The organism is Roseivirga seohaensis subsp. aquiponti (assembly GCF_001267955.1).
Taxonomy (GTDB): domain Bacteria; phylum Bacteroidota; class Bacteroidia; order Cytophagales; family Cyclobacteriaceae; genus Roseivirga; species Roseivirga seohaensis.
The window spans coordinates 288,357-346,027 of sequence record NZ_JSVA01000004.1 but is presented as its reverse complement, the minus strand read 5'-3'; the positions used below and the strand labels follow the sequence as shown (position 1 = coordinate 346,027).

The following is a 57,671-nucleotide window of genomic DNA, read 5'->3' as shown; positions in this document are numbered from 1 at the left end:
TAGATGCTCAGGCCTTCAATGCAAAAATTAAGGATTTTGTAAAAACAAAGAATGAAGGTTCTGTAGTGGAACTTTTTATTCAAAATATAGGAGATCAGTATTTGCACGGAAGATATAAAGATGGTGTTCAGGCTGGAGGAAGAATTACCTATGTGAGACTTTTTGGCTACGTGGCCATTTTTATTTTGGTGATTGCCTGTATCAATTTTATGAATTTGGCTACGGCTCGTTCTTCAAAAAGAGCCAAAGAAGTTGGCGTAAAGAAAGCGGTAGGCTCTACCCGAGGTCAGCTCATTGCCCAGTTTATGGGAGAATCGGTAATTATGGCTTTGGCGTCTACACTATTGGCGGGTTTGGCCATTATGCTCTTGCTTCCATCTTTAAATAATTTTACGGGTAAGGCCATGGCATTCTCTCTATTAGACATCAATAATCTTTTTCTTCTTGTGGGAATTGCCTTAGTGGTGGGTGTCTTGGCAGGTAGTTATCCTTCCTTATTTCTTTCCTCTTTTTCGTCCATAAAAGTATTGAGAGGCAGTTTTCGTTCTTCAGGTTGGAGCAATGGAATTCGAAAAGGTTTGGTGGTTTTTCAATTTCTGATTTCCATTTTTTTGATCATCAGTACTTTGGCCGTTCATAAGCAGATTTCTTATGTAAAAAACATCAACTTAGGCTATATCAAAGAGAACATCATTTACCTTCCTTTGGAAGGAGAGCTTCAGAACGAAAGTAAGATTGAGCTATTTAAGGCTAAAATGCTCGAAAACCCTAATATTCTGAATGTATCTACGGCTAGTAATTCCCCGATTAATATTGGAACTTCTACTTCAGGAGGTTTTTCGTGGGAAGGAAAAGACCCCGAAAGTGAAGTGCTATTTACGGTACTTGAAGTAAGCAATGACTTTATTGAAACCTTAGGAATGGAAATGAAGGAGGGTCGTTCTTTTGATTCAAACTTGGTGAGCGACACGCTCAATGTGATTATAAATGAGCAAACGGCCAAGAATATGAATGTAGAAAACCCATTGAATCAGCCCATTACTTTTTGGGATAGACAAGGTCGGGTAGTTGGAATAGTAAAGGATTTCCATTTTGCATCGCTGCATAATAAAATTGATCCTTTGGTGATCAGTTTAAGGCCAGAGTCATCGAACGTAATGTTTCTGAAAACCACTACTGCTAACACCAAAGCTACGCTGGACTATGTAGAAAAGGTGTTTAAAGAAGTGAATGGACAATATCCGTTTGAGTACCAGTTTTTAGATGAGCAATATGAAAATCTCTACCGTAGAGAAACCGACATTGGTACTTTGGCCAATATTTTCACCCTAATTGCCGTGTTTATTTCACTTTTAGGGCTTTTCGGCTTGGCTTCTTTTGCGGCAGAGCAGCGCATCAAGGAAATTGGTATCCGTAAAGTGTTGGGGGCTGGAATTGGCAATTTGATTATACTTTTAGCCAAAAATTTTCTGTTGCTGGTGCTTTTGGGTTTTGGAATTGCTGTGCCTTTGTCTTACTTCTTCTTGTCCGATTTCTTGTCGGCTTTCGAATATCAGGCAACCATTGGCGTAGGAGTATATATTATGGCAGGTTTTGCGTCCGTAATTATTGCTTTGCTTACAGTAAGCTACCATTCGTTCCGTGCCGCAGCGGCAAATCCTGTAAAGAGCTTGAAGTATGAGTAATATATAAGAATAGTAATTTATGGTTGGTGGAATTCGCAAATTATGGGTACATGGTCACTAAGTTCAATCCATGTGTGAATTTTTCCAACCTCTAATTTTTTTAGCCTAGATAAAAACTCACTTCCTGCAAAGAAATAATCAATGTGATAAGGCCTATCATGTTTTCTTCTAAAAAAGAAAGTTGGCCTTGTTTCCATACCTTGATCCTCTCTGTATTGTTCGTGATAAAGGCTTACTATCCCGGTTTGATTTAACTGCTGTACAACATCGGAATGATTCCACCATCTATCCCACTTATCCCAAATGGAATTGCTGTTGAAGTCTCCTGCAATAATTGTATTGTTTAGTTTTTCTTGATTGACTTGAAGGTATTTCCAAAACTGGCCGATGTATCCAAAGGTAGGCGAGTTATTTCGGTGAGTCCAAACGCCCAAAATATTGAATTCATTATTTACTCGACATGGGAGAAAGTGCTTGACACTGTGATCTTCAAAAGAGTTAGACCAATCTAGGCGAGTAAGATTCATATTTTCTCTGCTTGAGAAAATACCTATGCCCTTATTTTTATTATCTCCAATCCAAAGATAGTTTTTGGCCCATGAAGAATACTTTTGATCCGTACATTCTTTGGGGTTTTCACACTCTTGAATGACGTAAATATCTGCCTTGATTACAGAAATAGCCTCGAACTTTTTCCGAAAGGCTCCACTACAGTTCCATGTTACAATTTTCAATTTAAATGAAAAATAGAAGTTTACTTCACAGGGGCATAAGGATTAATTTCTCTTAGCTTTTCTTCTAAAGCGCGAAGGTCTTTAATACGCAGCCAGCTAATGCGCAGTTTGTGTTTTTGAAGTTTGTCGTCTTTGTCTAAAAGGTTTAGTCCTATGTGGAGGTGATCGGTTTCGTAGTAACTATCAAAGTTATATTTGGTCACCAAAATAGATTTCTCCTTTTTAGAGAATAGTTTTTTAGTACTGATGGCCACTCCATTTTCAGTTTCAATAGCGGTAACATATAGCGGCCAATTGACCAAACTAGACAAAAATCCAAAAACAGGGGCAAAGCCAACCAATAAGATCAGGCTTGGTAAATCGGGCCTGATTATATATTTGTACACAAAAATAAACACCACAAAAAGCAGGTAGAAGTACAGCAAGTACTTAAAACGGTTTACTTTTCCTTTGTTGCTAATTTGCTTCATATGATCAGGCTTTTCGAAAGGTGAATTTAAGCAAAAATGAGTTACCCAAACTTTATTTTACGGGTCAAATCCCATAACACCACACCAATGCTAACCGAAATGTTTAGCGAATGTTTGGTGCCAAATTGAGGGATTTCCAGACAGCCATCAGCAACTTCGATTACATCATCTTCTACCCCAAAAACTTCGTTTCCAAAAACAAGTGCATATTTCTGGCCTTCTTCAATTTTAAAGTTCTCTAATGAAGTACTGTTATCGGCTTGTTCTACAGCCAATACTTTGTAGCCCTGTTGCTGTAGGTTTTTGCAAAGTGTTGCCGTGTTTTCTGCATGTTCCCAATCTACGGATTCGGTAGCACCCAAGGCGGTTTTGTTGATTTCTCTATGGGGAGGTTGGGCAGTAATGCCGCAGAGGTAAATCTTTTCTACTGCGAAAGCATCGGAAGTACGAAAGGCCGAACCGACATTGTTCATGCTGCGGACATTATCCAGAATAAGCACAAGCGGAAGTTTTTCGGTGGTTTTGAATTCTTCGAGCGTCAGCCTGTCGAGTTCGTCATTTTTTAATTTTCGCATGGTCAAAATTAAAAAACTATAACTGATAAGAACGATAGTTTTTGGGCATAAAAAAAGAGTAGAGCCCTAAGACCCTACCCTACACATATGGCTTTCAAAAGAACCATCAAAAATGAAAGCCGATATAGACTGTTAATGCCGAGTTTTTTGCTTCGCTTGTGGCTTCTCCAGCGAAGGATCCTGATTTACCGATTTCTCGGAAACCGTAGTTATATCTTACTCCTAAAATACCTCCGTCAAAATCGTAGCCTAAACCTGCTACTCCACCATAATCTAAAGTGTTGAAGTCGTCTCGGTCTAGTTCCTGGATGCTGTTTATAGAACCATCTCCGTCTACATCTTTGATTTTAACACCAGCCAAAAAGCCTACATAAGGGCCCGCGTGTAAGTTAAGCTTGCCCAAATTGGCGCTAAGCATAACCGGCATTTTGATATAATTAAGATTGTATTTGTATGTACCGCTGCCCGAAAGAAAATTATCGTATTGCAGTGCTGCTCCTTTTTGAGCGTATAGGAATTCATGCTGAATGCCTAAGAAGTTTGTGATTTTGATTCGATTATAAATACCAATGTTTAAACCGACTTTTGCATTTTCGTCATCTACATCATCTACATATAGATTTGAAATGTTTGCGCCTACAGTAAAACCTGTTTGAGCCTTTGCCGCTGATGCCATAAGTAACATCAATAGGGCAATTATGTATAGTTTATTTGTCTTTTTCATGGTTCTCAATTTTTAGTATGGTTGTATTTTTTAGCTTTTAAAGTAAGCTCCGGTTAAGGAGCCTACTTTTCTTGCTGGCTATTGCTCAGTTGAGGAGGGGCACTAGCTTTTTGTTGAAATCACTAAGTATTTAGATACTTGCCAGAATTTCTTAGGGTCAGTAATTTCTAAGTACTTAATATTTGATTCGTTTTCGTCTTGAACGATTACATATGAATCGGCAGGGTGTTCGGTAACCAATTCAATTTTATCTGCTTCTATCGGAAGTTTAAAAAACTCGCGAATATCAGTTTCGATATACTCATCGCCTAAGGCAGATTCGTTTAAATCAATTGTTCTTCCAAACCATAAAAAACCACCTTCTTTAGAAACCAAACCTCTTTCTTTAAGGTCTTTGAAGCTACCCACAGCATAGTGAACAGTATTCAAATCGTCATTTACAGAAGTTAGTAATTCGATTTCTTGATCTTTGGTATTGATTTCTCTTACCTGACTTGTTGATATCACTTGAATGGAGTCATATCTGCTTGCGATCATATTGATTTGCTCATCTTTTCTAAGCACTTCGCTTCGTAAGTCGGCAATCATAACGCTTCGTTGTTCCAAATCCTCAGTCAACTGATTGATTCGTTTTTGAAACCCAGACAACTTCAAATCGGTGTTTCTCAACTTTCCTTTTAGGTTTTCTATGGTTTCGTTCGACTGCGCTACCAAATTATCGATCAAAGTAAGTTCTTTTAGAAGCTTGTCTTTGTTATCGGCATTGTCTCCTGTTTGGGCGTTAGCAATTAGGTTTTCCTTTTCAACAATCGTTGCTACCTGATCTTCTACCTGACTAAGCATATTTAATACTTCGTTAAAGGCGGAATCCCTAGAAGCAATCTCGCTTTTCATTTCTTGAATAGAAACGGTTTGTTCTTCGATTACTTTTTGTTTTTCACCATTACTGCAAGACGCCAGACCTACAGTGGCGAACGCTGCTAGCGCTAAAAGCGCTTTGCTTGTTTTTGAATTTTGAATTTTCATGGCTACTGATTTATATGTGTTAATACTAATTTTTCTCTTGTGCTTGGTATTATGCCAAAACAAAGCCACGATGAGAATTAGTTATAAGTAATTGTAAATCAGTATGATGAGGTGGATTAAAATAAAAAACGCTCTACTTTTGAGAGCGTTTTTGTCAAAATGAATAAAGTTTGAAGCGTTTGTGGCTAATTCTTTTCTTCGATTTCTTTGAGCATTCGGTAAATGGTGGACTGACCGATATCTAATTTTTGAGCCACTAGTTTAATGTCGTTATCGTAATTCTTTAAATACAACTGAATGATGCGCTGGTTGTATTCTTTTAAACTCATTTCTTCACCCGACATTTCAGCAATTACATCTTTAGTGCCAAAGGTGATGTCATCAGGTTGGATGGTTTCGCCTTCAGACATTACCACTGCAAGCTCCACCACAGATTTTAATTCTCTGATATTTCCTGGGTAGCCATAACCCAACAGTTTTTTAGAAGCGTCTGACGATAAGATTTTCTTACCCAAACCATTCTCTTTACAAAATTCATCAATAAAGTATTTGGCCAGAACAATGATGTCTTTTCCGCGTTCGCGCAAAGGAGGAAGGTGAATAGTGAGTCCGAAAAGGCGATAATATAAATCTTCTCTAAAATTGCCAGCCTTAACTTCTTCCAGTAAATCGCGGTGGGTAGCGGCTACAATCCTACAATTGATTTTAACCACCTCTTTTCCTCCCACTCGGGTAATTTCTTTTTCTTGAAGTGCCCTTAGTATTTTGGCCTGAAGGGTTTTGTCCATTTCACCCATTTCATCCAAAAAGAGCGTTCCGCCATTGGCCTGCTCAAACTTTCCAATGTGTCGATTGGCTGCCCCAGTGAATGCTCCTTTTTCATGACCAAAGAGTTCGCTTTCTGCTAGTTCTTTCGGAATAGCACTCATGTTTACGGCTACAAATGGGCTTTCTTTCTTTTCAGAATTATAATGAACGGCCTTGGCTACAAGTTCTTTACCAGTACCAGTTTCGCCATTAATGATTACAGAGATATTGGTAATGGTGGCTTTCTTAATGAGTCCAAACACCTTTTTCAGAGGTTCACTTTGCCCAATAATTGAGTTCTGGAAATCGTATTTCTTCTCAACTTCTGATTGAAGGGTCTCTATTCTTTCTTGTAAGGAAGAATGCTCACGAATGTGTTTAATTACATTGTGTAGCCTATCCTTTATGTCTTTGGTTTTGGTAATGTAATCGTAAGCGCCATTTTTAAGCAACTCTACGGCAGTATCTATTTCGCTTTGTTCTGAAATGATGATTACCTTGATTTCAGGAGCGATCTCCTTGATTTTTTTCAAAAGATCTTCTCCATTGGTATCTGGCAGGCGATAATCAAGAGTTATTACCTGTGGCTTTTCTTTAAGAGCGTCCAATAAAGATTTTCCATCTTCAAAAGCTACTACGCGGTAGTCTGGATTTAACTCAAGGGTATACACCAGAAGTTTTCGGTACCATTCATCATCTTCAACTACAAAAATGGTAAAAGAGGCTTTATTCATGCGACCAATTTACAAAATGAAATTAAGCTTGTGTGTGCAATTTGACTTTTCACAAATAACATGTTTTTAAAACAGATGATTGTCACCAGATGTTTACATATGATTTTTAACTATTCGAATTTAGCATGTTATGTGGTTATTGAATAATGGAGGAGGGCATGTACCAAAAAGAGCCTTCCGAATAGAGCATAAAAAAACCCGAGGTTAACTACTCCTCGGGTTTTAAACAAATAAACTACTAACTTAATGAAGATGATCACACGTTTGTGATCGAATTCTTTGAAACCTGAGGGTTACTACTTCTCATTGATTTCTAATACAAAGATCGTTTTTTTAAGAGAAAGGTTGTGTTTCTTAAATTAATTTAACGTTAATTAACTGGTTGGTTCGTATCCTATTTGAGAGGTAACCTGCTTCTTTGAACTGATTCACTCCTTCATTTGTGCGTTCACGGGCTCTAATCAATGTTTTCCTTCTTTAACACAGATTTAATTCCCTTGTTTATTACCTGAAAACGAAAGTTTAGATTTCTAAAACTTTGTTAATTTTTGGTTTACCTTAATTACAATTGTTTTTCGAGATGGTTTTGTGGTGAACCAATTCCTGAAACTAATCGCAGCATCTTCCAGAGGTTCTTAAAAGTAAAGTCAAAATAATGCGGATGATTGTTTAAGACTTCAAACCTTAAGACATTTTGGTCTAAATGTATGTTTTCAAGTCATTTAATGCGAAGGCCGTACCTGTTGTAAACTCTTTGATTTGCTGCTTTGTGGATTCGTTTACTTTCCCTGTTTCTACCTGATGATGTATAGACTTACGGGTTTCGCTTAGAAAAGGAATTCCTAAATAGTCTATACTAGGGCGTATTTTATGTAATACTTTTCTTACCTCGGTCCAGTCTTCTTTGGCTGTTTTTTCTTTCAGTATATTCAGTTCCATTGGGAGGTTTAAGATAACCACCTCAATCATCTCTTTCAAAAAGCTTTCGTCTTCTTGAACCGTGCGTTTAAGTATACTCAAGTCGACTTTGAACTCGTTTTTCAAGGATAGAACTTGAAGAATGCTCTCTTCTAGAAAAGGCAGATCCACGGGTTTTTGCAATAACTGCCAATTGCTGAAAAGTGCTAAGGAACTGAATTCTTCAACTTCGCTTCCGCTTACAAAAATAAAGGGCACAAAGTCGTTTACGCTTCTTCTCTGCTCTATTACTTTAATCCCGCTCAAGCCCTTGAGTTGGATATCGGAGATAACAATATCGAAGGAACTCTTAGTTAAATGTAAAATCAACTCTTCACCAGAAGCTACTACCGTGAGTTGCGCTTTTCGCGACTCTAAAAATGCAGCAATTACCGCACGACTTACGGGGTCGTCTTCCCCCAAAAGAATTTTAAATTCGCCAAGAGTGGGTGTTGGTTTCGAATCTGTTTGCTTCTTTTTTTGTTTGGCTTGTCCTTTATCAAAAGCAAGGTCGAAGCTCATGGTGGTGCCTTTTTCCGGCTTACTGGTAATATTGAGGTTTCCGCCAAAAGCTTCAATAAGCTTTAAAGCAATGTTTAGGCCCAGGCCGGTTCCTCCAAAAATTCTGGAGGTGCTTTGGTCGGCTTGAGCATAAGGTTCCAAAACACTTTTAACTTGTTCAGGAGTCATTCCAATTCCCGTGTCGGTCAATTCAAAATGAATATTCACTTGATTGTTTTTCAGTGTAGTTGGCTTTACGGCAAGTGTTACTGTACCTTCTGAAGTAAATTTTAGAGCATTCCCTACCAGGTTATATAATACTTGACTTAAACGGGTAGGGTCACTTTTGAGAACAATAGGCTCATTAGGAATGTTGAGCTTTACTTGGGTGTTTTTTCTTTCTGCTTGAAATTCAAAACCAGCAATAATGTTGGTAATGCATTCTGTTAGGTTGAAATCTATTTGCTCAAACTGAAGCTTTCGGGCTTCAATTTTAGAAATGTCTAAAATATCGTTGATGATGGAATTAAGGTGGTCAGAAGTAGCCTTTAGCGATGGCAAATAATCGTTGAGTTTTGAGTTATCTTCTTGAATAAGGCTTACTAAACCTGCAATGCTATTCAATGGTGTTCTTACCTCGTGGCTTACATTGGCAAAAAATTGATTTTTGAAAGCTTGAATTCTCTTTAACTCCTCGTTTTGATACCCAAGAAGCTGGTTTTCCATTTCAGCCACTTTATTCTGAAGTAGTGCTACTTCTTCATTAATAACGCTATTGTTTCTGCTTTGCTGATTTAAAAGAATTCGCGGATAATCACTTGTTTTGTCAAGTATAACTAACTGAATTTGCCCATTTTTCAGCTTCTCAAAAGTTAGGCTCAATAAACTTTGTCGTTGTTCTTGCCATTCTACTTCAGGAAACTCATGGCTTTCGCCTAGGGCCATGCTTACAAAGACTTCTTGTAAGCTTTGTAAAAACATGAATTGATCGAAAATTGGCTGACTTTTATCTGTTTTTAGTAATGTGTCACAGCTCTCGAGTATTTTTCCAGCCTCATCAAAAATAGTTACTTGAATTTTTGAAGCTACTTGCTGAAGTTTGACTTTATCGAGCTTATCCATTTACAGCATTGCTTTAGCGAGGTCGATAAATGCTTCTTCAACATGTTCCCCTGTTTTGGCACTTGTGGCTTTAAAGGAAAGCGCAATGCTTTCTTTAACACTTTTAAACTCTTCTTCAGAAATCAAGTCTTTTTTGTTTCCTAAAATTTGAATAGGAGCACTGGGTAATAGCGTTTTTAAATATTCTATCTGCCCTTCGAGGTTTTCGTAGGTAGAAGGGCGTGTGAGGTCAAAAACATAGATAATACCGTGTGAGCCCAATTTATAGCTTTTTGATACGCTGTTCTGCTCGGTTTCGCCAGCGATGTCCCAAATGAGTAGCGTCATTTGATATCCATCGAATTCAACTACTTTTTTGTCGATTTTTACTCCGATAGTAGTGAGGTATTTTTCGGAAAATTTACTGTAAACAAATTGCTGTACTAAGGAAGTTTTTCCTACCCCGAAGTGACCAACAAGAATTACCTTTTTATTCATTCTTGTCAAAGTTATCAAAGTATTGCTCAAGACCAGAGGTTATTCTTTCTTGCTTTACTTCTTCATCGGCATCTTTGGCCTTTCTAAGTACTTTTTCGGCAAAATCTAGTAAGGTGTCGTCCAGCTTGTCGCGAAAAGCCATGCTCATTCCGCCCGAAGTAACCACAGCAATAAAGAATGATTTGAAGTTCTTTATTACGATTTTATAGTTGTCGTAATCAATGCTGTCCAGCTCTTGAGTTTCGCCTTTGAAAGCGTCTTCTACAAAGGTTTTAATGGCAGTAAGCATTGCGGCAATCATGTCTTGATCTACCGAATGGTTTTTAGAGAAGCTCCCCATTAGCATGCCCGATTGCTTTTCAACAATAAATATTTCTTCAATTTTAGGCTCAATGAGCTTAGAAATAATCATGTTTTTTTGAGGCGTGCCGGTAAACCAAGCTTTGATTCGAATCTTCCAAGCCTCCCAAGAAAAAGCAAGCTTCATTTGCTCATCTACTTTTTCAGAAAGCTTTTCTATTTCGCTGGTAATGTATTTTTTGATCATTCTACCCAAAATAGGATAGAGGGCTTCTACCACTTCATCTTGCGATTCGCGAATTTGTTTGCTAATCGTTTCGGTAATTTGAGGGCCGAAAAGATCAGGAAAGCGATGCCTTAGGCTTTCACGTTCATCGTCCAAAATAGGCTGAATTTTTTCTTCCAGCCTGTTTCTTGAGTTTAACTGATCATCGAGGTCGCTTAGCTTTTGGGCAAACTCTTCCCTTTCCTCCCAGTCTTTCTCTAGGAGTATTTCTCTAAGTTTATCAAAAGCCAAGCCTTTGCTCATGAATGGTTACTTATTCAGCGATTTGTTTGCCCATTTCTTGCAATAGGGCACCGAGTAACTTTCTGTTTACTTTTCTGTTATCAAGGTCGGTAACGGCTTCATCCATATCAGACCTAAGCTGAGTCACCTTCTTGTTCATGTCGGTTCTTAAGTCGTTGATGATGTTGTTGAGCTGATCGCGGGTGTCGTTTAATTCGCTTTCAATTTCGTTGCGCGTACGCTTGATTAACGCTTTGATTTCGTTGAACTCAGCATCGTACTGCTGCATGCTTTCGCCAAAAATCAATTGTTTAACTGCGTCAATTTTTGGGTCGCCTGAAGAAACAGGTTGTTTCTTTTCTTCTTCTTTTTCCTTAGCCATGATTTATTTAATTAAAGCTTTAAGTGTTTTTTCGTCTACTTCGCCCGAAGGGAAAAGACCATTGTTTTGTTGAAAAGTCTTAAGCCTATTGGCAGTAATTAGGTTAAATATTCCGTCTTGAGGAATGCTGTCTGAATCGGTGTTTAATAACTTTTGAAGTTCCCAAACGGCCGCACCTTTTGCTCCTATTTTTAGATCGAGCAAATGGTAATTTCTTTCGAAGTTAATGTCTTCTCTAGTCAAGCCTTGTTCAAAGTACATTCGCACTTCATAGTCATTATAACCTTTAGATTTTAGTTCGGCAGACATTTCAAGCTTAGTTTCGAGCATTTTGGCTGTGGCAATCATTTCATTATACACTTCTGTTGCTCTGGTAGATTCAAAATCTTCGTTGTTGATAAATCGAACATCTATTTGATCGTTTCTCCACAATGAACGTGCATAAGAACCCACCTCTAAAGCAGTTTTATAGTATTCTTTAAGCACAGCGCGATCGTAAAAATCGGTATCGATATTTTGGCTTAGTTCATAATCGTAAGCCGATGGCGGATTGAATCTACGATCTTTTAGATACTGAACTGCGACATAGGCAACTACACCTATGAGTATTACAATAACAAGAAGACGCTTCATGACTGTATGGATTAAAAAATCTCAGCCATAAAAATAGCAGAAATTATTGATCGGATAACATTGTGACGGGGGATAAAACTGCAAGAGTGTTAAACACGATAAGATTTTGATAATAATGCTGTTATGAGAAAGGCATAAAAAATGCCGCTCTAAACGGAGCGGCATTGAATAGAATTTTATATAATGTATTTTATTATAAGTCGTAATTCACTGAAAATAAGAAATATCGCTTTTGAATAAAGTACTCGTAAGTGCTGATTAAGCTTTCCGAAAATGAATCTCTTCTAATTCCTGTGGTGTTCAGCAGGTTCATGGCGGTGGTTTTAAACTCCCATTTGCTGCCTTCTTTTCTGTAACTCAACTTAGCATTCAGTAGGTCGTAAGTGCTTTTTGTTCCGTTTGAAGTGTTTTTATAAGTGTTATACTCATAGTCGGTATCGAAACGGAAATCTTTTAAGAAATTGATGTACAAACGAGCCGTAGGTTTGTGATTTTCGAACTTACTGCTAGTGCTGCTGGCGGTGTAATTATTGAATGAAACTTCATAACCAAAATTGAATTCTAAAGCTTTTAAAACCGTGGTAGAAAGTCCCGCTTTATATCCTTGTTGAAAGCTTACATTTTCATTGGCCAGATCGCTAATGCGGTTATTCGTTACAGACCGCGACCAGTTTCCGGAAAGACTGACTCTGTAATGGTCAAACCTTTTGTCGATACTGGCATTCCCCGACATGCTTTCATTGGCAAAATCAATGTTAGTGGGTGTATTTACCCTTTCCAATCCGCTGAAATCTATAATGTTGGTGATGTCGTCATAGCGTTTTTGGTAGTTTACTCCGCCCGAAACGTTAAGGAAATTATACATGTTGAAATTGAAATAGTTGAGGTTTATATTATGATACCAACTATTGTCTAACACTGGGTTTCCAGCAAATAACGAGTTATAACCCCTTACAATTATGCCTTTCGCAGCGTTTTGAATATCGGTAAAACTGGCTGACATACCATAATTCAAATTCAATGAATGTGAATTTCTGAAATTGTATTTGGCGTTTAATGAAGGAAGTAAAAGCGTTTTGTCAAAACCTTCGGTGATGCCGTTTTGCTGATTTTCGATGGAATACTGATGCAGGTTAAGCCCTGGGTTTAATACCAACTTTCCAAACTTCACTTTGTAGTAAAGCCCGAAATAGTAATCGCTGAAACTATAATCAACTAAGTTATTTAAGTCGGGATCGTTGAACTCATTTGTACTTCCGTTGTCCAATTTTTGCAAAATACTAGAACTCAAGTCTTGACTGGTTTGGTTTACCCCAAGTTTGAAATTGATGTGATTGGTGTTGTTCAGAATTCTATAATAGTTAATGGCGGCTTCGGCTTGCTCGGTACCTATATTTTTAAATTGAAGCAGGTTGTAAGGGCTGTTGCCCGTCATAGGAATGATTGCCGCAAAAGGCCTTTGCGTTGTCGACAAGTCATATGTTGGGTCTTGCTCTTGGTTTTTGTAAGCTACTTCAGCCGAAAAAACGTTCTTTTCATCTGGCGCATAAAACGCCCTTAATTGCTGTTCAATAGAAAAAGGCTGTTGAGTGCTTAAGCTATTGATATCATTCGAAGTATTATTGAAAAGCGAATTTTGAAGGTCTGAATTTTCAATATTAGAAAGTCGAGAGAACACATTGTAATCCAATTGCAAACTTGCGTTTGGCGAATAGGTAATGCCCAATTTGAACAAACCCGAAGTGCTCTGAACATTCGATTCAGTAGTGAGGGTTTCTGTTTCTCCTGATTGCAAAACATATTGGCGCTCCGATATTGAACCCAAAGTGTTATCTACTTTAGAACCAATGGCAAAACCTGAAAATCTGATTTTGCTGCTAGGCGTGTAATTGAAGTTGAGGGCTCCCAATTGGTTATTTAATTCTTTTGCGCTGTTTCTTTCTGCCATTGGAATACCCAATTGGTTGGAGCTTACGCGGAAGTTTGAACCTGATCGGCTTGCTAAACTCGCTAAGCCACCGCTAAACCTAAAGTAGTCGCTCATGCTAAAGGCCAAATCGCCTACGTTATTGGCATCACCAATAAAGTTAATGTTCGTTTTCTTATCATAATAGAAAACATTGGCGTGAGCTTTATATCGTTCTTCTGGGCCCCCGGCAAGTTCCAAATCGCCAAAAACCATGTTTTTCATGTCTTCCTTGAGTTGAATGTTCAATGCCAGTTGCTCACTGTTATTCACCCCGCTTAAAGGGCCAACATCGTTGAAATTCTGCAATACCTGAACTTTGTCTACCGCTTTGGCAGGCAGGTTTTTGGTAGCCAGTTTGGTGTCGCCTTCAAAAAACTCTTTCCCATCAACCAATAGCTTGTCTACTTTTTTACCCTGTACTTTTACTTGGCCGTCTTCGTCTACTTCAAAACCAGGTAAATCTTTGAGCACATCTTCTAGTTTGCGCTCGTTGCCTTGGGTAAATACATCGGTTTTATAAGTAATGGTGTCACCTTGAATGAGAATGGGCATTTCAGAAACCACTTCTACAGCACCCAAATTTCTTTCGTCATTATTCAACTGAATTGAAACTGGTAAATCTTGGGTGTCTTTGGCGGTGAAATACCTCTCGAAAGGAACAAAGCCAATAAAACTGACCTTAAGCTGATAGACTTTTTGGTCTTCTAACAGTAATCTAAACTGACCTTGCTTATTGGTGACTCCAAACGAAGCAATCGTTTTTTTGGTGGTGTCCATGGCCATTACGTTGGCAAATTCAAGGGGCAAACCCAATGAATCTCTTACCTCGCCAAGGTAAACCACTTTCTGTTGGGCATTTGCGTTTTGCATTGCTACACATAAGAATGTGAGCAAAAAAATTAAACCTATTCTTTTCATGTTGTGAGTTTTTGACCTTTGGGTTCGAAAAAATTAGTTGCCGCCTATTTTTATAGTAAAGCTTTTGCCATCTCCGTTGGTACCCTGGCTATACTTTTCCATCATCTCTTTGGTTTTTTCGTCTCGAATAACCTTTAATTCTTCTGGTGTCACTTTTTTACCTTTCGATGGCTTCTTGATTTTCACCCCTTCTTCAGGATTCAGAATTACTTTGGTGCAGAGGTAAGTGATTTTGCCGTCAGTAATTTCCATGATTAAACCCGGCAAACCCCAAAAATCATCGGGTCCTTGCGATACTGGAATTTCAGGCGTGAACCAGGCCTCGATATTGATGGTGTCGGAGGTTACCGTTGATTCCTTGTCGTCATTGTCGAATGAAATAACGGTGCGCTCTACTATTTCCGAAAAAATGGCTTTTTGGGCAGTGTAATTACCAATTTTCTTGGTTTCGTTGGTCAGCTGCCATTCTCTGTTTTTTAGTTCACTCTCAACTAAAAAAGGTTTACTAAACACTTCGGTTTCATTTAAAAATAGATTGTCGGCGGTGTTTTTATATTTAGTGCCCGAATTGGAAGATATTCTCATTACCACACCCCCAGCTGCCGTTGCAGGCGCTCCTTCAAGACTTTCCACTTCGGCCCAAGTAGATTCAGTTAAGTTGAATTTCAATTCATATTCTTTTTGCATTTGTTTTTTAAGGCTTTCCTGAATTTGCTTTTCCATTTCTGGCGACATCCCATCTCCTTTAATACTTAACCCGCCCATTTTGCGAGCAGATTGGTAGGTGGCGATGCCTTGAAAATTCTGGGCATTTAGGGTGAGCGTTCCTGCTGTTATAATGCCCAACAAGAGCATAATTGTTTTTTTGAGCTTTTTCATTTTTGATCTGTTTTATGGAATACAAAAAAGCTTGAATTCAATTAAACCGATAGTTAACCAGTGTTAACGAGTGTTAACCTTTGATGCTCAGGTATTACGAATGCGTATATTTGAACTGTGAAAAAACGCAAGTTCAAGGCTATTATCTATCTGATTTCCTTTACGGTACTTATTACTGTGGGCATTCAAGTGTATAGAAATGTTCAGAATTATAATCTGAACAAGCAGCGTTTTATCAACGATGTGCAAGTAGCTTTAGACAACGGAGTAGAAGGCTATTTTTCCTCTTTGGCCAAGAATTTTGTTTTTCTAGACAGAAACGATAGTGGCGCTTTTGATGCCAGCGAAATCAAGGCGTTTTTTCAGAATAGTATTAAAGGAAAGGCAAGCGATTCTTTAAAAAAGTTTCAGTTCTCTACCAATACGGCAGTTCTCTCAGACACTTCTATTGGTGGAGTAACGATTCGAAGCACGGGCAAAGGAGATTCAAAGGTTCAACTAAGAGGTGTGGCTAAGCTGAATAATGGTGTATCCATTAGAAATATTACGGTTTCAAAAGACACGATTTCTTCTACTAGACTGAATGAACTAGAAGCTTTTACTACCAAAGTTATGATTTCGATGGTGCAAGATACCATTGACTTTAAAAACTTAACCCAGTATGTAAAGAAGGAATTGGGCCGAAAGAAAATAGACATTGATTTCGCTTTTGCCTCTTTACAAAACAATGAGGTGGTTGAACGGTCTAGAGAATTTAGAGATGATGAGTTTTCGCTTTCCACGCTTTCAAAAGCCAGTTATTTACCCAAAAAGGAGCTGAAGATGTATTTCGATAATGCCTCTTTAATTATTCTGAAAAGAGGAATGGTTGATTTGCTTATTTCATTGCTCATTTCCGTTTCTGTGATTGGTTCGCTGTTATATCTCTATAGAATCATCAATCAGCAAAAGCAGTTGGCCGAAATTAAAAATGACTTGATTAGTAACATCACCCACGAATTTAAAACCCCAATTGCCACGGTAACATCGGCTCTTGAAGGTATTGCGAATTTCAATAAACAAAACGACCCTGAAAAAACGGCCAAGTATTTAGATATGTCGAACGACCAGTTGAAAAAACTCAACCTGATGGTGGAGAAACTACTGGAAACCGCCACGCTCGACAGTGATGAATTGAGTTTAAGGAAAGAACCCGTGAATCTTACCCTGTTGCTTTCCAGTATGATTGAGAAGTACAAAATGTTGGCTGGAAATAAACGCCTTGCATTTGTGGCACCTACTGCGGATGTAATTATTGAAGCAGATCCTTTCCACCTTGAAAACGCCCTCTCCAATTTGGTAGACAATGCCATAAAGTATGGAGGAAACGAAATTCAGGTAATTTTGACGAAGTTAGGTAACCGTGCGCAGGTAGTAGTACAGGACAATGGCGGTTATATAGAGAAAACCCAAAAGGAAAGGGTGTTTGACAAATTTTACCGAATTCCTACAGGTAATCAACATGATGTGAAGGGTTTTGGTATTGGCCTTTATTATACCCGAAAGATTATTGAGAAACATGGAGGCTCGATAGACTTAGTTTTGAAACCTCAACTGACCAGTTTTGAAGTGGCTTTTTCATGACGGATAAAATCAAAATATTATTGGCCGAAGATGAAATGGCTTTGGGCACTATCATTAAGGAAAGTCTAGAAACCCGTGGTTTCGATGTGCTTTTCTGTACCAACGGAGAGCAAGCCTTAAATACTTATCGTACAGAGAAGCCAGAATTATTAGTGCTGGATGTAATGATGCCCAAGAAGGACGGTTTTACGCTCGTCAAAGAAATTCGGGCTGAAAACGATAAAATCCCTGTCATTTTCCTGACCTCTAAATCTAGAACCGAAGATGTAGTGGAGGGTTTTGGTTTGGGCGGAAACGATTATTTGAAAAAGCCTTTTAGTATGGAAGAGCTTATCGTTAGGATTCATGCGCTTTTAGACCGAAAGAGAAAGCGTGAATCTTCAGAAGAAATCAATATAGGTAAATACCGCTTCAACCTTTCAAAACAAAAATTAGGGTTGGGCGAGAAGGAACAAACCTTAACCCACCGTGAAGCGCAACTGCTTTTTTACTTGAGCGAAAATCGAAATGCAGTTACCGACCGAAGCTTAATTCTTACTCAACTTTGGGGCAATGATGATTTTTTTAATGCCCGAAGTATGGACGTTTTCATTACTAAACTCCGCAAAAAACTAAGCGAAGATGAAACCGTAGAAATTCTGAATATTCGTGGTTACGGTTATAAGCTGGTGTGTTGAAGTATTAATGTGTTTGAGTACTGATGTATTGAAGTGTCGAAGTATTGGTTTAAGCCATCAACCTATTTCAAGAGGAGACATGTCGGCCTATGTCGAGAAAAGGCAGAAAACCTACTTCGTCACTATTCTAATCAGCGCATCGTAGCCTTTCAGCTTACGTTTTTTGTGGTACTCATACATCTTATCGTTTTTGATGATTTCCACAGTCTGTACTTTTTTATCTCCTAAGTTGTTTAGGTCATCAAAGGTCATTTCTGGTTTCAGTTCACCATCTAGATCAATAATGATGTTACGCTCGGCCAGTCTATCGCTGACGAATTTTAATTGTAAATCATAACTCAAAGCATCCCCAAACTCGATTCTTGTAAAATCATGAGTTATGGCTGATGCGGTAAACGGATCTTTTACAAGTAATGAATTGGACTCCAAGTCGTTATTATTTTTTGTAGATGCGCGGATTAACGCTAAGTTTTCACCTTTTAGTTGAGGGTATATTTTAAGGATTTTTGCCTGGTCTCTAATTACCTGTACAGATACAATTGCTTTTGGATCGATTGCCATTAAATCTTTCTCATCAACGATTTTATTGTCGACTTCATAAATCAGGCTGTCATTTGTTGCTTTCGCTCTAGTAAATTTCAATTCAACTGGTTCGTTTGTATCATCGGTTATTTTTTTGGAAACATTTTTAAGGGTTAGTCTGATGGTGTCCTTCTCCTGTAAGCTTTCCTCCAGTTTCTTTACTTCTTCGGAAACGGCAGTCTGGTTATCAACAATTTCTGTAGTTGCCGTTCCTTTAAAAAGAGTAGATACATTGCCCGTAAAATCATTTTGTCCAGTGGTAACTCTGTTTCTTTGCGTTACTAGAATATTTCCAGTTCTCCCTTGAATTTTACGAACCTCTTCTTGAGCCTCTACGAGCTTTGCTTCTTCCTCCTTCACCCTCTCTACCCACTCAATAATTTCCTCCTGAGTTACCTCAGCCTTTTCAACCACCGAAGCTTTAGATTGTGCTGAAGCCTTAATTAATTCTTCCACTTCTCTAAGGACTTCTTGGGTCCGAATAATCTGCTGATCGGTCTGAGTTTTTGCAGAGCGTTTGGCTTCCGTTTCAAGTTTTTCTTTGGCGCTTTGGTGTTCTTCAGAAAACATATGGATTTGGTTGAATGCGGTTTTATAGGCTTCAAACTCTTCGCCTGTGATTTCCGCTTTGTCATTCAAAATCATCGTTACAGTGCCAGAAGCATCGGTTTTCACCGTCACTTTAGAGTTTGGATTGAGTAGCTCTAGAATGGCTTTGTTCACCTTGGTGGTATCTTGAAGTACCGGGTTTTGCATCAAGCTTTCAATGTTGTCTTCTTCCAGATCAGCCATAATGGGTTTGTCTTCTTGGGTCGCATTCTGACTCATAAGAGCAAAGCTCAATACCAGAATTCCCAACGACATAAAACCACTGAACCAGTTCATTTGGGGCTTATGATCTACAATGCGTTTTACCCTGCTCAGCAATTGATTCTTTTTTCCGGCAAAGGCCAAAGCAGGTTGAAATTTATGACCTTGATATTCAGAGGCATTGGTGAGCGCTTTGATCAGTGTGAGCTTTTTACCCAGCTGATTTAGGGCAATATCATCACAGTGAAACTCCCTTTCAGCATCTAGCTGTATTTTGAGCCACCAAAAAGCAGGGTGGAAAAAGTAAATCACTTGCAACAGGTTGATAACTATGTTGATAAGAAAATCTTTTCGTTTGATGTGGGCCAGTTCGTGCACTAAAATGGCCTCAATTTCATCAGTAGGAAGGGCTTGGATGAGACCCATTGGAAAAATGATAACAGGCTTAATCACCCCCATGACTAATGGAGAAGAAACTCTTTCAGACTGCTTTAAAAGCACTTTTCCCTTTATCTTCAAAGAGTTGCAGAGTTCGTTCATTTTCTCTAACCAGACGGAATCTGTAATCAGGTTGGCTCCGGATTTTAGGCGATTTAGAAAGTAGAAACCTCCTAACATTCTGACTGTGAATAAGAAGGCACCCATGAGCCAAACCACTAAGGCCAAATTGGCGTTCTGTGACGTCCAAGCTTTCCATTTTTCCATAATGGTGAGTGAGGTAGCCACCTGCTCAATTGGTGTTGAAGCTTCATTGAATTCTAAGGAAAACACGGAGGTATTTTCGAAATCAAGCGGGCTATTAAAGGTTGAAGTTATTGCACCATTATCTAAATGCCCCAGAAAAGTAGTGATGGAAAGTAGAGGTAAGATAAGAGTAGCAACAAGCACTACGGCATATCGTTTTGCAGGCGAAGCTTTCTTCATAAAAAGCAAAACAACAAAACTGACGATCAGCACTAAGGCACCTTGCCAAAGCGAATCGAATAGGGTTAAGCCTAAGGCTTCGGCCCATTGAGGGTTGATGAATGCTTTCATTTTTGTTCTCCTTCAAGTTGTTCAATGAGTTTTTTGATTTCTTCGAGCTCGGCTTTTGAGGCTTTTCCTTGCCCTAATGCCTGCATGACCAATTGCGAGGCTGAACCGCTAAAAGCGGCATCTACTAATTTGTTAAGTAAATTGTGCTGTACATTTATTTGTTCAATTGCTGGTTTGTACACATGGGTGCGAGAAGACTCATCTCTAGTAACAATGCCTTTTTGCGCCATAATCTGCATTAGTTTCAAAGTAGTGGTATAACCTGTTTCCTTTTCCTGACTGAGTATTTCATTGACTTCCCTCACCGTACTTGGGCCTTTTTCCCAAAGCACTTTGAGTATGTCTAGTTCCGATTCCGTGGGCTTGTGTGTCATGTTGTTTTTTTTAATACTGACCTCTTCTGAAGTAGATAATTTCAGTCTACGACAAATTTCGTATCAAACATATACGAACGAATTCGTAATAGCAAATTTTGTTACGAATATTTTCGTAGACATGTACGGTAATTTGAATAGGTTCATATGATTTCTACCATAAATGTGAAACCCTTTTCCTCTCATCACCTTTTTGGAACAATTATACTATGTGTCTGTATTTAGCACGAAAGGAATGCTTAATTTCATTAACCACTAAACTTACCAACGAGATGAAACTATCGAATAATTTAAAACGACTTCCCCAGCTTCTGGTCGTGGCGGTGCTATTGAATTTCGGTTCAGTACAGGCACAAGACACCAATATGGGCTACCAAAGGCCTCCAGAAGAAATTGCTAAACTGATTGATGCGCCTTCTACGCCATCGGTGAGTATTGACTCTAAAGCAGAATGGATGCTGCTGATGGAAAGACCAGGCTACCCTTCGATTGAAGAAGTAGCTGCGCCAGAGCTTAGAATTGGCGGAACCAGAATTAACCCTGCCACCAACGGACCAAGCAGAGAAAGCTTTATGACAGGCCTGAGTTTAAAGAACATTGCTTCGGGGCAAGAATTTCAGTTTTCAGGAATGCCAAGCAAACCTCAAATTGGTAATGTAAGCTGGTCGATGGACGAAAGTAAAATTGGTTTTACCAATACCACCGAAAACGGAATTGAGCTTTGGGTGGCAGATGTCAACAGTAAGTCAGCCAAAAAATTAACAGGTGAAATCATCAATAATGCCTATGTAGGTGCATATGAATGGATGCCAGACAATAATTCATTATTGGCAAGTACTGTTGTCGACAACCGTGGTCCTCAGCCCAAAAAGCCTTTAGCACCAACTGGGCCAGTACTTCAAGAAACTTCTGGCGCACTTGCTGCTTCAAGAACCTATCAGGATTTACTGGAAAACCCGTATGACGAAATGCTTTTCGAATACTATACCATGGTTCAGTTGAGAAAAATCGACATGAATGGGAATAGCCAAAAAGTAGGGCAGCCAGATATTATAAAGTCTGTAAATATTTCGCCTGACGGCAACTATATTTTAGTTCAAACCATTCAGAAACCGTTTTCTTATTTAGTGCCTGCTTCACGTTTTCCTTTTCAATACGAAGTATGGAGCAGTACAGGAAGCTTGGTAAAAGTAATGGCCAAAATTGATTTGGATGAAGTTCGTCCCAATGGATTTGACGCCACAAGGTTAGGTGCTAGAAGCATGACTTGGAGAGCTGACAAACCGAATACGCTTTACTGGGCAGAAGCAAATGATGGTGGAGACCCGAACAAAGAAGTAAAAGAGCGCGACATTGTATACATGCAAAGCGCTCCGTTTAACGGAAAACCAACCAAGCTTTTTGGAACAAGCCTGCGCTATTCTGGCATTCAGTGGGGCGATGAAAACAGGGCTTTATTAAATGAAGGCTGGTGGGCACAGCGTTTGGAAAAAACCACCTTGATTGATCCTTCTAAGCCTAATACTCCTGGTCAGGTGTTAATCGACCGCGCTACTACCGACCGTTATAATGATCCTGGAAACCCAGTAATGATTAAAAATCAATATGGCTGGAATGTGCTTTTGTTTGACAAAGACGATCTGTTTATGCGTAGTACGGGTGGTTCGCCAGAAGGTGATAGACCGTTTTTGAGCAGGTTTAATACGAAAACCAAAAAGGCAGAAATACTTTTTAGGTCTGAAGCCCCTTATTACGAAAGAGTAACTGATCTGCTTTCTAAAAAAGGAGATATGATAATTACCATTCGTGAGTCGGAAAAAGAGCCACCAAACTATTATATCCGTGATTTGAAGAAAGGCACAATGAAGGCGATTACTGATTTCCCTCATCCGCAACCTTCATTAATGGCCATTAACAAGGAAATAGTAAAATACAAAAGGAAAGATGGCGTAAACTTAAGTGCTACGCTTTACACCCCGGCTGGCTACGACAAAGATCGAGATGGCCGTTTGCCAGTGATTATGTGGGCTTACCCAATTGAGTACAAGTCGGTAGAAACTGCTTCTCAGATTAGAGGCACACCTTATTCGTTTACCAGAGTAAGTTCAGGTTCACCATTGTTTTGGGTGCTACGAGGTTATGCCGTAATGGATGGTACGGAGTTTCCAATTATTGGTGAAGGTGATAAAGAGCCGAACGACACTTTTGTAGAGCAATTGGTAATGAATGCCGAAGCGGCCATCGACAAAGCCGTTGAAATGGGCATTGGCGATCGTAATAAATTTGCAGTAGGAGGCCATTCTTATGGAGCCTTTATGACGGCCAACCTTTTGGCGCATTCCGATTTATTTGCAGCTGGAATTGCCCGAAGTGGTGCTTATAATAGAACATTGACACCATTCGGTTTTCAACGTGAAGAGCGTACTTATTGGGAAGCCCCAGAATTATACAACACCATGTCGCCATTTATGAATGCCGATAAAGTGAATGAGCCATTGCTTTTGATTCACGGTGAGGCCGATAATAATTCAGGTACTTTCCCAATCCAGAGTATTCGTTTTTACAATGCCATTAAAGGGCATGGCGGTACTTCGCGTTTGGTAATGTTACCTCACGAAAGCCACGGCTACCGCGCAAAAGAATCGATTATGCATATGCTTTGGGAAATGGATTCTTGGTTAGAAACCCACGTAAAAAATGGAAAAACTAGCCCAGAAAGCGCAGCCATCAACAGTAAGAAGTAATTGATATACAAATACTGAAACAACTAACCGCACTCGAAAGGGTGCGGTTTTTTTGTTTGGGGTTTACGGTGGTAAAATTCAATATATTTTAGGTTAGCAATCACATTCAAGCCTGACTGTTATTATTTTCAATCAAGAATTCCAATTTAAAGGAAATGTAAGCGCACTTAAGAATCATCGAAAGGTCTGCCACTCTCACCAGTTACCGTTAAGGCAATTGTTCTTAATACTTAAATCAAGTAACCCTATTTCATAATTTAAACTGTCATTACACATCTGAAAGGGTCATGGGAGCATGCCCTTTTTCTGTTTACGCCAACACTTTTATCAGGTAAATCGTCTCCTGATTTCCTGAATCAGGAGTTAAGGCATCCATTTGAGTACTAGAATTGCATGAACTCAAATAAATAACATTATGAAAAAATTATTAGCGGTGCTGCTACTATCGATTGCAGCAGTAGAAGCGAGCGCTCAATTTCACACTTTAAAAATTCCTCAGCCGAGCAATCGTGTTACCGAAACACAGCGACTTGCTGTCACAGATATCACCATCGATTACTCCAGTCCTTCTGCGAATGGAAGGGATGTATGGAATGACACCAATGTAATTCCTAAAAATGGTGACCCGATACCGTGGCGAGCTGGTGCTAATATGAATACTACCATCGAATTCAGTACCGATGTAACCATTGAGGGTAAGGCATTGAAAGCAGGGAAGTATGGATTTCATATCATACCTAAAGATGATGGCTACCAGCTCCTTTTTGCTCATAATAATGATCAATGGGGAAGCTATTACCTTGATGTGGACAAGGATGTTACCTTAAAGGTTGATGTAAAAAGTGAAGAATGCGCTCCTTCAGAAAAGCTGGACTATGAATTCATCAATTGGACTGAATCAACAGTGCAAGTCGCTTTGGAGTGGCGTAATCAAAGGATTCCTTTTACAGTAGGTGTTGATATTAATAATACTGTAGTTGAAAGTTTTAGAAGTGAGCTGCGTGGTATCAACACTTACCACTGGCAAGCGTGGAATGATGCCGCTGCGTGGTGCCTAATACATAACACTAACTTAGAAGAAGCACTTACCTGGGCAGATAGGTCTATCAATGGTGGTTATGGTGGTTTTGCTGCCAATAAAAATGTGACTAACCTCACGACTAAAGTTAGACTTTTAAAGGCTCTTAATAAGAGTGAAGAGCTCACGGCTACAATTACTGAATTGAAAGCTATGGATATGAGCCCGAATGAGGCCTATGAATTGGGGATATTTTTATTGCAAAACAATAAGGCATCAGATGCACTTGAAATTACAGAAAGGCTATTGAAGGAGAATCCTGAAGCATGGTTTCTAATGTTGAACAAAGGAATCTTTCAATACTACTTGGGCGATAAGAAATCTGCTCTGAAAACATTGAATGAAGTAGAAAAGGTTATTCCTGAAGGATTCAAGGCAAGGTTGGGCCAGATTAAAACTGAAATAGAGAACAATACCTATAAAGTACCTGGGAGTTGAGTTTTCGGGTTTTTTGACCAGACGGCATGCCAGCAATGGCATGTCGTTTTTATGCTGTTTTAAGTGCCTGGGTCTGCTTAAAAACCTTCGGACTCATACCCGTTTGTTTTTTAAACGCGGCATAAAATGCAGATGGCGTTTTAAAGCCAACATCATAAGCTAAAGCCTCCACTTTTACATTGTCTTCGATCAATAATAGGCTCTGCACTTCGTTAATTCTGAAATGATTAATGGCTTCAGGAAATGTCATTTTGTAAAGTTCTTTTACACAATGAGTGATCAAATAAGCGGGTATTTGTAATTGCTCGGAAAGTTGATTGATTGTTATTCCTGGCACTCTGTAAACATTTTCATGCTCAAAGGCCTCTTTCACCTTCTTTACATACAATGGAGAAACCTCTACCTTCATGGCTGGCTGAAAAACCACTGGAGATTTGAGGGCATTGATAAACACAAAATAAATGCCCACAGCCGCAATTCCTGAACCAATGGCATAATCCATCATGGAGTTGGTAAGGTGCTGATAAATAAAGGCCATCCAAACTAGCGAAACAGCAATCAATATTTGCTTGTTCCAAGCAGCAAGGCGCTCATGCTCATAAGTGCTTACGGTATTCACCTTCCATGCCTTGAGCAAATAGAAAAACATTATGACTGTAGTAATCTGATAAAACCATGTAAATCCTTCATCTTTTACTACCGTGAAGCAAAGCACTGTACCAACCAATGGGTATATAAAATGAATTGCATAATAATACCATGGAATTGATTTTCTACTGGCAGCATAGGCGGTATAAAACAATGTGAGCGGCCCTATTAAAGAAAGCCCTAAAAAGCCTGTGGCCACACCTTCATCTGCCATAACAGGAAGAAGAAAATATGCAATAGACTTACCTACGCGAAGTGAAATTGCCAAAAACAGTGCGCCAAGAAAGTAGTTGCCAATTTTATCATCCTTTCTAATAAAAATGAGGTAAGCTGCTAAAAACAAACCAGTTGTTACTGCTATACCGGCAAACAAACCTAATATTCCAAAGAGATTCATGGGCTATGGATTCACGCTTTAGTTACGTTGAGCTTACAGTATTAGTTACGATAAGTAAAACGTGAATCTGATGGTGTTTTTCAGCAAAGATAATTGGTTTTATCAAAGCCCTATTCAATCAATCCAGCTCGCTATGTTCATCGGTATTTCTATTCTTATTTTTTTGTAAGCCATAGGCTTTACTATTTGCTTAGGGCTAACTACCTAAAATTCAATATATTTATGGGGGTTAGTCTCATACAAGACTGTTTGGGGATAAGTAAAAAAGCTAAATGAAAAATCTAAGTACAAGCATAGTTATAATTTCATTGACAATATTAATTTCTTGTCAAGATAAGCCTGTAAGTAAGGGGTATTTAATCAACGGAATCGCAAAAAATGTACCTGACAGCACCCAAGTTTTATTATACCTCTATCCAAAAATGGATGTAATTGCTGATTCTGCGATTGTTCTCAATGAAGAATTTCAATTCAAAGGAAATGTAAGTCGGCCAACCTTAGCGCATTTAAGGATAATCAAAAGCAGGGATGACAGGACTTTTTGGTTAGAGAATCAAGGAATTGATTTTGTTGGTCAAGAGGGGAGTTTTTCGGAAGGTAAAGTAAGTGGTTCGAATACCCAGAAGGAATCTGAACTACTTTTAGAAAGAAAGGACTCTATTTTTAAAGAAATGGGGAAACTTGAAGCGATGGTTACAAAAGAAAACCGTGATTCACTTTTTGTTTTTTATGAACAAATGCAATACGTGGTTATTGATATTAATAAGGGATTCATTAAGGATTACCCTAATTCCTATGAAAGTCTGACCCAATTAAACTGGTCAAAAGAAATGATGGGAAGTGAAGAAACAGAACAACTATTCTCGCAGATAAACGAAAAATTACGATCCACAGAAGAGGGCAAGGCAATAGAAGAGTTCATAGCCATAAACAGAAATTTGAAAGTTGGAGATAAGTATATTGATTTTGAACAAGCCAATGTAGACGGACAAACTATTCAATTATCCGAGTTAAAAGGAAAATATACCTTAATAGAGTTTTGGGCTTCTTGGTGCGGCCCTTGTAGGGCTTTCAATCCTGAACTGGTTGAGCTATATGAACTATATAATGACCAAGGTTTTGAAATTCTTGGAGTATCATTGGATAGTAATAAAGAAAAATGGGAAAAAGCAATTGAAAAAGATGGATTGACTTGGCCAAATGTGAGTGACCTAAAAGGAGATAATAATGAAGCCGCAATGATTTATGGAGTACGGGACATTCCTGATAATTTTTTAATCGATGAAAACGGAATAATCATTGACAGATTTATACGAGGAGAAAAATTACAAATGAGACTCAAGCAACTATTTAATGAAAAGGACGGCTTGTAACAGCCATCAACAGCAAGAAGTAATTGATATACAAATACTGAAACAACTAACCGCGCTTGAAAGGGGGCGTTTTTCGGTTTAGGGTTTACAGTTATAAAATTTGACATATTTATAACTATCAGACATATCTGTGACCGACTCATAGTGTAATAAGCAATTTGACAGCAAATGAAAACAGAACCAGTATACAAATACCGCTCAGGAAACAATGAGTTAAGGACTGGAAAGGAAATTTCGGATCTGGAAAGAGATATTCGATCAATTGAACAGAACTCCCTTTTTGCATCAAGTATTGACTCGCTTAATGACCCGTGTGAAGCATTGGTTTTTAGTGACAAATTGAAAAGAGAAACTAAACTTGCTTCGAATATACTAGGAGGGAAAAACGCGGATTTAGAAGGGTTTCATTCTCAAATTGACCAGCTCATTTCAAGCCTAAACGAAAAAGTTGGAATTTATTCTCTTGCAGGTAGATATAACCATGAGCTTCTATGGGCTCATTATGCTAATTCACATAAAGGATTTTGTGTCGAATACGATTTGTATAAGTTACAAAAAGGGTATTCAAATGAAGACTTATATACTTTTCGAATTAACTACTCTTCTCGACCACCACAATTAAGTATCTCTGACATAACAAGTAGAGATATTTTAAGTGCAATCAAAAAAGTTGCAGGCAGCAAGTCTAAAGAATGGAAATATGAGGATGAGACAAGAATCGTATTTGACAAACCTAAACTGAGACACTATCACCCTAAAGCGATTATTGGAATTTACTTTGGATTAAGAATGCCAACAGAAATTAGGGAAGATATAATGAAACGTTTATCGGGAAGAGACTTGAAATTTTACGAGATTATTCAAACTCCTAACACCTATTGTTTTGAAAGAAGGGAGATTTCAAATTATAACAAAAGTGAATTCAAATACCTAGAAGAAATTCCAAATACGATCACCGGAATTGGAAATGTCTCCTTCACTATTACTCATCTTGAATACTTTTGGTCATATAAAAAAGGGCTTATTGAAACTGAATTCGAAAAACCCGTTTCAAAAGATGCTCTAAGATGGCTTGCAGAATTAATAAAGAACCACCTTTTCAGAGAGGCCGATAGAGTGTTTATGATGCATAGATTGAAAGGTGAGCCTAAAGATGGAATCTGTTGGTCAAATAGTAATTACATTCTTGGTGCATATGAAATCAGTATTTATGGAATAACAAGCATATAATACCCTTTGATAGACTACTTTTTATATACAAATCCTTCCTAAAACAACCCCATTTGCCCTTTGTTGGTTTTCACAAATAAGTCGGTGCGGAGCTTAGGCCTGGGCTCCGTATTTTGAAAGTACTTGGCTTTAGAAAGTTCAAAGAGTCGGTTGATGGATTGCACCATCAAACCCTCGCCTCGCATTCTGGTGCTGTAACGGCTGTCGTTTAGTTTGCCTCCGTGTGCGGCCTTTATTTGGTTCAGAATTTTACTTGCCCTGTCGGGAAAAGCCTCCTGCACCCAATGTTCGAACACTTGGCCAATGGCGCCATTTAACCGCACCATGGTATAACCAGCGCTTCTCGCTCCAGCCTTGGAAGCGGCTTTCATAATTTCAGGAATTTCATGATCGTTCAACCCGGGAATAATAGGGCCAATCATAATGTTTACGGGCACGCCACGCTGGGTTAGGGTTTCAATGGCCTTCAATTTTCTAATAGCCGAAGCTGTTCTAGGTTCAAGCTTTCTTCTTACCGATTCATCCAAAGTAGTGAGGCTGAAATAAACGCTAATCAGGTTGAGGTCGGCCAAAGGGCCAATAATATCGAGGTCGCGGGTAATGGTGACGTTTTTGGTAATAATGCCCACGGGGTGTTTGTATTTCAGAAAAACAGCGAGCAGCTTTCGGGTAATTTCGAGCTTTTGCTCCAAAGGCTGATAACAATCGGTATTGCCAGAAAGCACGATGGTAGAAGGCTGCCAATTGGGGTTTTGCAAATGCTTTTCTAGCAACTGTGGCGCAGACTCCTTGTACATAATTACTTTTTCAAAATCGAGCCCAGCATTGTAGCCCCAATATTCGTGGCTGTTTCGTGCATAGCAATAAATGCAGCCATGCTCGCAACCTTGATAAGGGTTGAGGGAATAGGTCATGCCGACATCAGGACTTTCCACTTTGTTCACAATGGTTTTTGGGAAGATGGGGATGTACTTGGTGTTCGGGTTTTGGCCATCAAATTCATCGATTGCCTCTAGGTGTTCTTGCACATATTCGTGCATCAAGAACCTGTTCTTCACCTGCTTTTGAGCGCCTCTTCCCTTAATCATTAATCTATTATTATTAGTAAAACTAAAAATAATAGATTCAAACCAAACATTATAGCTAATAGATTGAGTATTTCTTTTGAAGCCTTATTTGTGCTCTTTTGTTTTCTGGACTATTAATTTATATTTTGGAACATAAAATTATACTTAAGCTATAATGAAACTCCGATCTCAGGCATTCTCAATTTTTAGTTTCCTTCTGCTGGTTTTATTGACTGTTTCCTGTGGTACTTCAAAAGAGGTTACTGATGATAATGTCAAATCCTACATTACCCAAGTAGTCGATTCCGTTATGGTCGATCGACTTTCAACACTTCAACTATTAGACTACAATGTTGACACGAAAGAGTTTTTAGTAGGCGATCAACAAACCAATGAAGTATTGATCGTGAACGAAAACGGTGACTTGGTCTTGCAATTCAACCCCCATGTTGAAAGCCCCGCCTATGTTGGTGATTATGACTTCGGTTGGAGTTTTTACGGAAATGATGGATTGGTTTGTCACAGCCACTATTATTTATATCAGTTTGATAAAAAGGGAAACAAGCTTGCCAAAATACCCTACCCTGTAGAAGCAAGGTCGATTTGGTGGTTAGATAGAGACCCAACTATGGTGGACAGTTATACTATAAATGGCAGCACTGAAGTGCTTGCTTTTATCACTGAGCCTGCTGGGCCTCCTTACAACTCTCAAGCCTTTCAAGATTCGACAGTTATGCTTTACCGTATGAATTTTGAAACTGGAGAGGCCACTCCCGTAATGGAAAAACAGCCTGAAAGTGTATATCGGACTTTAGGGAAATTTGTAGACCGCGGCTTTCCTTATGTAACGAAAATGAAAAACGACCGCTTTGCTCAGGTCTATAGCATTGACTCCATGCTTTACATTTTTGATGTGGCGAATAACAGCTTAGTAAACGCGATCCCGCTTCCAAAGGCTTTTCAGCCTGAGTATGAAACGATTGAGTTTGGAGAAAAGGGAGAGCCAGATATATTTAGAATTAACTCCTATGTGGTCTCCACTGGTGATAACATCATGGTTTCGGTCATGGGAAAAGTTCCAGAGTCTATCATAAGAGAAATATATAAAAAGGTAGACATGCTGTCTGAATCGCAGGATTATAAGGATGCAGTAAAAAAGTACATTACGAATAACCATTTACTCTTTGACGAAAACCGCTTTTTGGGCGAGATGAAATGGACTGCCGGAAATGTGGGGTATCAAAAAATCAGTAGCCCCGATGGATATTTCTGGGTTCAGCGTAGGTATGATGACGAACGCGATTACCAGACTTTTTTGAAAGTAAAAATTGTAGAAGACTCTAATTCAGAAAAACCCTAACCTCAGATTTGTATGCTTAAGTATTTCAAAAACTCTCAACTCTTTTTGCTCACATGCTGCCTTATATCAATGATGGCTTGCAGTGGTAATGAAGAAAAATCAGAAAGTAAAATAGGAAGCTTCAAAGCTGAAATTGTTGACTCTTTGGTGATTGATAGACTTTCAGTCTTGGAGTTATTGGATTACCAAAGTAGTACGGGAGACCTTCTCTTTGCCGATACTCAATCAGGTGATTACTTGGTGATGGACAAAGACGGAGAGGTTCTTTCTTCTTTTAACCCTCATATAGAAGGGCCAAACTATATGGGTAATTCTAGTTATGGCTGGAGCTTCTATGGTAAAGACGAACTGGCCGCTTATGGTCACGCTTACTTTTATCGCTTTTCTAAAGCTGGTGAAATACTTGGGCGATATGAACCCCCAATAGAAGCGGGCGGGGGTATTATTCTAGATTTTAAGCCACAGCGCATAAAGGCTTTTGAAACCCAACGAGGCACAGAAGTACTGGCCATGATTTTGGACCTGACCAATAGAAACCGTAGAAGTCAGCAATATCAAGATACTATTGATGCTGTTTTTCGAATGAATTTTGAAACGGGTGAAACCACTACGGTTATGCATAAGGAACCTGACAATATTTACCGTACTGCTGGAGAGTACCTAGACTGGGGTTACCCGACTTTCACACTATTGGCTGGAAGCACCTTTGCTTTTACCCACCAAAGCGATAGTTACCTTTATATTTTTGATGCAGAGAAAAATGAGTACCTTAATAAAATTGCTATTCCAGCCGAGTTTTTGCCTAAGTATGAAGGGGTAGAATTTGGAAGTAAAGACGACCCTGAGCTGTTGAAGATAAACTCACACGTCTTTTCTGTAGGGAATAAAATTCTGCTCCTCAGTTTGGGGAAAATTCCTAACGCTGTAATGAAAGAGTTGCAACAGCTCCCTAGATGGTGGTACTCGCCTGAATTTGAGGCCGCCACGAGAAAATACATGACCACTGATTTTCTGCTGTTCGATCAAAAGCAGTTTTTAGGAAAAGTTGAATGGGATATTAACCTTAATGAGCCCATGCCAAAAGGCACAGAAAACGATTTTCTTTGGCTGAAACGCGCCTACAAAGATGAACGCGATTACCAGACCTTTTTAAAGGTGAAGATTGTGGAAAAATAATTTTCTAACTAAAAACAGAAACCTCTTCAATGGCTTTTTCCATGGCTTCTTTTTCTGAAAGCGTTTTTTCCGCAGACCAGCCAAAGTGATTTTGAAAATCTTTGAGGATAACCTCAAGGGTAGGTTTGATGCTGTGAATATCGAAATACAAACGGCCCGTTCTGCGGATATAGAAATCTTGAATTGAAAAGACCATTTCATTTTCTAGGCAATACCTCAATTCTGAACGAATCAATTTAAGGTGGAGTGCTTTGTTGTCAAAAGCATTCATGCCTTCAATAATTTTGTCTGTTGATTTTCCGTAATTGCTCACCAAATAACCCGCATAATACTTTTCGAGGCCAATGGCTTCTAGTTGTTCGCGGATCGATTTTCTGTATTTCTTTACTGCTTTGGCATTTTTAAAAGCGCCATTATCCAGATCAATATGAGTGGTTTTGGTTTCAACAATGGGCATGTCTTCTTCTTTGTGCAGTCTATCATACAAGCGATCAACCACCTTTTCAGCCATTTTTCTATAGCCCGTGAGCTTGCCGCCCGCAATAGAAATCAAGCCAGTTTCCGATTCGAAGATTTCATCTTTGCGCGAAATTTCTGATGCAGACTTTCCGTCTTCATGAATGAGTGGCCTTACTCCAGCCCAGCTCGATTCTACATCTTTGGCCTTTAGGTTCAACTTTGGAAAAGCATGGTTAGTCCCATTAATAAGGTAGTCTACATCGGCTTTGGTGGTCAAAATTTTATCCTTGTCGCCAAAGTAATCGGTGTCGGTAGTGCCTATATATGTGATTTTCCCTCGTGGAATGGCAAAGACCATTCGCTTGTCGGGGAAATCGAAATAAATGGCTTGCTTGAGCGGAAATTTACTGTGGGGCAACACAATGTGTACACCTTTGGTGAGGTGGAGGTGTTTGCTGGTTAAAGAATGGTTTTTCATTCTCAGTTCATCTACCCAAGGGCCAGCCGCACTGATGGTAGACTTGGCTCTAATCTCCATTTTTTCACCCGAAATAAAGTCCGTAGCAAAAACCCCAGCAACTTTTCCTTCCTTATAAATGAATTCATCGGCCTGCACATAATTAAGGCAATGGGCTCCAAACCTAGAGGCAGTTTTAATAATTTCAATCGTTAGGCGGGCATCATCGGTTCTGTATTCCGCATAAATGCCACCGCCTTCCACATTTTCTTCACTTAAAAGCGGTTCCTTCTCCAAGGTCTCTTCAATGTCCAACATTTTGCGTTGATCCACTTTTTCTACACCTGCCAAAACATCGTAGACCATTAAACCAATGCTGGTCATTAGCTTTCCGAAAGTGCCATCCTTAATGAGCGGAAGCAACATTTTTTCAGAAGTTACCAAGTTGGGAATGAGTTTATGGAGAGTGGCGCGCTCTCTGCCTACTTCACGCACGAGCGCAATTTCAAACTGCTTGAGGTAGCGCAAACCGCCATGAATCAGTTTGGTGGATTTACTGCTGGTACCCGAGGCGAAATCGTTCTTTTCAACTAAAACAGTTTTGAGCCCTCGCGAAGCGGCATCGAGCGCAATACCTGCCCCTGTAATGCCTCCACCAATGATCAATAGGTCATAGTGCTGCGCTTTTACAGTGTCTGTTAATGCTTTTCGGTTGGTAGAAGAGAGGATGTTCATAAGCTTAATTTTCTACCCAGTCCATAGATCTCTTCACCGCCTTTTGCCAAGTAGCATAAAGTTTTTCTCTTAGTTTGGCGTCCATTTCTGGCTCAAACTCATGCTCTATAATTCGGTTTTTGATGATGTCTTCTTGTTTCCAAAAACCCACTGAAATGCCAGCCAAGTAAGCTGCACCTTGCGCAGTGGATTCAATGACTTCTGGCCGTTCTACCCCAACGCCAAGAATATCGGCCTGAAATTGCATAAGGTAATTATTGGCCGCAGCGCCACCATCTACTTTCAGTTCCTTCAACTTTAAACCTGCATCTTTTTGCATGGCTTGTAAAATGTCACGGGTTTGAAAAGCCAGAGAGTCTAGCGTGGCCTTGATAATGTGTTCTTTTCCCGTATCACGAGAGAGTCCGAAAATGGCACCTCGAGCATACATGTCCCAATAAGGCGCGCCCAAACCCGCAAAGGCCGGCACCACCACCACTTCATGGCTGTCTTTTAGCTTTTCGGCAATGGCTTCGGAATCACTTGAATCTTCAATAATTTCAAGTCCATCGCGTAGCCATTGTACAGCTGCACCCGCTACAAAAACACTTCCTTCCAAAGCGTAGTATACTTTATCGTCAATGCCCCAAGCAATGGTGCTGAGCAAACCATTGTAAGAATGCTGAAGGTCTTCGCCCGTATTCATCAGCATAAAACAACCTGTGCCATAGGTGTTTTTTGCCATGCCGGGTTCAAAACAAGCTTGACCAAAAAGGGCGGCTTGTTGGTCGCCAGCAATGCCCGCGATAGGAATTTCTACTCCGTCAAGTTCATAAGTACCGAAATCCCCACAGCTTGGTCGGGCTTCTGGTAGCATGGATTTTGGAACGTCTAGCGCCTTTAAAAGCTTGTTGTCCCACTTCACGGTTTTGATATTGAAAAGTAAAGTGCGGGAAGCGTTGCTGTAATCGGTGGCGTGTACTTTTCTATTGGTCAGGTTCCAAACCAGCCAACTGTCAATGGTTCCGAAGAGTAAATCGCCAACTTCGGCACTTGCTTTTGCACCTTCTACATTGTCTAAAATCCATTTGATTTTGGTACCTGAAAAATAGGAGTCAATTACCAAACCTGTGTTCTCTCTAAGGTAGGCTTCAATGCCGCTGTGCTTTAGGTCTTCGCAAATGCTGGCGGTACGTTTGTCTTGCCAAACAATGGCGTTGTAAATGGGCTTTCCAGTGTTTTTATCCCAAACTACGGTGGTTTCACGTTGGTTGGTAATACCTATGGCCGCTACTTCTTCGCCATTGATTTTGTTCTTTTTAATGAGTTTAGAAAGGGTTTCCATTTGACTGGAAAGAATTTCCATAGCATCATGCTCTACCCATCCTGGTTTAGGGAAAATCTGAGAAAACTCTTGCTGCGCAATGTCAAGGATTTGCCCTTTTTGATCGAAAAGCACCGAACGAGAACTCGTGGTGCCTTGGTCTAATGCGATGATGTATTTCTTTTCGCCCATAATATTAGATGGATTTTGCTTTAACTGAAAAAATGATTTGACCTCCTATAATATTAGCGACTATTCAGCGGAAAGCCTAGAGCGGAAAACCAATTCTATTATTTGAAGAGAATGAACTTTTATTGCTGCTTCTGACCGTATATTTGACTCAAGTCTTTTTTACCTTTCCTGTTAAAGGCTCAATACTTAGCTTTACCGCGATGAATTGGTTACAACTTCTTTCTTTAGATACTCCTGATATTCAGCAAAACCAGACGAGAACGGTTTTCGATCGTGATTTTGATCGGATTATCTTTTCTCATCCGTTCCGGAAATTGCAGGACAAAACGCAGGTGCACCCCTTGCCAGAGCAGGATTTTGTCCACACCCGACTGACACACAGCTTGGAAGTGTCTAGCGTGGGCCGATCTTTAGGAAGGTTGGTAGGCAGTAAGCTGATTGAGAAGTATGATTTTCTTCAGAATAAAATAAGTGCACATGACATTGGCGCCATTGTAGCGGCTGCTTCTTTAGCGCACGATATTGGAAATCCACCTTTTGGGCATTCGGGTGAATCTTCTATTTCCGATTATTTTAAGAATGCAGAAGCAGAATTAAAACCTGAAGTAACCGAAGCCGAATGGGCCGACTTGATCAATTTTGAAGGAAATGCGCAAGGCTTTAGATTACTAAACCGACCGGGTTATCAGGGCTTGACATTGTCTTCGGCCACTTTAGCTGCCTTTACAAAATACCCTCGTCCTTCGCTGGTTGAAAAGCAAGACAAGGCCAGAAGAAGCCAGAAGAAATTTGGTTTTTACGATACAGAAAGAACCGTTTTTCAGGAATTGGGAAAAGAACTTGGTCTTGAGGTTTTAGGAACTGATCAGTACTGTCGTCATCCGCTGGCCTTTTTGGTAGAGGCTGCCGATGACATTTGCTACCATATTATAGATTTAGAAGACGGCTGTAATTTAGGCTTGGTCAGTTATGAGCAAACGGTGCAGCTATTGGCCAATGTGATTGGCGATAGGTTTCAGCCCCAAAAATTAGAGGCCATTCATAGCTTAAAGGAACGAATTGGAGTGCTTCGTGCTTTAGCTATAAACCAGTTAATTGGTGAGTGTGTAGATTTATTTATGAAGCATGAAGAGAAATTACTGACTTCTGAATTCGACATTTCTTTGGCGGATGAAATTCCTTCGAAAGCGGCTATGTCCGAAATTATTAGTGTTTCAGTAGAGAAAATTTACCGTAGCCGAGATGTAGTAGAAACCGAGGCCGCGGGTTATCGTGTATTGAATGGTTTGTTGGAAACCTTAGTGCCTGCAACTTTAGCAGGTTTTAAAAAGAACCTTTCTGCAAAAGACAAAACCTACTTTAGGTTATTGCCCACCGAAACTCAGGTTGAGGTGAAAGAAGCTTCTTCAGCATATTTGGCCTTAAGGGCCACGCTAGATTACGTGGCTGGAATGACCGATTCGAATGCTTTGAATTTGTACCGAAAAATTATGGGTATTTCCCTACCGGGAAGGTAGCCAAATTAACCTTTCTCTTTATAGGATAAAATGGTGAGAATCAATTTACTGAGAAGGGATTTCTATTACCTTTGTGATCTTTGAAAAAAATGTGGTCTAAACTTCCTCATATCGTACTGAAATACAGGCTCGCCCTGATGATTCTATTGCTCCTTTTTACGGTGTTCATGGGCTATATGGCGCGTGATGTAAAAATGGCATTTAACTTTAATACGGCTGTTCCAGAAACAGACGAAAACTATAAGTACTTCCAAGATTTTAAAAAGAATTTTGGGGAAGATGGAAACATCTTGGTGTTGGGTGTGAAAGATAGCAGTCTGTATGAGCTTGATAACTTCCTCAAGTATGAGGCACTGAACAAAAAATTACGAAGTGTGGAAGGTATCACTAACGTGATTTCATTGGCTACACTTCAGAATATCACCAAAAATCAAGACAACCGCAGTTTTGAGCTTACCCCTTTAATAAAGCAAAGCCCCACCTCTCAGGCAGAACTAGACTCCATAATGGCAGCGGCTTTGAACTTAAAGTTCTATAGCGGTCAGTTGATGAATGTTAAGAATGGTGCTACCCTGATTCTGATTACGATGGATCGGGAAGTGCTTAACTCTAAACTTAGGAATGATGTAGTGGGTGAAATTAAAGGCATTGGTAAAGCTTTTTCTGCCGATACAGGCATTGAGCTTCATTATTCGGGAATGCCGTTTGTTCGAACCATCATGCAAGAAATGACGGCCAAAGAGCTCAAGTTATTCATTGTGCTTTCTATTGCCATTACAGCCCTTATCCTCTTCCTCTTCTTTAGGTCGTGGACGGCTGTGGTTTTTCCGCTTATAGTTATTGGCGTAGTGGTAACTTGGGTAATGGGAACCCTCGGAATCCTTCAGTATAGTATCAATGTACTCACAGGTTTAATACCTTCAATCATCATTGTAATCGGTATTCCCAATTCAATTTACTTGCTGAATAAATACCATCAGGATTTTGCCAAACATGGTAATAAAATGAAGGCGCTTAGCCTCATGATCAGAAAAATTGGCTTGGTAACCTTCATCACCAATTTCACCACTGCCATTGGTTTCTTGGTTTTGGTTACTACCGATATTACCCTTTTGAAGGAATTCGGTTTAGTAGCTGGTATTAATATTTTAGCCACTTTTGTGGTAAGTATGGTGCTAATTCCAGGTATTTTCTCATACCTGCCTGCGCCAAAACCCGCTCAGCTGAAACATTTAGAGTTTAAGGTGCTTGGGCGTATGCTCACCTTACTCGACTTATTAGTACACAGACATCGCTATCGTGTTTTTGCAATTACTTTTGTGGTGGTTGGTGTTTCGCTTTATGGAGTTTCTAAACTCTATTCGGTGGCCTATATGGTCGATGATATTCCAGAAGAATCAAAACTTAAGCAAGACCTTTACTTTTTTGAAGAGAATTTTAACGGAGTAATGCCGCTTGAAATTATTGTGGACTTCGGAAAACCACGCTCGTCACTGAATGCTAGAAACTTGAGAAAAGTGGAACGTTTGGAAATCGGCCTCGATTCTATCGACTTTGTTTCTCAACCTATTTCAATTGTCAGTTTTGCCAAGGCCATTCGCCAAGCTTACTATAATGGCGATTCAAACCGATATAGCCTTCCGAGCCCAAGTGATAGGAATGCGATCCTGAATTATTTGAGCAATCAAAAGGATGAAGATGGATTGCTAAACAGCTTTGTGGATACCACAGGGCAAGTTCTTAGGGTTTCTTTAAAAACATGGGATTTAGGCTCTGTAAAAATGGACTCACTCATTACCCAGGTAGTGGAGCCAAGAATTAACGAAGTATTTGGTGAAGATGAAGATGTGCATACCAGTGTTACAGGTTCTACCTTGCTGTTTGTAAAGGGAAATAAATTCTTAATCGAAAACCTTCAAATGTCATTGTTATTGGCTTTCGCAATTATTGCGGTGATCATGGCCATTCTATTTGCAAACTTCAGAATGATTATCATTTCTATGGTGCCAAACTTAATCCCACTGATTTTAACCGCAGGAATCATGGGCTTTTTCGGAATACCATTAAAACCAAGCACGGCCTTAATTTTCAGTATTGCCTTTGGTATTTCTGTAGATGATTCAATACACTTCTTAGCCAAGTACCGCCAAGAATTGTTTGCCAATAAATTCTTTGTGCCTATCGCCATTAGTAACAGTATAAAAGAAACAGGCTCGAGTATGCTCTATACTTCTATAGTGCTATTCTTCGGTTTTGTAATTTTCGTGTTCTCCGATTTTGGAGGAACAGTAGCCTTGGGTTTACTTACTTCGTTAACCCTGTTGTTTGCCATGGTTACCAACCTTACCGTTTTGCCAGCTTTATTGATGGTTTTCGATAGTGGTAAACGAGATGTAAACGCTCATCCACTTATTGAGCACTATGAGTTTTATATTGAAGACGAAGACGAAGAAATTGATACTCAAAACCTATTGATTAAGAGTAACGACCCGTTTGTTGGTTCAACAGACAAAGACAATAAAGATTCCTAAAAGCCATTTTCGGCTTAGCCCATAAAACAAGGAGTAAAAGTGAAAAAGTACAACGAATACAAAAATCCGAATTATGCCCAAATAGGAGAACAAATGCTCCAATTCTGGAAAGAGAATGGCATATTCGAAAAGTCAGTAGACACCAGAGAAGGACAACCTTCTTTTACCTTTTATGAGGGACCGCCATCTGCTAACGGAACCCCAGGTATTCACCACGTAATGGCCAGAACTGTAAAGGATATTTTCTGCCGTTATAAAACGCAAAAAGGCTTTCAGGTAAAACGAAAAGGCGGTTGGGACACCCACGGTCTTCCTGTAGAACTTCAGGTAGAAAAGGAATTGGGCATTACCAAAGAAGACATCGGCAAAAAGATTTCGGTTGAAGAATACAACCAGAAATGTCGTGAGGCGGTAATGAAATTCAAAGATGAATGGGATGACCTTACCGAGAAAATGGGTTATTGGGTAGACCTCGACAACCCATACATTACTTTCGAAACCGATTATATTGAAACGCTTTGGTCGCTTTTAAAACGACTTTACGATAAAGGTTTACTTTACAAAGGCTACACCATTCAGCCTTATTCACCTGCGGCAGGTACAGGTTTGAGTTCGCACGAACTAAACCAACCAGGGACTTACCAAGATGTGAAAGACACATCGATGACGGCCATGTTTAAGGTAGAAGGTACCGAAAACGATTTCTTTTTGGCTTGGACCACAACGCCTTGGACATTGCCTGCCAATAACGGTTTGGCCGTTGGTGCTGGTATTGAATACGTAAAGGTGAAGACCTTCAACCAATACACTTTTGAGCCTATCAATGTGATTTTGGCGAAAGACCGTGTTTCTTCATATTTCAATGACAAAGCGAAAGACATTAAGCTTGAAGACTATAAAGCGGGCGATAAGCTAATTCCTTTTGAAGTGTTAGAAAGCTTTAAAGGCCGCGAGTTGGCAGGCAAAGGCTACGAGCAATTGATGCCTTATATTCCTTTAGAAAAGCCAGGCTGTACTGTGGTTGTTGGTGATTTTGTAACTACTGAAGACGGTACAGGTATCGTGCATATTTCAAAAACTTTTGGTGCAGACGATTACCGTGTTTCGGTAATGAATGACATGCCGGGCGTTTTCGTAAAAGACGAAGAAGGCAAAGATGTTCCGATTGTAGACAAGCAAGGAAAGTACGTGAAAGAGATCACGGATTTTGCTGGCATGTACGTAAAAAACGAATACTATTCAGATGAAGAGCGTCCTGAAAAATCGCTCGATGTTTTGATTTCGATCAAACTGAAAGAAGAGAACAGGGCTTTTAAAGTAGAAAAATACGAGCACTCTTATCCGCATTGCTGGAGAACCGACAAGCCGATTTTATACTATCCTCTAGATTCTTGGTTCATTAAAACTACGGCCTACAAAGAGCAACTTGTAGCGCTGAATAAAACAATCAACTGGAAACCCGCTTCAACAGGTGAGGGGCGCTTTGGCAACTGGTTAGAAAACTTGGTAGACTGGAACTTGAGCCGCTCGCGCTACTGGGGAACGCCATTGCCAATTTGGGTTTCGGAAGATAAAAAAGAGCAGAAATGCATCGGTTCATTGGCCGAGTTGAAAGCAGAGGTTGAGAAATCAATTGCGGCTGGCTTTATGACCGAAAGCATTGGTGAAGACTTCGATTTACATCGCCCTTATGTGGATGATGTGTACTTGGTGAGTGAAACAGGTCAGAAAATGACTCGTGAAGCTGACCTTATAGATGTTTGGTTCGATTCGGGTGCCATGCCTTACGCGCAATGGCACTATCCGTTTGAGAACAAAGAAATTTTCGAATCGAATTTTCCAGCAGATTTCATTGCTGAAGGCGTAGACCAAACGCGTGGTTGGTTTTTTACCCTTCATGCTTTGGCAGTAATGCTAGAAGATAAAGTGGCTTTCAAAAACGTAATCGCCAACGGTTTGGTGCTGGACAAGAACGGCAATAAAATGTCGAAAAGGTTGGGCAATGCCATTAACCCGTTTGAAACCATTAGCAACTTTGGCCCAGATGCCACACGTTGGTATATGATTTCAAATGCCAACCCTTGGGACAACCTCAAATTCAATATTGAAGGCGTAGGCGAAGTACAAAGAAGGTTCTTCGGAACACTTCAAAATACCTATGCTTTCTTTGCGCTGTATGCCAATTTAGATGGTTTCACTTTCGAGGATGCCGAAATTCCTTTGAACGAAAGGCCAGAAAGTGACCGTTGGATTTTATCTCGATTGAACAGTTTGATCAAAGAAGTAGACCAAGCCTATAACGATTACGAGCCAACCCGCGCTTCACGTGCAATCATGGATTTTGTGACCGATGAAGTGAGTAACTGGTACGTACGTTTGAACAGAAAACGTTTCTGGAAAGGCGATTACGATCAAGGTAAAAAAGCGGCTTACCAAACTTTGTACACATGCTTAGTAAGTGTGGCTAAATTGGCGGCTCCAGTGGCTCCGTTCTATATGGATCGCTTATATCAAGATTTGAATGCGGTTTCTGGCAAAGAGAACTTTGAGTCGGTTCACTTGAGCAATTTCCCTGAAGCGAATGAAGCATTCATTAATAAAGATTTGGAGGCTCAAATGATTTTGGCGCAAACCATTTCTTCATTAACACACTCTATTCGTAAGAAGGAAAAAATCAAAGTGCGTCAGCCTTTGACCAAAGTGATGGTGCCTGTTTTGGATGAAAAAACTAAGCAATACATTGAGGCGGTTCAGGATTTGATCATGACCGAGGTAAATGTAAAAGCGGTAGAATATATTGATGATGCTTCGGGCATTTTGGTGAAGAAAGTAAAACCGAACTTCCGCACCTTGGGTAAAAAATTCGGTCCTCAAATGAAGTTGGTGGCTGCAGCCATTGGGCAATGGACGAAAGCTGAAATTGCCGAAATCGAAAAGAACGGATCGATCAATATTTCGCTTGAAGGCGAACCAGCCTCGCTTTTGTTAGAAGATGTTGAAATCTCTAGCGAAGACATTCCTGGCTGGTCAGTCGCTTCTGAAGGCAAGGTAACTGTGGCGCTAGACATTTCGATTACAGATGAGCTTCGTGCCGAAGGTATTGCCCGTGATTTCGTAAACCGAATTCAGAATTTGCGAAAAGACATGGGGCTTGATGTGCAGGATAAAATCAACATTCAAGTAGCCAAAAACGATGCTTTGATCAACGATGCTTTAACAGCCAATGCAACTTACGTTTGTGAAGAAACACAGGCTTTGAGTTTAACCATTGTGGACTCGCTTTCAGAGGTACAAAGTGTTGAAATTGACGAGTGGACGCTTGAAGTGAAAATAGCAGTAGGCTAATGGCTGCGCAGTTCAGGCACTATAAATACTATCTCCTCACTTTGGCGGTAATCGCCATAGACCAGACGGTAAAACTTCTGGTACATTTTAAAATGGTTTTCGGCCAAAATGGGGAGATCAAAGTATTTGGTGACTGGTTTAAGCTGCATTATATCTTAAACGAAGGCATGGCTTTTGGCCTTCGGTTTGGTTCTGAATGGGGAAAACTTGGGCTTACAGTTTTCCGAATGGTTGCCATGACATTTATTGCCATTTACCTATACAAATTCGCTAAGAGAAACCTTCACCCCGGCTTACTTTGGACCATTGCCCTCATTTTAGGGGGCGCTATGGGCAATGTAATCGACAGTATTTTTTACGGAGTTTATTTAAATAACGCCCCTTACGATGCCGTTACTCCTTGGTTTCATGGCAAAGTAGTAGACATGTTCTACCTCGATGTTTGGGAGGGATATATTGCAGATTGGGTTCCATTTTGGGGAGGGAAGTATATTGCGCTTTGGCCTATTTTTAATGTAGCCGATGTCTGTATTTTCTTAGGGATTGCCTTGCTTTTAGTTTTTCAGAAGCGGTTTTTTGGAAGAACTGAATTACCCAATGCGGCAAGCTAGATAGAGGCTCTACAACAAAACCACATCATTCACGATAGGGCTTCCAAATTCTTTGGCCAGCAAAACCAAAATCTTGTTTTTGGACATGTTGAGTTCGTGGCGTAATGGGGCAGAAGTGAGGTGAACATAAAGTTTCTTGTCCTTAATGTAAATTTTGCTCGTGCGTTTGGCTATGGCCACGCCCATTACTTGTTCCCAAGAATTGATCAGGTTGGTTTCGTGAAATTTCTGCTCAATATTGAATGACTTCAACATTTCTTTCACCGCATCGCCAATGCTTTCTGGTTGTCCTTTTCTATTGTTGGGGTAAGGTCTTTTGTTCACAATTATTTCTTTCGAATTGTAAAAGTAAGGATTTGGCAGGGGCGTTTTTGATTAAGCACAGGATTTACTTATCAAGACAGTTATCCACAATTGAACGTCAACCCTCTTCGCTATAAACGAATAAATCGGAGGCTTACTTATTTCTTTATAACTATTAATTCTTTCGAACCCTTCTCTAAAGAGTTGAATTCATCAAAGTGCATATGATGTCCATTAGGAACTCCATCTTGGGCAAGATTTAAAAAGTGATTAGCCAGAGAAATTAATCCATCCTTGTTAGCCTGGATAATTATTTCACCGTTCTCAACCTTAGTTTGTATTTCAAAATTGTCTTCCCAAATGTAGGTTATACCACACTCAGCTTTATAGTCTGGGATCTGTATTTTTATTTCCATTTGATAAATTTATTTGCTCATATAAAGATAACCCTGAACCCTAGGTTGTCAGTCTATTGATATGAACAATTTTAAGAGAATATTTTTCTGATTTTTCAGCGTAGAATTCGAAAGAGGATCAAGAAAACTCATCATAAACGAATAAATCGGAGGCAATCTTATCGGCCAAAAGCTTTCCGTTATTGGTAAGCGTAATGCAGCCATCTTCTACCTGAATCATGCCTTTGTAGTCAATCCGCATGAGGTAATCTTCGTGCATTTTCAATAAATCAACTTTGTGCTTTTGTTTCAGCCATTCCGTATCACAACCCCATTTGGTTCTTAGGCTGGTAAGAATATACTCGTTGATTTGGTCTTCTTTAGTCAGAATAATTTTTTCGAAAGGAATAATGCCATCATTAATTCCCTTGATGTATTTGGCGTTGTTCGAAACATTGGCTTGCTTAAAGTGCCCATTGAATGAATGTGCCGAAGGGCCAATACCCAAATATTTTTCCTGCTTCCAATAATTGCCGTTGTGCTTCGATTCGTAACCGGGCTGGGCAAAATTTGAAATTTCGTATTGTTCAAAGCCGTAGCGGGCCAAAGTTTCAGTCAGTATTTCAAATTGCTGTGCGGCATATTCTTCTTCTACATCTTTCATTTTTCCTTTCGAAACCAAATGACCGAAGGCAGTTTTAGGTTCTATGGTCAGGCAATAAGAAGAAATGTGTTCAGGTCGCATGTGGATTACTTTCATTAAATCCCTTTCCCAAATGTCATGATTGTGATGCGGCAAGGCGTAAATCAAATCCACAGAGATGTTTTCAAAACCAGCCTTACGCGCATTATAGAAGCACATTTCTGCCTGTTCGGCTGTATGTTGGCGGTTCATCCATTTTAAATGCGGCTCATGAAAAGATTGAATTCCCATACTCAATCGATTTATGCCAGAAGCATAGAGCGATTTCAGCTGGTCGCCATCAAGGTCGTCTGGATTGGCTTCGAGCGTAATTTCAGGGTTGCTGGCCAAATTAAAGGTATGCTGAATCTGTTTCATGATTCGCTTCAGCTGATCTTCACTCATTAATGATGGAGTACCGCCTCCAAAATAGATGGTGTTTATCGCTTCACCATTCAAATAATCAGCTTGCATTTCCAGTTCTTTACAAATAGCATTCACCATGCAGTCCATTTGCCCAAGCGATTGGGTGAAATGGAAATCGCAATAATGACAAGCCTTTTTGCAAAAGGGAATATGAATATATAATCCGGCCAAAGAATCGTTAATTTGAAGCTTAAATTCGCAGAATGCCCAAGATATACTTAAAGTATATTTATTGCTTATTCCTTTATGGTTTTTTATGCCTTTCTGTTCAGGCGCAGGAAAAGTATGTGCTTACGATTGAAGTGGCAGAACAAGAAAGTGCTGTGCTTAAGAGGTATAATTTTCCTAAAGAACATACAGATTCTTTAAGCGCCCAGCGGGCTGTGCATAACTTGGTGCGGGCTTTACATTCCGATGGATATTTGCTGGCTTATGTTACTTCCCATACCAGTTCTTCGCAGCAGGTTAGCTATAAAATATCTATTGGCGAAAAGTTTACTTGGATGAAACTTTCGCCAGGAAATGTGGAAAATTCGCTTTTGCGAAGGAGTGGATATAAGCAGAGCCAATTCGATGAAAAGCCGTTTCGTTTTAATCAAGTAGCACGAATGGAGAAATCGCTTTTGTCTTTTGCCGAAAGAAACGGTTACCCCTTTGCAAGCTTAAAATTAGATTCGCTTAGAATAGAAGAAAACCAAATTGGTGCTTCGTTGAACTTAGATTTAGGACCCCTCATTCTTTTCGATAGCTTAGATATAAAAAGTGACTTTACACTCAAAGCCCGTTTTTTAGGAAATTACTTGGGCATTGTTCAAGGCAATCCTTACGATCAGAGAAAGATTGATTATTTGGGTCAGCGTTTGCGCAATTTGCCTTACCTAAGGCTGAGTGAAGCGTCCACTTTAACTTTTCAGAATTCTGAAGCTACTGTACATTTGAAGGTTGAAAAACGGCCTGTAAACCAAATAGATGGAATTATAGGTTTCCTACCTAATTCTAATCGATCAGATGGGCTGCTGATTACTGGGCAGGTAGATATTGATTTGTTGAACCCTTTTGGGTCTGGGAAGCAGATTGGTTTGCACTGGCAAAAACTGAGTGAAGAAACTCAGAATCTCAATCTGCAATATGCACACCCCAACGTACTGGGCAGCCCGCTAAACTTTGATTTTGCATTGGATTTTCTTAAACAAGACACCTTGTTCACTAAGCGTATATTCGACCTGAAAATTGGTTATAACCTTGGCGGAAATAGCTTTCTAAATGCTTTTTCGAGCAGCGAAGGCACTGACCTGATTGGTACGCCAAAAATTACAAACAATGAACTTCCAGTTTTGATCGATTTTGACCTTACTTCTTACGGAATGGGCTTTGAATGGAACAACTTCGATGATCCGTTTTTGATCTCAAAAGGCACTGGGATTAGTCTGGAGGCTTCTACCGGAAATAAGAAAATTAGCCGAAATGTTGGCTTACCCGCAGAAGTATATGATGGCGTTGATCTTAAAACTCTTCAATACACCTTTCGACTTAACTTTCAGAATTACTTAAGACTGAAAAATAACTTTGTTTTGGTGAACAAGCTGAGCGGAGGGCTAAAGGCCAACGACCAACTTTTTAGAAATGATGCTTTTAGGTTGGGAGGCCTCAAAACGGTTAGAGGTTTTAATGAGAACTTCTTTTTTGCCACAAAATATGCATTAGCTACATTAGAAGGTAGGTTGTTATTTGACGAAAGTTCATATTTGTTGCTGTTTTCAGACTTGGCTTATATACGAGGAGAATTTAAAACCTCTCCAACATCAGATTGGGCTTTGGGTTTGGGAGCAGGTTTGAGTTTTACCACTTCTTCGGGTATTTTTAATTTTATTTATGCTTTAGGAAGTTCGCAAAACACGGGCAGTTTTAATTTCAATCAATCTAAAATACACTTTGGTTACACAACCAGGTTTTAACGCATGATCTATACGCAATTGGTTAGGGCAGAAGGCAGAGATGCATTTATTGTTATTGCAATTATTTTGCTTTGTACCTATGCCGTATCCAGAGCGGTTTTCCCCAAAGTATTTTCGGGTATTATTGCCCCAAATAAACTCTTTGGATTTAGGGTGAGAGAAGATTTGGGCAGCAACCTGAGGCCATTCAGTTCGGAACACCTGTACTTTACAGCCTTAAGTTCGCTGTCACTTTCCTTTGTAATTTTATTTATTGCCAATGGTCTTTGGAAGGAAAATAGCCTGCCTGAAATATTTGTTGTCGATCATTTTGGACTCGCGATTATTCAATGGCTGGGCCTTTTTGTAGTACTTAATGTATTGGTGTATGTTAAGTTTCTGTTGATTTTAGGTTTCGGATTATTATTTGATTTACGCGGATCTATCGCTCGTCATTTTGTAGATATGGTGAATGCTTCGCTGGTGTTTTTTCTGATAGTCCTTCTTTTTTTAGCCCTAGTAAGCTTTTCTTCAATCGTATTTCCAGAACGTTTGATTCAATTTACATTGGCTGCAATGGTTATCTTTTTCTATTATCGGGGGTTTTTAATATACATGAGAATGCTCAACGAAAGGCCTCATAGCAAGTTGTTTATATTTTCGTACATTTGCGCCACAGAACTGACCCCACTCACCATTGGGCTGGTTCTAATAATCAATAGCCAAATCTAGAAGAAGAAGTAGGGAACTTATGTCTAATAGTACACAGGAGGATAGGCTTAAACAAGTAAAGAGCATCCTAGTATCTCAACCAAAGCCATCTGATGACAAATCACCTTATTACGTTTTAGCGGATAAGTATAACATCAAGATTGATTTTAGACCTTTTATTCAGGTTGATCCAATTAATGTTAAGGATTTCAGAAAGCAGAAGGTAGATATACTAAAGCACACAGCCGTAATTTTCACAAGCAGAAATGCCGTTGATCATTTTTTCAGGCTTTGTAAAGAACTTAAGGTAGAAGTACCAGCTGACATGAAATATTTCTGTATTTCAGAACAAACAGCTAATTACCTTCAAAAATATATTGTAGTTAGAAAAAGGAAGATTTTTACTGGGTCTCGAACAGCTCAAGATCTGATTGAGATTCTTAAAAAACACAAAAACGAAAAATATATTTTTCCTTGCTCCAATATTCGTAAGGAAGACATCCCTGTGTTTTTAGAAGAAAACAACTATCATTTCACAGAAGCCATTATTTACGAAACGGTAGCAAGCGACCTTTCAGATTTGGACGATGTGCTGTACGATATTATAGCGTTTTACAGTCCTAGTGGAATAAATTCGTTGTTTGTAAACTTTCCTGATTTTAAGCAAAACGATACCAGAATAGCTGTTTTTGGCCCAACAACTGCTCAAGCATCAAGAGATGCCGGTTTAATTATTGACATTGAGGCACCTTTGCCGAATGCTCCTTCAATGACTGGCGCTTTAGAGCTTTACATAAAAAAGGCAAATAACATAGATTGATTTATTGTTAACTCTAAGGGAAGAATCCAGTTATCTTGTAATATATTCGAGCCGAATGAATAATTCGGCTAAATTTGTCGTTACGAGATTATGAATAGAACTTTTAGTTTGTCATTGGTTCTTTTACTGGCTGCCGTTTTTCAGGTAAAAGCTCAGCAAGACGCTCAGTTTACCCAGTACATGTTCAATCAATTATATTATAACCCTGCCTTTGCTGGGTCATCTGATGGAACCACTTTAACCGCAATCCATCGCTCCCAATGGTTTGGTTATGATGGCACTGTAAACCAAGGCGGAGCCCCAAGCACACAATTAATAAGCTATAATTCAAGGTTGCCTCAAATAAAATCAGGGCTTGGAATATATTTAAGTAACGACAAACTGGGTCCCACCAATAACCTACAAGTACAAACCTCGCTATCCAGAAATTTGAACTTACCCAATGGTGGAATACTTACAGTAGGAATAAATTTAGGTTTATTTTCAAGCTCCATTGATTATGATAAGATAGTGGTAGTAGACCCCTCTGACCCCATTTTTAATGCATCCGGAAAAGAAGGTCAAATGAGACCAGACTTAGGAGTAGGGCTGGTATACAGAAAAGGAAATTTTTTTGGTGGTTTGAGTACAAATCACTTACTTCAACCGAAATTTGACTTTGGAGAAAGTCAAACTTCCAATCAATTAAATCGACATTACTATTTGACAGCGGGTTATGATTACTCATTTACCCCTCAAATAACTATCACACCAACTGTTTTATTAAAATCGGTAAGTTTGAATACTTACAATGTAGAAGTGAGCGTTATTGGCGAGTACAATAACAATCTCAGAGCTGGTTTGGCTTACAGACAATCAGAGTCGGCCTCTCTAATAGTTGGATATAAGATTTTAAGTGATCGTTCTTTAACATTGGCTTATGCTTTTGATTTTGTTGTAGGAAATCAGAGTAGCAAAAAGCCGACATCACAGGAGTTAATGTTAATTTATAACTTTAAGTCTACTCCAAAGATTGGAGGACAAAGAATTATAAGAACTCCAAGGTTTAGGTACTAACAAACGTTTTGCCTAAGTTATGATTTCGATAATTTTCGATCACAGGCTGGATTAATGAATAGAAAATACTATTTTTCGCGCTTTATTTAGTTGATTGGCAATAACATGCGCTAATGGTCAGTTAAGTAAAAACAAGAATTAGCTATCAATGAGGAGAATATACGCTGGGTTTGCGATTTTAATGGTTGTCTCTTTATCTACGGGTTGCTCTATGTTTAAGGGCTTTCTCGGTGGTGGAGGCATGAGTAAGGTAGAGAAACTTAATGCTGAAGGGCAATTAATGGGGGTGCCTGACCGAGAAGGTTGGTACCAAGAAACACCTTACGGTATGGTTCAGATTCCTGGAGGAACATTTTTCATGGGCCAAGCAGATGAAGATGTTGCTGCATCTCAAATCAACTTTAACCGCCAAATTACCGTCAGTTCCTTTCTGATGGACTCGGAAGAAATTACAAATAATGAGTATCGTCAATTTTTGAACTTTATCGATACCATTTCTCAAGACCCTAACGAACAATACTGGACACAGCAAGTAAAGCAAGATGTAACGCCAAACCCAGATGTTTGGGATACGGAGTTTGCATATCATATGGGCGATAAAATGACCCAATACTACTTCAGTCATCAAGCATTTGATGATTACCCTGTTGTTGGAATTAGCTGGGAATCTGCCGCTAAATTTGCTGAATGGAGAACCGAACACTTGAACATAGGTCGTGAAGACGATTACTTTGGCACAGGTGGCGGTGGCCTTTTTGGAGGTAAAAAGAATAAAAATGCTGATCCTGCTGGGGTTCAAGGCTTAGGCGGCCCAGGTCAGTTAGGTGCGCAGCCTCAAGCGGGGCAAGGCCAAGGAAATCAAACAAATACTACATTTAAGAGTACACTTCCAGTTGAAGCACGTTATCCAAACTTTAGGTTACCCACTGAAGCGGAATGGGAATATGCAGCTAGAGGTGGTCGTGAAATCATTAAGTATCCTTGGGGTGGGCCATATACAAAAAATAAAAGTGGCTGTTTCTTAGCCAACTTCAAGCCTGGTCGTGGTAATTACGATGATGATGGTTATCCATACACGGCTCCAGTAAACTCGTTCCTTCCAAATGGTTTCAACCTATATAATATGGCAGGAAACGTAGCCGAATGGTGTTTAGATGATTTTTCACCTATCTACAACCCATTGGTTTGGGATTTGAACCCAATATTCCTTTATAAAGACAACGAAACAAGTAATCCTCATTACGGCAAAAAAGTAGTAAGAGGTGGTGCTTGGAATGATATTTCATATTACCTGCAAACAGGAACGCGTACCTACGAATACAAAGATGTTGAGTCGGCCAGTATTGGCTTTAGATGCGCAATGGATTACCTAGGCCGTGCGGGCGATGACTTCGGAATGAACAACTAACCAAATTTAAACCAAATAACTTCAACCTTATTTAATACACATATGGCTAACAAATCATTTTCAGAGAAATTTTATGGCGATATTATGCCAAAGATTTATGGGCTCGGAGCCGCGGTAGTAATCGTGGGAGCAATGTTTAAGCTAGAGGGCTGGGCAGGTGCAACTCCAATGCTAATTACAGGTTTGAGCGTAGAAGCATTGATTTTTGCTTTCAGTGCTTTCGAACCAAAATCAACAGATTACACTAAAAAATTATATGAGGCAAACGCTGCTGGAGTAAGCCCAAGCCAAGAAAACAGTAAAGACGAGGTGAGCCTCGGTAAAATCTTGAAAGAAGCTGCCGTAAGTAAAGAAAGTTTGAAACAATTCGGAGAAGGAATGACCGCCCTTGCCGCTAATGCGAAAAACATGTCTGACATGTCGAATGCTGTTTCTGCTACTAACGCTTATGCAGATAGCGCTAAGAAAGCTTCTGAAAGCTTAGGTAAAATTAACCAGAGCACAACTGCTACGGCAACTGCTATGGCTCAAATGGCCGATGCAGCAAAAGGAGCTGGCGAAATTCAAGCACAACTAAAAAATTCTGCTGGTTCATACCAAGCACAACTTCAAAATGCATCTGTTCAATTAGATGCTTTGAACAAGGTTTACAAAGAAGAATTGAACGATTCACAAGCACATGTGAAGGCAATCAAAACCTTCTATGCAAATATTGATACTGCCTTAGCGGGTGTTTCTGCCGCAACTAAAGAAGCAGAAGAGTTTAAAGCTCAAATGGGCAAGTTGAATACCAATGTGAATTCACTTAACAAAGTGTATGGCGCAATGTTGTCAGCAATGAAATCATCAAACTAAACTGATCTATTATGGCAGGAGGTAAGGAAACCCCAAGGCAGAAGATGATCGGTATGATGTATCTCGTACTGACAGCTCTTTTGGCCTTGCAGATTAAAGATACAGTACTTGAAAAGTTTGTATTAATGGAAGCAGGCTTGGAAACTTCAAACGAAGTTTATGCTACAAGCAATGCTCAAGTATTAGCCAGTATTGATAAGGCAGCGAAAGATCAAGGAAGTAAAGAAACTGATATGGCTGTTGTTAATGCTGCAAAGCAAGTGCGTCAGAAAACCACCGACATTGTTGAGTACTTAGCAGGTATTAAGCAAGAAGTAGGTCTTAAATCATCTGGTGGTGATGCCGAAGCTATCTATGAAAGAAGTACCCTAAAGAAATACGAGGAGCCTTCTAACTACTTAGTAGAGCAGAAAAAGGCAGATGAGATAAAGGTGCGTTTAGATACTTATAATGATGAGATGAAGTCGATTCTATCTCAGATTGGTATCAATAAGAACTGGCAATCACTTGCACTTGATGCGAGTGAAATCGAATTCTATAAGAACAATCCTGAAGAAAAAGATAAGGACTTTGCGAATTTGAATTTCTACAAAACACCATTGGCAGCTGTTTTAGCTCAACTTACGTTCTACGAAAACCAAATTTATGCCCGTGAATCAGAGGCATTAGGTTTATTAGGAGGTAGAGTAGGAGCTACAGCAGTTAAAGGTTTTGATCAGATTACAGGTACTGTTTTACCCGTATCAAACGTGGTTACTGCAGGAACTGAGTTTGAAGCAGAGCTTTTCTTAACAGCATCTAACTCAGCTTTGGAGCCTACTATGACTTATAACGGTTCAAAATTAACAGTTGAAAACGGTAGAGGTAAAGTAAAGTTTAGAGCTTCAGCAACCAATTACGTTGATAACTTATCGAAGCAGACTTTCAGAGCTGAAATTACCTATAGTGACGGTGGTGAAATCAAAACAGTGCCTATTGTGCACGAGTATATGGTGGCTAAGCCTGTAATTGAGGTAAAAGCTGAAGCAATTCAGAATCTTTATCAAAATTCTGCTAACGTACTTCAAATCAACGTTCCTTCATTAGGACCAGCTTATAACCCTTCTTTTACGGTAAAAGGTGCTGAGCAGAGAGCAGGTTCTAAAAAGGGTGAAGTAGTAGTAATTCCAACTACGGGTACTAGAAATGTAACTATTGGCGTTAGTAGTGGCGGAGCCTTTATTGACAACGTAAGCTTTACTGTAAAATCTATTCCAAGACCTAAGTTTGTGGTTAAAGTGGATGGTAAAGATTACAATGCTGAAAGCGGTTACAATGGTATACCGAATAAGCTTAGTCTGATTTTAGAACCAGATGAAGATTTTCTTAAAAACTTTAAATCTGATGCTAACTTCTTTATTTCGAAGGGCAAGGTAATGCTGATTCAGAATAATCGCCAGAGCGGTACAATCAATATAGATGCTGCTACTACGGATGTGGATTTAGCGCCTTTGAAATCTAGAATGAGAGCAGGCGATAGGTTGCGAGTTATTGTAGAAGAATATACGCGTTTGAATTTTGCCAACCAGAAAGAAGTGGTGAAATACAGCGATGGACAAGAAATAAATATTAATTAATTATGAGAACTCTCTCAGCAATTTGTTTTTTACTCTTAGTGAGTGCCAGTAGTTTTGGCCAAGCCAACTCCAATGGAACCGCACCTATTGATAGTGTGCAAAACTCAAGAAGGTATAATATCAACTCCGTTAGACCCATTAGAAGTGAGGACGTTATGTTCAGCATTCGAGTATGGTCTAAAATGGACCTGAGAGAGAAATCTAATGAAGGTTGGAATTCCAGGTATTCTAAAATTGTTGAAATCATTTTCGAAGGCATTGATCTTTGGTACAACTCTGCAGAGGGAGAAGGAATTGCTCCTTACAATCCGTTAACGCAAGGTTTTGATGATTCAGACTTATTATCGGATAGAAACGCTTATACCGATAGAGTAATCATTGATGGTACAAAAGGTGAAGATGCTACTTTGGATGAGATTGATCGATGGAAAACTGAAGCGATTACACGAGGTGTTGAACCTGATGCCTATGTGCAGCAGAAAACACGTGAGAAACTTGCTCCAGATTCTATTCCAAAAGATAGAATTGCCATGTTGGAAATTGAGGAAGACTTGATCTTTGACAGAAACCGTTCTGTACCAATTTGGGACATACAATCTGTAAAGGTTGTTGCTCAGGCAGATATTGCTGGCGGTGTTGAAAAGGAGATGGTAAGAGTTAAATACAAAGACTTGGTAGCTTATTTGAACAAGGTCTATCGTGAAAGTGTAGCAAATAAAGAGGAGAATGTGAGGGCTTTTTGGTTCAATCCACGAAACCCACGAAACTTTGATATTAGCTTAACCAATGCTTTTGATATGCGATTGTTCAGTTCAAATATTGTTAAGTTCTCTAACCCAAGCGATGCAGCTATGGAGCAATTCTTTGAGGCTCAAATCACAGCAGGAAAGAGAAACTTGATGGAGATATCAAGGGATTTCAGATATCAATTATTAGAAACCATGCATAACCTCTGGGAATATTAATTAAGGTTATTGAAGTTATAAATTTGGAAGGAGGCTTATGCCTCCTTTTTTTGTTGGAAGAAGTTCTGGATTCTTCTCGCTCGACTCTCTCCTGCAATAGCAGATAGTTCTTCAAAACTGGCAGCCTCAATTCTGCTCATGGTACGGAACTCTTTAAGTAATTTGTCTACTGTAAACCTTCCAATACCTTTAACATTTTCAAGCTCAAAGTTGAAGCTGTTTTTGCTGCGCAAATCACGATGGAAAGTAATGGCAAAGCGGTGGGCTTCATCTCTCAATTTTTGGATAAGCCGCAGCGATTCAGATTTCTTATCAATGTGGAGTGGGAAGGAATCTTCGGGAAAGTAGATTTCTTCAAGCCTTTTCGCAATACCTATAATCGGGATCTCACCATAAATCCCCAAACTTTTCAAGGCATCGCAGGCAGCACTTAGTTGGCCCTTGCCTCCGTCTATAACAATGAGTTTTGGTAAGGGCTGTTGCTCTTCTAAAAGTCGCTTATACCTTCTGCCTACTACTTCAGTCATCGAAGCAAAATCATCTGGCCCGATAACCGTCTTAATTTTGTAATGTCGGTAGTCTTTCTTAGATGGACGTCCCATTTTGAAACAGACCATTGACGCTACTGGATTTGTTCCTTGTATGTTTGAGTTATCAAAGCATTCAATATGAACAGGCAGTTCTTTTAGCTGAAGGTCAATTTGCAATTGTTTTAATACCCGGTTGCCCTTGTCTTTTACATTGTCCAGCGACTGATACTTTTCTTTTTTAGCGAAGAGCGAATTTTTTAATGATAGCTCTACCAATTTACGTTTGTCACCAATTTGGGGCACAACAGGTTGGAAGGTTTCCGAACCCAAATCGATTGTCTTATTGGTCAGAATTTCTTTCGTTATGCTTTGGTAGCGGTCTCGCATATCTACCATCATCAGCGAAAGAATTTCTTCGTCTGTTTCGTTAAGCTTTTTCTTGATCTCATTGGTTTTAGAAAGGTTGATCATTCCGTTTTTAATGCGGATGTAATTCACGAAAGCATACTTTTCATCTGATACAATGGTAAATACATCTACATCTGTAAGCTTGGGGCTTACAATAACTGATTTGGAATGGAAGTCATCCAATAACTCCAACTTCTCTTTAAACTCTTGTGCCTTTTCAAACTGTAGTTCTGCAGCGGCTTCCTGCATTCGTTCTTTAAAATAACTTTTAGGAAGCCCCAAATTTCCTTTTAGAATATTCAGTGCTTGATCAACATCTTTGAGGTAGTCTTCTTCACTTTGTAAGCCTTCGCAGGGGCCTTTACAATTGCCTAAATGGTATTCTAAACATACTTTAAACTTCCCCTTAGCTATATTTTCTTGCGATAAGTCAAAGCGGCAAGTACGCAAAGTGAACAAACTGTTGATCAATTTGAGCACGTTATTCATGGCCTTTACATTGGTGAAAGGACCGAAGTATCTTCCTAAAGAAGGAATTAATTTACGTGTGCTATAAATTCTAGGAAACCGTTCATTAGAAACACACAGATACGGAAAGGTTTTATCATCCTTGAGTAGGATGTTGTACTTAGGTTGATTCTGCTTGATGAGGTTATTCTCTAGCAACAGGGCATCAAACTCGGAATTGACGAGTACGATTTCTATGCTTACAATTTCGCTCACCATGCGAGTCGTCTTTCTGCTGTGTTGTGCCGATTTATTAAAATAACTCGACACACGTTTTTTCAACGACTTTGCCTTGCCAACATAAATTAGCGTATCCTCAGCATTGTAGTACCGATACACGCCCGGGTTATCGGGTAACTTTAAAATGTCTTTTGTTGAAAAGCGTATCGCTTCCATTTACCAGTTTAATAAATTTCTGGATCATATATGGTAGAACCCGAAGTGGTATCCTGAGGCGCAAGTATATCCTGAAACTTCTGACAATCAATTTCCATTTGAAGATTGGTAGGGCGTTCAAAAAGACCTTTTTGAAGGTTTATGGAAGTGTCTTTATAGACTTTCTCAAAAAAGCGACCTACAATTGGAAGGGCTGTTCTAGCTCCTTGTCCATCAGGCCAGCTTCTAAAATGGATTGCGCGATCATCTCCACCTACCCAAGCACCAGCCACTAAATCTTTGGTTACTGCCATAAACCAACCGTCAGAGGCGTTTTGTGTAGTGCCTGTTTTAGAGCCTACTGAGTTTTCAGTTTGGTTAAAGTTGGTGATTTTATATTCACTCCAAAGTCTAATTCCAGAACCATTGGTAGTATTTTCTTGTAGCATATTTAGCATTACGTAGGCTACATCTTCGCTAATCGCTCTTTTCTTTTGAGGAACTTTGCTCCAAATAACGTTTCCGAAGCGGTCTTCAATTTTGGTAACATAATGAGCTTCTATATGTGTTCCTTTATTGGCGAAGGTACCAAAAGCCGAAACCATTTCTTTTACCGAAACATCTACAGTGCCAAGTGCAATAGAATAGTATGGGTCAATTTTCGATTCAACCCCTAACCTTCCAGCCATTTTAGAAACGTTATCGGGTTTTACAATGTCCATTACGCGTGCAGAAATGGAGTTTACAGATTTTGCCATGGCGGTTTTCATGGTCATTTTTTCACCTGTAAATTTGTTGTCAGAGTTTTGAGGAGACCATGAGTTTTGCCCAGCGATTTTAATTGTTATGGGTTGATCTTCAAATTCGTAACATGGAGAAAAGCCTTTTTCAACGGCTGTTGCATATAAGAATGGCTTAAACAAAGAACCTGCTTGCCTTTTTCCCAATCTAACATGGTCAAATTTGAAATACTTATAGTCAATGCCTCCGACCCAAGCTTTAATTTCACCATTGTGTGGATCGGCCGCCATAAAGCCTGCTTGTAAAAAGTGTTTATAATATTTGAGTGAATCCATTGGGCTCATTACCGTGTCAATTTCTCCCTTCCAAGAGAAAACTTTCATCGGAACTTTCTTATTCAAATAATAATCAATTGAGTCGGAGCCTTTACCATATTCTTTCTCTAGGCTTCTATACCTTTCGGTTCTAGGTAGTATCTTTTCTATAAAGTCTTTGATTACTCGGCCTTGGTCATCAATCCAAGGCTCACGCATATTACCATTGTCGTCTTTCAATTTATTGAAGAAACTGGCTTGCACTTGACGCATGGTACTGTCTACTGCTTGTTCGGCATAGCGCTGCATTCTACTATCTATAGTGGTATAAATTTTTAGGCCATCGGCAAATAAGTCGTAGCCCAAATCCCTAGCAATTACGATAAGGTCTTTCTGTACTTCAGCTCTAAAATACTGGCCAGGTCCAAAGTTTTGATCTTGGGCGTTGTAGTCAAGTACAAT

45 protein-coding genes (2 of these 45 cut by a window edge) are annotated in these 57,671 nt (G+C 39.5%); 21 read left to right on the top strand and 24 right to left on the bottom strand.

Annotated features, from left to right (window positions below; translation table 11 throughout):
* On the top strand, positions 1 to 1,685 hold the 3' portion of the coding sequence (locus tag OB69_RS03905) for an ABC transporter permease (protein WP_053222376.1). It extends 682 nt beyond the left edge of the window; 1,685 of the gene's 2,367 nt are visible here — the last part of the coding sequence; the start codon falls outside the window, past its left edge; it ends in the stop codon at positions 1,683 to 1,685.
* 17 nt (positions 1,686 to 1,702) lie between these two features.
* On the opposite strand, the gene OB69_RS03900 is transcribed toward OB69_RS03905, so the two are convergent.
* From OB69_RS03900 to OB69_RS03840, 13 genes are all read right to left on the bottom strand, one after another.
* Positions 1,703 to 2,419, bottom strand: coding sequence for an endonuclease/exonuclease/phosphatase family protein (locus OB69_RS03900; RefSeq protein ID WP_053222375.1), 717 nt, complete (start codon positions 2,417 to 2,419; stop codon positions 1,703 to 1,705).
* 20 nt (positions 2,420 to 2,439) lie between these two features.
* A complete protein-coding gene (locus OB69_RS03895) occupies positions 2,440 to 2,889 on the bottom strand; it encodes a hypothetical protein (RefSeq protein WP_053222374.1) in 450 nt (149 codons plus the stop codon).
* A gap of 41 nt (positions 2,890 to 2,930) precedes the next feature.
* Complete coding sequence (locus OB69_RS03890) at positions 2,931 to 3,464, bottom strand: RNA methyltransferase (protein ID WP_053222373.1); 534 nt, start codon at positions 3,462 to 3,464, stop codon at positions 2,931 to 2,933.
* A gap of 106 nt (positions 3,465 to 3,570) precedes the next feature.
* A complete protein-coding gene (locus tag OB69_RS03885) occupies positions 3,571 to 4,188 on the bottom strand; it encodes a porin family protein (protein ID WP_071387096.1) in 618 nt (205 codons plus the stop codon).
* 102 nt (positions 4,189 to 4,290) lie between these two features.
* Positions 4,291 to 5,214 (bottom strand): Cbp1 family collagen-binding glycoprotein adhesin, encoded by a 924-nt coding sequence (locus OB69_RS03880; RefSeq protein ID WP_157608481.1) that lies wholly within the window; start codon positions 5,212 to 5,214, stop codon positions 4,291 to 4,293.
* 185 nt (positions 5,215 to 5,399) lie between these two features.
* Positions 5,400 to 6,755 (bottom strand): sigma-54-dependent transcriptional regulator, encoded by a 1,356-nt coding sequence (locus OB69_RS03875; RefSeq protein WP_053222370.1) that lies wholly within the window; start codon positions 6,753 to 6,755, stop codon positions 5,400 to 5,402.
* Positions 6,756 to 7,454: 699 nt separating this feature from the next.
* Positions 7,455 to 9,335, bottom strand: a complete 1,881-nt coding sequence (locus tag OB69_RS03870) for a hybrid sensor histidine kinase/response regulator (protein WP_053222369.1) — start codon at positions 9,333 to 9,335, stop codon at positions 7,455 to 7,457.
* A complete protein-coding gene (locus OB69_RS03865) occupies positions 9,336 to 9,812 on the bottom strand; it encodes a Rab family GTPase (protein WP_053222368.1) in 477 nt (158 codons plus the stop codon).
* Positions 9,805 to 10,641: a hypothetical protein gene (locus tag OB69_RS03860; RefSeq protein ID WP_053222367.1), complete on the bottom strand. Its 837-nt coding sequence runs from the start codon at positions 10,639 to 10,641 to the stop codon at positions 9,805 to 9,807. Before OB69_RS03860 ends, OB69_RS03865 begins: the two co-directional genes overlap by 8 nt.
* A 10-nt stretch (positions 10,642 to 10,651) precedes the next feature.
* Positions 10,652 to 11,002: a hypothetical protein gene (locus OB69_RS03855; protein ID WP_053222366.1), complete on the bottom strand. Its 351-nt coding sequence runs from the start codon at positions 11,000 to 11,002 to the stop codon at positions 10,652 to 10,654.
* Between the two features lie 3 nt (positions 11,003 to 11,005).
* Positions 11,006 to 11,635 carry a peptidoglycan-binding domain-containing protein gene (locus OB69_RS03850; protein WP_053222365.1) on the bottom strand — a complete coding sequence of 210 codons (630 nt, stop codon included), beginning with the start codon at positions 11,633 to 11,635 and terminating at the stop codon, positions 11,006 to 11,008.
* 193 nt (positions 11,636 to 11,828) lie between these two features.
* Positions 11,829 to 14,522, bottom strand: a complete 2,694-nt coding sequence (locus OB69_RS03845; protein WP_053222364.1) for a carboxypeptidase-like regulatory domain-containing protein — start codon at positions 14,520 to 14,522, stop codon at positions 11,829 to 11,831.
* A gap of 33 nt (positions 14,523 to 14,555) precedes the next feature.
* Positions 14,556 to 15,401, bottom strand: coding sequence for a GLPGLI family protein (locus tag OB69_RS03840; RefSeq protein WP_053222363.1), 846 nt, complete (start codon positions 15,399 to 15,401; stop codon positions 14,556 to 14,558).
* Positions 15,402 to 15,518: 117 nt separating this feature from the next.
* Between OB69_RS03840 and OB69_RS03835 the strand changes: the two genes are divergently transcribed.
* A complete protein-coding gene (locus tag OB69_RS03835) occupies positions 15,519 to 17,024 on the top strand; it encodes a sensor histidine kinase (RefSeq protein ID WP_053222362.1) in 1,506 nt (501 codons plus the stop codon).
* The gene (locus tag OB69_RS03830; RefSeq protein ID WP_053222361.1) at positions 17,021 to 17,701 is read left to right on the top strand and encodes a response regulator transcription factor; all 681 of its coding nucleotides are present in this window, start codon (positions 17,021 to 17,023) and stop codon (positions 17,699 to 17,701) included. The genes OB69_RS03835 and OB69_RS03830 overlap by 4 nt, the downstream gene beginning before the upstream one ends.
* 111 nt (positions 17,702 to 17,812) lie before the next feature.
* Here the strand turns inward: OB69_RS03830 and OB69_RS03825 are convergent, their stop codons facing one another.
* Positions 17,813 to 20,128 (bottom strand): M56 family metallopeptidase, encoded by a 2,316-nt coding sequence (locus tag OB69_RS03825; RefSeq protein WP_053222360.1) that lies wholly within the window; start codon positions 20,126 to 20,128, stop codon positions 17,813 to 17,815.
* A complete protein-coding gene (locus OB69_RS03820) occupies positions 20,125 to 20,502 on the bottom strand; it encodes a BlaI/MecI/CopY family transcriptional regulator (protein WP_053222359.1) in 378 nt (125 codons plus the stop codon). Before OB69_RS03820 ends, OB69_RS03825 begins: the two co-directional genes overlap by 4 nt.
* Positions 20,503 to 20,774: 272 nt before the next feature.
* On the opposite strand from OB69_RS03820, the gene OB69_RS03815 reads away from it, so the two are divergent.
* Positions 20,775 to 23,246, top strand: coding sequence for an alpha/beta hydrolase family protein (locus tag OB69_RS03815; RefSeq protein ID WP_053222440.1), 2,472 nt, complete (start codon positions 20,775 to 20,777; stop codon positions 23,244 to 23,246).
* Between the two features lie 415 nt (positions 23,247 to 23,661).
* A complete protein-coding gene (locus OB69_RS03810) occupies positions 23,662 to 24,762 on the top strand; it encodes a DUF2911 domain-containing protein (protein WP_053222358.1) in 1,101 nt (366 codons plus the stop codon).
* A gap of 49 nt (positions 24,763 to 24,811) precedes the next feature.
* Here OB69_RS03810 and OB69_RS03805 read toward each other — a convergent pair whose 3' ends face one another.
* Positions 24,812 to 25,807, bottom strand: coding sequence for a helix-turn-helix domain-containing protein (locus OB69_RS03805; protein WP_053222357.1), 996 nt, complete (start codon positions 25,805 to 25,807; stop codon positions 24,812 to 24,814).
* Positions 25,808 to 26,079: 272 nt separating this feature from the next.
* On the opposite strand from OB69_RS03805, the gene OB69_RS03800 reads away from it, so the two are divergent.
* Positions 26,080 to 27,180, top strand: coding sequence for a TlpA disulfide reductase family protein (locus OB69_RS03800; RefSeq protein WP_053222356.1), 1,101 nt, complete (start codon positions 26,080 to 26,082; stop codon positions 27,178 to 27,180).
* A gap of 168 nt (positions 27,181 to 27,348) precedes the next feature.
* Complete coding sequence (locus OB69_RS03795) at positions 27,349 to 28,410, top strand: DUF2971 domain-containing protein (protein ID WP_053222355.1); 1,062 nt, start codon at positions 27,349 to 27,351, stop codon at positions 28,408 to 28,410.
* A 38-nt stretch (positions 28,411 to 28,448) separates the two neighbouring features.
* Here OB69_RS03795 and OB69_RS03790 read toward each other — a convergent pair whose 3' ends face one another.
* On the bottom strand, positions 28,449 to 29,498 hold the full coding sequence (locus OB69_RS03790; RefSeq protein WP_053222354.1) for a PA0069 family radical SAM protein: 1,050 nt from the start codon (positions 29,496 to 29,498) through the stop codon (positions 28,449 to 28,451).
* A gap of 154 nt (positions 29,499 to 29,652) precedes the next feature.
* On the opposite strand from OB69_RS03790, the gene OB69_RS03785 reads away from it, so the two are divergent.
* Both OB69_RS03785 and OB69_RS03780 read left to right on the top strand, forming a co-directional pair.
* Positions 29,653 to 30,837 carry a hypothetical protein gene (locus OB69_RS03785; RefSeq protein WP_053222353.1) on the top strand — a complete coding sequence of 395 codons (1,185 nt, stop codon included), beginning with the start codon at positions 29,653 to 29,655 and terminating at the stop codon, positions 30,835 to 30,837.
* 12 nt (positions 30,838 to 30,849) lie between these two features.
* Positions 30,850 to 32,013, top strand: coding sequence for a hypothetical protein (locus tag OB69_RS03780; RefSeq protein ID WP_157608480.1), 1,164 nt, complete (start codon positions 30,850 to 30,852; stop codon positions 32,011 to 32,013).
* Positions 32,014 to 32,017: 4 nt separating this feature from the next.
* Here the strand turns inward: OB69_RS03780 and OB69_RS03775 are convergent, their stop codons facing one another.
* Both OB69_RS03775 and glpK read right to left on the bottom strand, forming a co-directional pair.
* Positions 32,018 to 33,664 (bottom strand): glycerol-3-phosphate dehydrogenase/oxidase, encoded by a 1,647-nt coding sequence (locus OB69_RS03775; protein ID WP_053222351.1) that lies wholly within the window; start codon positions 33,662 to 33,664, stop codon positions 32,018 to 32,020.
* A gap of 4 nt (positions 33,665 to 33,668) precedes the next feature.
* Positions 33,669 to 35,159 carry a glycerol kinase GlpK gene (gene glpK, locus OB69_RS03770; RefSeq protein ID WP_053222350.1) on the bottom strand — a complete coding sequence of 497 codons (1,491 nt, stop codon included), beginning with the start codon at positions 35,157 to 35,159 and terminating at the stop codon, positions 33,669 to 33,671.
* 200 nt (positions 35,160 to 35,359) lie between these two features.
* Between glpK and OB69_RS03765 the strand changes: the two genes are divergently transcribed.
* The 4 genes from OB69_RS03765 to OB69_RS03750 all read left to right on the top strand — a co-directional run bounded on the left by OB69_RS03765 (position 35,360) and on the right by OB69_RS03750 (position 43,163).
* Complete coding sequence (locus OB69_RS03765; RefSeq protein ID WP_053222349.1) at positions 35,360 to 36,676, top strand: deoxyguanosinetriphosphate triphosphohydrolase; 1,317 nt, start codon at positions 35,360 to 35,362, stop codon at positions 36,674 to 36,676.
* An 89-nt stretch (positions 36,677 to 36,765) separates the two neighbouring features.
* Positions 36,766 to 39,207 carry an efflux RND transporter permease subunit gene (locus tag OB69_RS03760; RefSeq protein ID WP_053222348.1) on the top strand — a complete coding sequence of 814 codons (2,442 nt, stop codon included), beginning with the start codon at positions 36,766 to 36,768 and terminating at the stop codon, positions 39,205 to 39,207.
* Between the two features lie 39 nt (positions 39,208 to 39,246).
* Positions 39,247 to 42,552, top strand: a complete 3,306-nt coding sequence (gene ileS / locus OB69_RS03755) for an isoleucine--tRNA ligase (RefSeq protein ID WP_053222347.1) — start codon at positions 39,247 to 39,249, stop codon at positions 42,550 to 42,552.
* Positions 42,552 to 43,163 (top strand): lipoprotein signal peptidase, encoded by a 612-nt coding sequence (locus OB69_RS03750; protein WP_053222346.1) that lies wholly within the window; start codon positions 42,552 to 42,554, stop codon positions 43,161 to 43,163. The genes ileS and OB69_RS03750 overlap by 1 nt, the downstream gene beginning before the upstream one ends.
* Positions 43,164 to 43,172: 9 nt before the next feature.
* Here the strand turns inward: OB69_RS03750 and OB69_RS03745 are convergent, their stop codons facing one another.
* The 3 genes from OB69_RS03745 to hemW all read right to left on the bottom strand — a co-directional run bounded on the left by OB69_RS03745 (position 43,173) and on the right by hemW (position 45,140).
* Positions 43,173 to 43,487 (bottom strand): DUF721 domain-containing protein, encoded by a 315-nt coding sequence (locus OB69_RS03745; RefSeq protein WP_053222345.1) that lies wholly within the window; start codon positions 43,485 to 43,487, stop codon positions 43,173 to 43,175.
* A gap of 137 nt (positions 43,488 to 43,624) precedes the next feature.
* A complete protein-coding gene (locus tag OB69_RS03740; RefSeq protein ID WP_053222344.1) occupies positions 43,625 to 43,882 on the bottom strand; it encodes an Imm32 family immunity protein in 258 nt (85 codons plus the stop codon).
* 118 nt (positions 43,883 to 44,000) lie between these two features.
* Positions 44,001 to 45,140, bottom strand: a complete 1,140-nt coding sequence (gene hemW, locus OB69_RS03735) for a radical SAM family heme chaperone HemW (RefSeq protein ID WP_053222343.1) — start codon at positions 45,138 to 45,140, stop codon at positions 44,001 to 44,003.
* Between the two features lie 32 nt (positions 45,141 to 45,172).
* On the opposite strand from hemW, the gene OB69_RS03730 reads away from it, so the two are divergent.
* The 8 genes from OB69_RS03730 (at position 45,173) to OB69_RS03695 (ending at position 54,334) form a co-directional block, all read left to right on the top strand.
* Entirely contained in the window at positions 45,173 to 46,924 is a 1,752-nt protein-coding gene (locus OB69_RS03730; protein WP_053222342.1) for a BamA/TamA family outer membrane protein, read from the top strand.
* Positions 46,925 to 46,927: 3 nt separating this feature from the next.
* On the top strand, positions 46,928 to 47,635 hold the full coding sequence (locus tag OB69_RS03725; RefSeq protein WP_053222341.1) for a DUF4271 domain-containing protein: 708 nt from the start codon (positions 46,928 to 46,930) through the stop codon (positions 47,633 to 47,635).
* A 19-nt stretch (positions 47,636 to 47,654) separates the two neighbouring features.
* Positions 47,655 to 48,434: a uroporphyrinogen-III synthase gene (locus tag OB69_RS03720; RefSeq protein WP_053222340.1), complete on the top strand. Its 780-nt coding sequence runs from the start codon at positions 47,655 to 47,657 to the stop codon at positions 48,432 to 48,434.
* Positions 48,435 to 48,524: 90 nt separating this feature from the next.
* Entirely contained in the window at positions 48,525 to 49,490 is a 966-nt protein-coding gene (locus tag OB69_RS03715; RefSeq protein WP_053222339.1) for a PorP/SprF family type IX secretion system membrane protein, read from the top strand.
* A gap of 148 nt (positions 49,491 to 49,638) precedes the next feature.
* Entirely contained in the window at positions 49,639 to 50,898 is a 1,260-nt protein-coding gene (locus OB69_RS03710) for an SUMF1/EgtB/PvdO family nonheme iron enzyme (protein WP_053222338.1), read from the top strand.
* A 42-nt stretch (positions 50,899 to 50,940) separates the two neighbouring features.
* Positions 50,941 to 51,753, top strand: a complete 813-nt coding sequence (gene porL / locus OB69_RS03705) for a type IX secretion system motor protein PorL/GldL (RefSeq protein WP_053222337.1) — start codon at positions 50,941 to 50,943, stop codon at positions 51,751 to 51,753.
* 11 nt (positions 51,754 to 51,764) lie between these two features.
* Positions 51,765 to 53,369 carry a type IX secretion system motor protein PorM/GldM gene (gene porM / locus OB69_RS03700; RefSeq protein ID WP_053222336.1) on the top strand — a complete coding sequence of 535 codons (1,605 nt, stop codon included), beginning with the start codon at positions 51,765 to 51,767 and terminating at the stop codon, positions 53,367 to 53,369.
* A gap of 2 nt (positions 53,370 to 53,371) precedes the next feature.
* Complete coding sequence (locus OB69_RS03695) at positions 53,372 to 54,334, top strand: hypothetical protein (protein WP_141655399.1); 963 nt, start codon at positions 53,372 to 53,374, stop codon at positions 54,332 to 54,334.
* A gap of 35 nt (positions 54,335 to 54,369) precedes the next feature.
* Here the strand turns inward: OB69_RS03695 and uvrC are convergent, their stop codons facing one another.
* Positions 54,370 to 56,175 (bottom strand): excinuclease ABC subunit UvrC, encoded by a 1,806-nt coding sequence (gene uvrC, locus OB69_RS03690; RefSeq protein ID WP_053222334.1) that lies wholly within the window; start codon positions 56,173 to 56,175, stop codon positions 54,370 to 54,372.
* Between the two features lie 8 nt (positions 56,176 to 56,183).
* On the bottom strand, positions 56,184 to 57,671 hold the 3' portion of the coding sequence (locus OB69_RS03685; RefSeq protein ID WP_071426694.1) for a penicillin-binding protein 1A. It continues 834 nt past the right edge of the window; the window shows 1,488 of its 2,322 coding nt (coding positions 835-2,322); its start codon lies off the right edge, out of view; it ends in the stop codon at positions 56,184 to 56,186.

What these genes read in the sequence shown, in the direction of transcription:
- OB69_RS03895 (WP_053222374.1), bottom strand. Translation starts at nt 2,889, where the DNA reads ATGAAGCAAATTAGCAACAAAGGAAAAGTAAACCGTTTTAAGTACTTG.
- OB69_RS03890 (WP_053222373.1), bottom strand. Translation starts at nt 3,464, where the DNA reads ATGCGAAAATTAAAAAATGACGAACTCGACAGGCTGACGCTCGAAGAA.
- OB69_RS03885 (WP_071387096.1), bottom strand. Translation starts at nt 4,188, where the DNA reads ATGAAAAAGACAAATAAACTATACATAATTGCCCTATTGATGTTACTT.
- OB69_RS03880 (WP_157608481.1), bottom strand. Translation starts at nt 5,214, where the DNA reads ATGAAAATTCAAAATTCAAAAACAAGCAAAGCGCTTTTAGCGCTAGCA.
- OB69_RS03875 (WP_053222370.1), bottom strand. Translation starts at nt 6,755, where the DNA reads ATGAATAAAGCCTCTTTTACCATTTTTGTAGTTGAAGATGATGAATGG.
- OB69_RS03870 (WP_053222369.1), bottom strand. Translation starts at nt 9,335, where the DNA reads ATGGATAAGCTCGATAAAGTCAAACTTCAGCAAGTAGCTTCAAAAATT.
- OB69_RS03865 (WP_053222368.1), bottom strand. Translation starts at nt 9,812, where the DNA reads ATGAATAAAAAGGTAATTCTTGTTGGTCACTTCGGGGTAGGAAAAACT.
- OB69_RS03860 (WP_053222367.1), bottom strand. Translation starts at nt 10,641, where the DNA reads ATGAGCAAAGGCTTGGCTTTTGATAAACTTAGAGAAATACTCCTAGAG.
- OB69_RS03855 (WP_053222366.1), bottom strand. Translation starts at nt 11,002, where the DNA reads ATGGCTAAGGAAAAAGAAGAAGAAAAGAAACAACCTGTTTCTTCAGGC.
- OB69_RS03850 (WP_053222365.1), bottom strand. Translation starts at nt 11,635, where the DNA reads ATGAAGCGTCTTCTTGTTATTGTAATACTCATAGGTGTAGTTGCCTAT.
- OB69_RS03845 (WP_053222364.1), bottom strand. Translation starts at nt 14,522, where the DNA reads ATGAAAAGAATAGGTTTAATTTTTTTGCTCACATTCTTATGTGTAGCA.
- OB69_RS03840 (WP_053222363.1), bottom strand. Translation starts at nt 15,401, where the DNA reads ATGAAAAAGCTCAAAAAAACAATTATGCTCTTGTTGGGCATTATAACA.
- OB69_RS03830 (WP_053222361.1), top strand. Translation starts at nt 17,021, where the DNA reads ATGACGGATAAAATCAAAATATTATTGGCCGAAGATGAAATGGCTTTG.
- OB69_RS03825 (WP_053222360.1), bottom strand. Translation starts at nt 20,128, where the DNA reads ATGAAAGCATTCATCAACCCTCAATGGGCCGAAGCCTTAGGCTTAACC.
- OB69_RS03820 (WP_053222359.1), bottom strand. Translation starts at nt 20,502, where the DNA reads ATGACACACAAGCCCACGGAATCGGAACTAGACATACTCAAAGTGCTT.
- OB69_RS03815 (WP_053222440.1), top strand. Translation starts at nt 20,775, where the DNA reads ATGAAACTATCGAATAATTTAAAACGACTTCCCCAGCTTCTGGTCGTG.
- OB69_RS03810 (WP_053222358.1), top strand. Translation starts at nt 23,662, where the DNA reads ATGAAAAAATTATTAGCGGTGCTGCTACTATCGATTGCAGCAGTAGAA.
- OB69_RS03805 (WP_053222357.1), bottom strand. Translation starts at nt 25,807, where the DNA reads ATGAATCTCTTTGGAATATTAGGTTTGTTTGCCGGTATAGCAGTAACA.
- OB69_RS03800 (WP_053222356.1), top strand. Translation starts at nt 26,080, where the DNA reads ATGAAAAATCTAAGTACAAGCATAGTTATAATTTCATTGACAATATTA.
- OB69_RS03795 (WP_053222355.1), top strand. Translation starts at nt 27,349, where the DNA reads ATGAAAACAGAACCAGTATACAAATACCGCTCAGGAAACAATGAGTTA.
- OB69_RS03790 (WP_053222354.1), bottom strand. Translation starts at nt 29,498, where the DNA reads ATGATTAAGGGAAGAGGCGCTCAAAAGCAGGTGAAGAACAGGTTCTTG.
- OB69_RS03785 (WP_053222353.1), top strand. Translation starts at nt 29,653, where the DNA reads ATGAAACTCCGATCTCAGGCATTCTCAATTTTTAGTTTCCTTCTGCTG.
- OB69_RS03780 (WP_157608480.1), top strand. Translation starts at nt 30,850, where the DNA reads ATGCTTAAGTATTTCAAAAACTCTCAACTCTTTTTGCTCACATGCTGC.
- OB69_RS03775 (WP_053222351.1), bottom strand. Translation starts at nt 33,664, where the DNA reads ATGAACATCCTCTCTTCTACCAACCGAAAAGCATTAACAGACACTGTA.
- glpK (WP_053222350.1), bottom strand. Translation starts at nt 35,159, where the DNA reads ATGGGCGAAAAGAAATACATCATCGCATTAGACCAAGGCACCACGAGT.
- OB69_RS03765 (WP_053222349.1), top strand. Translation starts at nt 35,360, where the DNA reads ATGAATTGGTTACAACTTCTTTCTTTAGATACTCCTGATATTCAGCAA.
- OB69_RS03760 (WP_053222348.1), top strand. Translation starts at nt 36,766, where the DNA reads ATGTGGTCTAAACTTCCTCATATCGTACTGAAATACAGGCTCGCCCTG.
- OB69_RS03750 (WP_053222346.1), top strand. Translation starts at nt 42,552, where the DNA reads ATGGCTGCGCAGTTCAGGCACTATAAATACTATCTCCTCACTTTGGCG.
- OB69_RS03740 (WP_053222344.1), bottom strand. Translation starts at nt 43,882, where the DNA reads ATGGAAATAAAAATACAGATCCCAGACTATAAAGCTGAGTGTGGTATA.
- OB69_RS03730 (WP_053222342.1), top strand. Translation starts at nt 45,173, where the DNA reads ATGCCCAAGATATACTTAAAGTATATTTATTGCTTATTCCTTTATGGT.
- OB69_RS03725 (WP_053222341.1), top strand. Translation starts at nt 46,928, where the DNA reads ATGATCTATACGCAATTGGTTAGGGCAGAAGGCAGAGATGCATTTATT.
- OB69_RS03720 (WP_053222340.1), top strand. Translation starts at nt 47,655, where the DNA reads ATGTCTAATAGTACACAGGAGGATAGGCTTAAACAAGTAAAGAGCATC.
- OB69_RS03715 (WP_053222339.1), top strand. Translation starts at nt 48,525, where the DNA reads ATGAATAGAACTTTTAGTTTGTCATTGGTTCTTTTACTGGCTGCCGTT.
- OB69_RS03710 (WP_053222338.1), top strand. Translation starts at nt 49,639, where the DNA reads ATGAGGAGAATATACGCTGGGTTTGCGATTTTAATGGTTGTCTCTTTA.
- porL (WP_053222337.1), top strand. Translation starts at nt 50,941, where the DNA reads ATGGCTAACAAATCATTTTCAGAGAAATTTTATGGCGATATTATGCCA.
- porM (WP_053222336.1), top strand. Translation starts at nt 51,765, where the DNA reads ATGGCAGGAGGTAAGGAAACCCCAAGGCAGAAGATGATCGGTATGATG.
- OB69_RS03695 (WP_141655399.1), top strand. Translation starts at nt 53,372, where the DNA reads ATGAGAACTCTCTCAGCAATTTGTTTTTTACTCTTAGTGAGTGCCAGT.
- uvrC (WP_053222334.1), bottom strand. Translation starts at nt 56,175, where the DNA reads ATGGAAGCGATACGCTTTTCAACAAAAGACATTTTAAAGTTACCCGAT.